Origin of the sequence: Nocardioides sp. (assembly GCF_964228225.1) — a bacterium.
Lineage (GTDB): Bacteria > Actinomycetota > Actinomycetes > Propionibacteriales > Nocardioidaceae > Nocardioides.
The window spans coordinates 1-56,862 of record NZ_CAXQZB010000004.1; the positions used below are offsets into that span (position 1 = coordinate 1).

General features: G+C 75.1%; 53 protein-coding genes and 1 tRNA gene (1 of these 54 only partly in view). 15 read left to right on the forward strand and 39 right to left on the reverse strand.

The features are described 5' to 3' along the window. A partial coding sequence (locus tag ACERUJ_RS00940; protein ID WP_370246556.1) for a hypothetical protein occupies positions 1-229 on the reverse strand: 229 nt, incomplete at its 3' end. Between the two features lie 280 nt (positions 230-509). Here ACERUJ_RS00940 and ACERUJ_RS00945 point away from each other — a divergent pair. The 4 genes from ACERUJ_RS00945 (at position 510) to ACERUJ_RS00960 (ending at position 3,796) form a co-directional block, all read left to right on the forward strand. Continuing rightward, the gene (locus tag ACERUJ_RS00945; RefSeq protein ID WP_370246557.1) at positions 510-1,433 is read left to right on the forward strand and encodes an SGNH hydrolase domain-containing protein; all 924 of its coding nucleotides are present in this window, start codon (positions 510-512) and stop codon (positions 1,431-1,433) included. A gap of 32 nt (positions 1,434-1,465) precedes the next feature. Then, positions 1,466-1,843, forward strand: coding sequence for a nuclear transport factor 2 family protein (locus tag ACERUJ_RS00950; RefSeq protein ID WP_370246558.1), 378 nt, complete (start codon positions 1,466-1,468; stop codon positions 1,841-1,843). Between the two features lie 205 nt (positions 1,844-2,048). Next, the gene (locus ACERUJ_RS00955; protein ID WP_370246559.1) at positions 2,049-3,050 is read left to right on the forward strand and encodes an SGNH hydrolase domain-containing protein; all 1,002 of its coding nucleotides are present in this window, start codon (positions 2,049-2,051) and stop codon (positions 3,048-3,050) included. Beyond that, on the forward strand, positions 3,047-3,796 hold the full coding sequence (locus ACERUJ_RS00960; protein WP_370246560.1) for an enoyl-CoA hydratase: 750 nt from the start codon (positions 3,047-3,049) through the stop codon (positions 3,794-3,796). The genes ACERUJ_RS00955 and ACERUJ_RS00960 overlap by 4 nt, the downstream gene beginning before the upstream one ends. Positions 3,797-3,824: 28 nt before the next feature. Here ACERUJ_RS00960 and ACERUJ_RS00965 read toward each other — a convergent pair whose 3' ends face one another. After that, positions 3,825-4,658 carry a CPBP family intramembrane glutamic endopeptidase gene (locus ACERUJ_RS00965; protein WP_370246561.1) on the reverse strand — a complete coding sequence of 278 codons (834 nt, stop codon included), beginning with the start codon at positions 4,656-4,658 and terminating at the stop codon, positions 3,825-3,827. Between the two features lie 60 nt (positions 4,659-4,718). On the opposite strand from ACERUJ_RS00965, the gene ACERUJ_RS00970 reads away from it, so the two are divergent. The 3 genes from ACERUJ_RS00970 (at position 4,719) to ACERUJ_RS00980 (ending at position 7,140) form a co-directional block, all read left to right on the forward strand. Further along, complete coding sequence (locus ACERUJ_RS00970; protein WP_370246562.1) at positions 4,719-5,006, forward strand: DUF1330 domain-containing protein; 288 nt, start codon at positions 4,719-4,721, stop codon at positions 5,004-5,006. Positions 5,007-5,101: 95 nt separating this feature from the next. After that, positions 5,102-6,016 carry a DUF1295 domain-containing protein gene (locus ACERUJ_RS00975; protein ID WP_370246563.1) on the forward strand — a complete coding sequence of 305 codons (915 nt, stop codon included), beginning with the start codon at positions 5,102-5,104 and terminating at the stop codon, positions 6,014-6,016. Further along, a complete protein-coding gene (locus ACERUJ_RS00980) occupies positions 6,013-7,140 on the forward strand; it encodes an FAD-dependent oxidoreductase (RefSeq protein ID WP_370246564.1) in 1,128 nt (375 codons plus the stop codon). The genes ACERUJ_RS00975 and ACERUJ_RS00980 overlap by 4 nt, the downstream gene beginning before the upstream one ends. A gap of 90 nt (positions 7,141-7,230) precedes the next feature. Here the strand turns inward: ACERUJ_RS00980 and katG are convergent, their stop codons facing one another. Both katG and ACERUJ_RS00990 read right to left on the reverse strand, forming a co-directional pair. Next, a complete protein-coding gene (katG, locus tag ACERUJ_RS00985) occupies positions 7,231-9,435 on the reverse strand; it encodes a catalase/peroxidase HPI (RefSeq protein ID WP_370246617.1) in 2,205 nt (734 codons plus the stop codon). An 88-nt stretch (positions 9,436-9,523) separates the two neighbouring features. Next, positions 9,524-9,973, reverse strand: coding sequence for a Fur family transcriptional regulator (locus ACERUJ_RS00990; protein WP_370246565.1), 450 nt, complete (start codon positions 9,971-9,973; stop codon positions 9,524-9,526). Positions 9,974-10,073: 100 nt separating this feature from the next. On the opposite strand from ACERUJ_RS00990, the gene ACERUJ_RS00995 reads away from it, so the two are divergent. After that, positions 10,074-10,619 (forward strand): hypothetical protein, encoded by a 546-nt coding sequence (locus ACERUJ_RS00995; RefSeq protein WP_370246566.1) that lies wholly within the window; start codon positions 10,074-10,076, stop codon positions 10,617-10,619. A gap of 5 nt (positions 10,620-10,624) precedes the next feature. On the opposite strand, the gene ACERUJ_RS01000 is transcribed toward ACERUJ_RS00995, so the two are convergent. The 13 genes from ACERUJ_RS01000 to ACERUJ_RS01060 form a co-directional block, all read right to left on the reverse strand. Next, a complete protein-coding gene (locus ACERUJ_RS01000; protein ID WP_370246567.1) occupies positions 10,625-10,783 on the reverse strand; it encodes a hypothetical protein in 159 nt (52 codons plus the stop codon). Positions 10,784-10,854: 71 nt separating this feature from the next. Beyond that, a complete protein-coding gene (locus ACERUJ_RS01005; protein ID WP_370246568.1) occupies positions 10,855-11,553 on the reverse strand; it encodes a TIGR03943 family protein in 699 nt (232 codons plus the stop codon). Next, entirely contained in the window at positions 11,550-12,542 is a 993-nt protein-coding gene (locus ACERUJ_RS01010; RefSeq protein WP_370246569.1) for a permease, read from the reverse strand. Before ACERUJ_RS01010 ends, ACERUJ_RS01005 begins: the two co-directional genes overlap by 4 nt. A gap of 132 nt (positions 12,543-12,674) precedes the next feature. Further along, positions 12,675-13,130, reverse strand: coding sequence for a hypothetical protein (locus ACERUJ_RS01015; RefSeq protein WP_370246570.1), 456 nt, complete (start codon positions 13,128-13,130; stop codon positions 12,675-12,677). Positions 13,131-13,162: 32 nt separating this feature from the next. Then, positions 13,163-13,597, reverse strand: coding sequence for a Fur family transcriptional regulator (locus tag ACERUJ_RS01020; protein ID WP_370246571.1), 435 nt, complete (start codon positions 13,595-13,597; stop codon positions 13,163-13,165). 117 nt (positions 13,598-13,714) lie between these two features. Continuing rightward, positions 13,715-15,799, reverse strand: a complete 2,085-nt coding sequence (locus ACERUJ_RS01025) for a cytochrome c oxidase assembly protein (RefSeq protein ID WP_370246572.1) — start codon at positions 15,797-15,799, stop codon at positions 13,715-13,717. Next, a complete protein-coding gene (locus ACERUJ_RS01030; protein WP_370246573.1) occupies positions 15,796-16,452 on the reverse strand; it encodes a copper resistance protein CopC in 657 nt (218 codons plus the stop codon). The genes ACERUJ_RS01025 and ACERUJ_RS01030 overlap by 4 nt, the downstream gene beginning before the upstream one ends. Before the next feature lie 20 nt (positions 16,453-16,472). Beyond that, positions 16,473-17,129, reverse strand: coding sequence for a vitamin K epoxide reductase family protein (locus ACERUJ_RS01035; protein ID WP_370246574.1), 657 nt, complete (start codon positions 17,127-17,129; stop codon positions 16,473-16,475). Further along, complete coding sequence (locus ACERUJ_RS01040) at positions 17,126-17,875, reverse strand: DsbA family protein (protein ID WP_370246575.1); 750 nt, start codon at positions 17,873-17,875, stop codon at positions 17,126-17,128. Before ACERUJ_RS01040 ends, ACERUJ_RS01035 begins: the two co-directional genes overlap by 4 nt. A 21-nt stretch (positions 17,876-17,896) precedes the next feature. Next, a complete protein-coding gene (locus tag ACERUJ_RS01045; protein ID WP_370246576.1) occupies positions 17,897-19,186 on the reverse strand; it encodes a Dyp-type peroxidase in 1,290 nt (429 codons plus the stop codon). Next, a complete protein-coding gene (locus ACERUJ_RS01050) occupies positions 19,183-19,812 on the reverse strand; it encodes a copper chaperone PCu(A)C (protein WP_370246577.1) in 630 nt (209 codons plus the stop codon). The genes ACERUJ_RS01045 and ACERUJ_RS01050 overlap by 4 nt, the downstream gene beginning before the upstream one ends. Positions 19,813-19,888: 76 nt before the next feature. After that, positions 19,889-20,470 (reverse strand): hypothetical protein, encoded by a 582-nt coding sequence (locus ACERUJ_RS01055; protein ID WP_370246578.1) that lies wholly within the window; start codon positions 20,468-20,470, stop codon positions 19,889-19,891. A gap of 158 nt (positions 20,471-20,628) precedes the next feature. Continuing rightward, positions 20,629-21,321 carry a DUF2510 domain-containing protein gene (locus ACERUJ_RS01060; protein WP_370246579.1) on the reverse strand — a complete coding sequence of 231 codons (693 nt, stop codon included), beginning with the start codon at positions 21,319-21,321 and terminating at the stop codon, positions 20,629-20,631. A 169-nt stretch (positions 21,322-21,490) separates the two neighbouring features. Here ACERUJ_RS01060 and ACERUJ_RS01065 point away from each other — a divergent pair, with 169 nt between their 5' ends. Further along, positions 21,491-22,309 carry a hypothetical protein gene (locus ACERUJ_RS01065; RefSeq protein ID WP_370246580.1) on the forward strand — a complete coding sequence of 273 codons (819 nt, stop codon included), beginning with the start codon at positions 21,491-21,493 and terminating at the stop codon, positions 22,307-22,309. 64 nt (positions 22,310-22,373) lie between these two features. Here ACERUJ_RS01065 and ACERUJ_RS01070 read toward each other — a convergent pair whose 3' ends face one another. The 4 genes from ACERUJ_RS01070 to ACERUJ_RS01085 form a co-directional block, all read right to left on the reverse strand. After that, on the reverse strand, positions 22,374-23,558 hold the full coding sequence (locus ACERUJ_RS01070) for an acyl-CoA dehydrogenase family protein (RefSeq protein ID WP_370246581.1): 1,185 nt from the start codon (positions 23,556-23,558) through the stop codon (positions 22,374-22,376). A gap of 151 nt (positions 23,559-23,709) precedes the next feature. Continuing rightward, positions 23,710-24,396 carry a calcium-binding protein gene (locus ACERUJ_RS01075; RefSeq protein WP_370246582.1) on the reverse strand — a complete coding sequence of 229 codons (687 nt, stop codon included), beginning with the start codon at positions 24,394-24,396 and terminating at the stop codon, positions 23,710-23,712. A gap of 154 nt (positions 24,397-24,550) precedes the next feature. After that, positions 24,551-25,249 (reverse strand): dienelactone hydrolase family protein, encoded by a 699-nt coding sequence (locus ACERUJ_RS01080; protein ID WP_370246583.1) that lies wholly within the window; start codon positions 25,247-25,249, stop codon positions 24,551-24,553. Between the two features lie 97 nt (positions 25,250-25,346). Then, on the reverse strand, positions 25,347-26,393 hold the full coding sequence (locus tag ACERUJ_RS01085) for an NADP-dependent oxidoreductase (protein ID WP_370246584.1): 1,047 nt from the start codon (positions 26,391-26,393) through the stop codon (positions 25,347-25,349). A gap of 132 nt (positions 26,394-26,525) precedes the next feature. On the opposite strand from ACERUJ_RS01085, the gene ACERUJ_RS01090 reads away from it, so the two are divergent. Both ACERUJ_RS01090 and ACERUJ_RS01095 read left to right on the forward strand, forming a co-directional pair. After that, positions 26,526-27,344, forward strand: a complete 819-nt coding sequence (locus ACERUJ_RS01090; protein WP_370246585.1) for a nitroreductase family protein — start codon at positions 26,526-26,528, stop codon at positions 27,342-27,344. Between the two features lie 106 nt (positions 27,345-27,450). Continuing rightward, the gene (locus ACERUJ_RS01095; protein ID WP_370246586.1) at positions 27,451-30,303 is read left to right on the forward strand and encodes an FAD/NAD(P)-binding protein; all 2,853 of its coding nucleotides are present in this window, start codon (positions 27,451-27,453) and stop codon (positions 30,301-30,303) included. A 12-nt stretch (positions 30,304-30,315) separates the two neighbouring features. Here the strand turns inward: ACERUJ_RS01095 and ACERUJ_RS01100 are convergent, their stop codons facing one another. From ACERUJ_RS01100 to cobT, 3 genes are all read right to left on the reverse strand, one after another. Continuing rightward, the gene (locus ACERUJ_RS01100; RefSeq protein WP_370246587.1) at positions 30,316-31,575 is read right to left on the reverse strand and encodes an NADH:flavin oxidoreductase; all 1,260 of its coding nucleotides are present in this window, start codon (positions 31,573-31,575) and stop codon (positions 30,316-30,318) included. A gap of 51 nt (positions 31,576-31,626) precedes the next feature. Beyond that, positions 31,627-33,960 carry an SCO7613 C-terminal domain-containing membrane protein gene (locus ACERUJ_RS01105; protein WP_370246588.1) on the reverse strand — a complete coding sequence of 778 codons (2,334 nt, stop codon included), beginning with the start codon at positions 33,958-33,960 and terminating at the stop codon, positions 31,627-31,629. Positions 33,961-34,143: 183 nt separating this feature from the next. Then, positions 34,144-35,670, reverse strand: coding sequence for a nicotinate-nucleotide--dimethylbenzimidazole phosphoribosyltransferase (gene cobT, locus ACERUJ_RS01110; RefSeq protein ID WP_370246589.1), 1,527 nt, complete (start codon positions 35,668-35,670; stop codon positions 34,144-34,146). Positions 35,671-35,772: 102 nt separating this feature from the next. On the opposite strand from cobT, the gene ACERUJ_RS01115 reads away from it, so the two are divergent. Beyond that, a complete protein-coding gene (locus ACERUJ_RS01115; protein WP_370246590.1) occupies positions 35,773-37,728 on the forward strand; it encodes an amino acid transporter in 1,956 nt (651 codons plus the stop codon). A 23-nt stretch (positions 37,729-37,751) separates the two neighbouring features. Then, the gene (locus tag ACERUJ_RS01120) at positions 37,752-38,648 is read left to right on the forward strand and encodes a phosphotransferase family protein (RefSeq protein ID WP_370246591.1); all 897 of its coding nucleotides are present in this window, start codon (positions 37,752-37,754) and stop codon (positions 38,646-38,648) included. A gap of 99 nt (positions 38,649-38,747) precedes the next feature. On the opposite strand, the gene ACERUJ_RS01125 is transcribed toward ACERUJ_RS01120, so the two are convergent. The 4 genes from ACERUJ_RS01125 to ACERUJ_RS01140 form a co-directional block, all read right to left on the reverse strand. Further along, positions 38,748-38,821 (reverse strand) — tRNA-Pro (locus ACERUJ_RS01125). A 72-nt stretch (positions 38,822-38,893) separates the two neighbouring features. Beyond that, the gene (locus ACERUJ_RS01130; protein ID WP_370246618.1) at positions 38,894-42,352 is read right to left on the reverse strand and encodes an error-prone DNA polymerase; all 3,459 of its coding nucleotides are present in this window, start codon (positions 42,350-42,352) and stop codon (positions 38,894-38,896) included. Positions 42,353-42,590: 238 nt separating this feature from the next. Then, complete coding sequence (locus tag ACERUJ_RS01135; RefSeq protein ID WP_370246592.1) at positions 42,591-44,141, reverse strand: DNA polymerase Y family protein; 1,551 nt, start codon at positions 44,139-44,141, stop codon at positions 42,591-42,593. Next, positions 44,138-44,797: a hypothetical protein gene (locus ACERUJ_RS01140; protein ID WP_370246593.1), complete on the reverse strand. Its 660-nt coding sequence runs from the start codon at positions 44,795-44,797 to the stop codon at positions 44,138-44,140. The genes ACERUJ_RS01135 and ACERUJ_RS01140 overlap by 4 nt, the downstream gene beginning before the upstream one ends. 106 nt (positions 44,798-44,903) lie before the next feature. Between ACERUJ_RS01140 and ACERUJ_RS01145 the strand changes: the two genes are divergently transcribed. Next, a complete protein-coding gene (locus ACERUJ_RS01145; protein WP_370246594.1) occupies positions 44,904-45,434 on the forward strand; it encodes a hypothetical protein in 531 nt (176 codons plus the stop codon). Positions 45,435-45,456: 22 nt separating this feature from the next. Here ACERUJ_RS01145 and ACERUJ_RS01150 read toward each other — a convergent pair whose 3' ends face one another. From ACERUJ_RS01150 to ACERUJ_RS01195, 10 genes are all read right to left on the reverse strand, one after another. Continuing rightward, complete coding sequence (locus ACERUJ_RS01150) at positions 45,457-46,596, reverse strand: hypothetical protein (protein WP_370246595.1); 1,140 nt, start codon at positions 46,594-46,596, stop codon at positions 45,457-45,459. Positions 46,597-46,693: 97 nt separating this feature from the next. Then, entirely contained in the window at positions 46,694-48,037 is a 1,344-nt protein-coding gene (der, locus tag ACERUJ_RS01155; protein WP_370246596.1) for a ribosome biogenesis GTPase Der, read from the reverse strand. Positions 48,038-48,070: 33 nt separating this feature from the next. After that, entirely contained in the window at positions 48,071-48,805 is a 735-nt protein-coding gene (locus ACERUJ_RS01160) for a lysophospholipid acyltransferase family protein (protein ID WP_370246597.1), read from the reverse strand. A gap of 26 nt (positions 48,806-48,831) precedes the next feature. Continuing rightward, complete coding sequence (gene cmk, locus ACERUJ_RS01165) at positions 48,832-49,545, reverse strand: (d)CMP kinase (protein ID WP_370246598.1); 714 nt, start codon at positions 49,543-49,545, stop codon at positions 48,832-48,834. Positions 49,546-49,571: 26 nt separating this feature from the next. Next, positions 49,572-49,955 carry a chorismate mutase gene (aroH, locus tag ACERUJ_RS01170; RefSeq protein WP_370246599.1) on the reverse strand — a complete coding sequence of 128 codons (384 nt, stop codon included), beginning with the start codon at positions 49,953-49,955 and terminating at the stop codon, positions 49,572-49,574. A 62-nt stretch (positions 49,956-50,017) separates the two neighbouring features. After that, positions 50,018-50,767, reverse strand: coding sequence for a pseudouridine synthase (locus tag ACERUJ_RS01175; protein WP_370246600.1), 750 nt, complete (start codon positions 50,765-50,767; stop codon positions 50,018-50,020). Continuing rightward, positions 50,764-51,447, reverse strand: a complete 684-nt coding sequence (scpB, locus tag ACERUJ_RS01180; protein ID WP_370246601.1) for an SMC-Scp complex subunit ScpB — start codon at positions 51,445-51,447, stop codon at positions 50,764-50,766. Before scpB ends, ACERUJ_RS01175 begins: the two co-directional genes overlap by 4 nt. Further along, on the reverse strand, positions 51,444-52,370 hold the full coding sequence (locus ACERUJ_RS01185; RefSeq protein ID WP_370246602.1) for a ScpA family protein: 927 nt from the start codon (positions 52,368-52,370) through the stop codon (positions 51,444-51,446). Before ACERUJ_RS01185 ends, scpB begins: the two co-directional genes overlap by 4 nt. Before the next feature lie 47 nt (positions 52,371-52,417). Next, entirely contained in the window at positions 52,418-52,861 is a 444-nt protein-coding gene (locus tag ACERUJ_RS01190; RefSeq protein ID WP_370246603.1) for a hypothetical protein, read from the reverse strand. Further along, entirely contained in the window at positions 52,846-53,769 is a 924-nt protein-coding gene (locus ACERUJ_RS01195) for a ParA family protein (protein ID WP_370246619.1), read from the reverse strand. The genes ACERUJ_RS01190 and ACERUJ_RS01195 overlap by 16 nt, the downstream gene beginning before the upstream one ends. 442 nt (positions 53,770-54,211) lie before the next feature. Here ACERUJ_RS01195 and ACERUJ_RS01200 point away from each other — a divergent pair, with 442 nt between their 5' ends. Then, complete coding sequence (locus tag ACERUJ_RS01200; protein WP_370246604.1) at positions 54,212-55,492, forward strand: glycosyl hydrolase; 1,281 nt, start codon at positions 54,212-54,214, stop codon at positions 55,490-55,492. Positions 55,493-55,525: 33 nt separating this feature from the next. Here ACERUJ_RS01200 and ACERUJ_RS01205 read toward each other — a convergent pair whose 3' ends face one another. Beyond that, a protein-coding gene (locus tag ACERUJ_RS01205; RefSeq protein ID WP_370246605.1) for a DEAD/DEAH box helicase crosses the window boundary here: on the reverse strand, positions 55,526-56,862 show its 3' portion. 1,252 nt of this gene lie beyond the right edge of the window; 1,337 of the gene's 2,589 nt are visible here — the last part of the coding sequence; its start codon lies beyond the right edge, outside the window; it ends in the stop codon at positions 55,526-55,528.

Here is a 56,862-nt window from a genome sequence, read left to right on the forward strand (position 1 = left end):
CGCCCCCCCGGCCGGCCGCTCCGACGGGGTCGGCCGTGGCCACCGGGAAGGCGCGGTCGCGGACGTCGCCCCCGCCCGGCGCGGACCCGGCCACCCCGGCGCCGAAGCCCGCGGTCACGAGCGCGGCGAGCACCAGTCCGAGGATGCCGGCGCCGCGGCGCCACCGGCGGGGCGCCCGCTCGGGCGCGGTCGCGAGGGGTCGGTCGGCTCGGGGACGGTGCGGGTGCATCGGTGGGACTCCGAGCGCCTTTCGGGACGAGGACGAGGACGGCGCACCGGCCGGGCGGACCCCGGGCCGGGCGAGCGCGCCCCAGGCTACGGGAGGTCGGCCCGGGACCCACATCGCCGCCACGCCGTGTCGCCCGGGGTGAGCAGAGGCACAGTCCGGGCCGGGCGCGGGTTACGATCGGGCCACTGTGCGCACACCTCAGCCCCTTCCCCAGCGTCCGAGCAGCGGCCACGGCGACCGTCGCCGGCCGCCCGGACGAGGTCCGTCGTCCCGACTCGTGGTGGCGCTGCTCGCCGCCGTCGTCGGCCTCGGCCTGCTGGCCGCCCCCGCGGCCCGCGCCGGCGAGGGATCGCTCGACACGCCCACCATGCCGCCCGAGTGCTTCGGTCCGGCGCAGACCAGCGGCGACCCGTACCCGTGCCCGCTGGTGGACTACGACGCCCGGCGGCCGACGCTGCTGCTGTGGGGCGACTCGCACGCCTGGCAGTACATCCCGGCGCTGCGGCGCGCCGTCGCCGGTCGCGACGTCAACCTGGTCTCGTTCGTGGCGGGCAGCTGCCCCCCGGTCGCGATCCCGAAGCGCCCCGGCAAGGACTACTCGGCCAAGTGCGAGCAGTCCAACTACGAGGCCATGCAGACCGTGCGCACCCTGATCAAGCGCAAGATGCCGTTCCGGATCGTGCTCGGCTCGAACTGGTCGGGCTTCCGGATCGCCTACCGCCGGCTGTTCCTCGAGGACGTCGTTCCGGTCTTCGGCTACACCGACTACACCAAGAAGATGGTGCGGCTGGCCCACGAGGGCACCCCGCGGCTGTTCACCCAGCTCGGGAAGCTCGGCGTCGACGTCACGGTGATCGGTCAGGCCGCGACCGTGCCCGACCTCGTGATGCCGTGCCCGGCGGGCCAGGACCCCTACCAGTGCCGGATCCCCCGCTGGCAGGCGATCCCCGAGGAGCAGGACACCGCGACCTGGCTCAAGGGCCAGATGGGCAAGCTGCGCGGCGACACCCGGTACGTCGACGCCACGCCGGCCTACTGCGACGCCACGTTCTGCGCCGGCAACGTCGGCGGCATCTCCACCTGGTACGACCACCTGCACCTCAGCGCCACCCGCACCCGCAACCTGTCGTCGTACTTCGCCGGCACCGTGCGCCAGGTCAAGCGGGACGCGAAGCGCCGGCCGATGGCCGCGCGCTGGCGCTAGAACATGTTCTAGTCCCGTGCCATCATCGCGGCATGACCTGCGATGACCTGACCGTGGCCGCCGGCGTGCGCCGCTACCTCGCCACCGTCGCGACCGGCACGGCCGCCGACGTCGCCGCCCTGTACGCGCCCGAGGCCGTGCTCGAGGACCCGGTGGGCTCGCAGCCGCGCCGCGGTCGCGAGGCGATCCGGGAGTTCTACGCGACCATCGAGGCGATGCCGAAGACCACCGAGCTGCTCACGCTGCGCACCTGCGGCGGCCAGGGCGCGTTCCACTTCCGCATCGTCGTCGACCTCGGCGGTGGCCTCACCTCGACCATGGAACCGCTGGAGGTCATGGAGTTCGACGACGACGGGCTCATCACCGCGATGCGCGCGTGGTGGGGGGAGCAGGACCTCGTCATCGCCTGACCCTCGCCCCCGCGGTCCCCGTCCGACGTCGTACCAAGCGAACGGCAGCCGATTCGGCGCGGATCACCTGCCGTTCGCTTGGTACGACCCCGTCCACACGAGGCGACGCGAGGCGCGCCCGTCCGGGACCGAGACCGGTCTCACACCGTGGTGTGTCTCACCGCTCCCGGGTGAGGGTGCGGCGGCATGGCACGATGCGTGCACCATGTCTTCGTCGCACCTTCCCCTTCCCCGGGCGGCCCGACGGCGCGCAGGCGCGCCGTCCGCGGTGGCCGCCGCCCTGGCCGCCGTGATCTCCCTGGTGCTGCTGGCCGGGCTGCTCCCGACGCCTCCCGCGACCGCGGGGGTGGTCGGCACGCTGGCCCGGGTCGACCAGCCGCGCAAGGGCGACGACTTCCCGCAGCTGCCGCCGCGCTGCTACGACCGGGCGCACCAGGCCATCAGCCCGTGCCAGGTCACGCGGGCACCGGGACGCCCGTGGGTGGTGCTGTGGGGCGACTCCCACGCGCTGATGTACCTGCCGCCGGTGCGCAAGCTGGCCCAGCAGCGCAAGGTGAACCTGGTCGTGCTCACCGCGGGGTCGTGCCCGGTCAGCGTGCCGCTGCCCCGCAACCAAGGGGCGCGCAGCAGCTGCGAGGCGCTGAACCTGCGCTCGCTGGACTTCGTGCGCGAGCTGCGGGCCCGCGTGGGCAACCGCGACCTCACCCTGCTCATCGGCGGGTTCTGGGCCGGCTACCTGCTGGCCTACCGCGCGCTGGAGAAGGAGGCGGCCGGTGGCCCCGACAGCGGGCTGTCGGAGTTCCGCGCGCGGATGACGCGCCTGGGCGTGGAGCGCTCGCCGATCATGCTGTCCAAGCTGGGCCGCGAGAACTTCCGGGTCGCGCTCATGATGCCGGCGGCCACGGTGCCCGCCTCCGCGCCGAACTGCCCGCAGGGCCGCGAGCCGTACGTGTGCGACCTGCCGCGCCGCACCGCGATGTACCGCGAGCAGAACACCCGGGCCTGGGTGCGCACGAACCTGGTCGCGCCGCTGCGTGCGCCGATGCTCATCGACCCCTCGGCGCTGTACTGCGGCCCGCGGATCTGTCGCGGCCGCGTGGGCGGCGTCAACACCTTCTACGACGACATCCACCTGGGAGCGGAGCTGACCGCCATGATGACCCCGGCGTTCGTCCCGTTCTTCGACGCCGTGGCGGGTGCCCGATGACCGCGCCGACGGGCCCGACGGGGCCCACCGGGCTGGTCGGACGACGCCGCGACGGCGACGTCGAACTGCTCACGCTGCGGCGCGCCGACCGGCGCAACGCGCTCAACACCGCCCTGTGCACCGAGCTGGCCGCGGCCGCGCAGGACGCCGTCGACACCGGGGCACGGGTGCTGGTGATCACCGGCGACGGCAGCGCCTTCTGCGCCGGCGCCGACCTCGACGGCGTCTACGGCGACGAGTTCCTCACCGCCCTGTACGGGATGCTGCACGGGCTGACCCGGCTGCCGGTGCCGATCGTGGCGGCGGTCAACGGCCCCGCCATCGGGGCCGGCACGCAGCTGGCGCTGGCCTGCGACCTGCGGGTCGCCGACGAGCGGGCCCGCTTCGCCGTGCCGACGCCGCGCAACGGCATGGCCGTGGACGCCTGGACCATCCGCACGCTCGCCGCGATCCTCGGCGGCGGCCCGGCGCGTCGCCTGCTGCTCGCGGCCGAGGAGGTCGACCGCACCGAGGCGCTGGCCCACGGCCTGGTCGATCGCCCGGGCACCCTCGAGGACGCCCTCGCCTGGGCCGCCGAGATCGCGACCCTGGCCCCGCTCTCCCTGGCGCACAACAAGCTGGTCCTCAACGGCGGCGACGACGACGCCGTGGCAGCGTCGTTCGCGGCCTGCTGGGCGAGCGAGGACGTGCGTGAGGCGGCCGTGGCCCGCACCGAGAAGCGGCGCCCGGTCTTCACCGGGCGCTGAGCCCGAGCCACGAGGTCCGACCCTCGGCTCAGGTCGGGATCCAGTCGACCCTGCCGGCGAGCAGGGCGTAGCCGACGAAGGCCCCGATGTCGAGCAGCCAGTGGGCGACGACGAACGGCAGGATGCGGCCCCAGCGGCGGTAGAGCCAGCCGAAGAGCAGCCCCATCACCAGGTTGCCGACGAAGCCGCCGAGGCCCTGGTAGAGGTGGTAGGAGCCCCGCAGCACCGCGGCGACGGCGAGCGCGGCCCACTCCCCCAGCCCCACCTGGCGCAGGCGCACGAGCACGTAGCCGAGCACCACGAACTCCTCGAGCAGCGCGTTCTCCAGGGCCGAGAGCACGAGCACCGGCAGGTGCCACCAGTGGTCACCCAGCAGGCCGTCGGCGACCACGGTGGCGCTGAACCCGAGCGCGTGCACGAGGAGGTAGAAGGCCAGCCCGACCGACCCGACGCCGGCGGCCAGCAGGGCCCCGCGGGCGACGTCGAGTCCGGCGCCGTCGCGCCAGCGCGCGGCGCCGCCGGCCCACACGGCCCGCAGGTGCACCCCGGAGAGGTGCAGCAGGTAGCCGGCGAGCGCGATCGGCACGAGCGAGAACACGATCGAGAGCACCTGGTAGGTGAGGTCGAACCAGGGCCGGTCGGGGGCGTAGCTGCGGTGCAGCGAGGCGGTCTGGTCGGCCAGCGCCCCGGGGGCGGTGGCGGCCTCGAGCAGGTTGACCGCGGCGTAGATCCCCGAGCGCCCCAGCGAGAGCGCCAGCACGATCGTCAGCTCCACCAGCAGCAGGGTGCGACGCCGTCCGCCCACCGGGGGCGCGGCGTCGGCGCCGACGGCGGTCGCGGCGGCGGGTCGGGACAGGCTCACGGGGTCCATGGTGCTCCCCCGGCCTGAGGCACGGCTGAGGGGCTCTGCGAGGCTGGTCCCGTGAGCGCCTACTGGATCAACACCTACCTCGAGATCAGCGACGCCGAGAAGGTCGCCGCGTACGCCGCCCTGGCCGGTCCGGCCATCACCGCCGCCGGCGGCCGGTTCCTCGCCCGCGGGGTCGCGGAGGTCGCCTACGAGTCCGGGCGCCTGGAGCGGTCGGTCGTCATCGAGTTCGACTCGGTGGAGGCGGCCCGCGCCGCCCACGACAGCCCCGCCTACCAGGAGGCGCTGGCGGTGCTCGACGGCGGCGCGGTGCGCGACCTGCGCATCGTCCCCGGCGCCTGAGAACTCTCCCCTCGACCGGCGCTGCGGGCGACCGCGGAATCGACACGTGTCGATTCCGGGGCCCGGGAGGCCGCCGCCTCCTCTACGGTGAGGCCGTGACCAAGACCGGATCGCTCCTCCGCATCCTCGGGCTCTACCTCCTCGCCGTCGCCGTCGGCGCCGGCTGGCTGCTGCTCGGCCCCGACACCGCGCACGTGTGGCTCGACACGCTCGTCGCCGACCTGCTGGCGACCCTCGTGGTCTTCGCCGGGTCACGACGCTGGGGCAACTCCAGCTGCTCCGACGCCTACTGGAGCGTGGCCCCCCCGTTGCTCCTCCTGGCCTGGTGGCTCGAGGCGCCCGCGGACGCCGACGACGGGCGCATCGCGCTCGTCGGCCTGCTCGTGCTCGCCTGGGCGGTCCGGCTCACCCTCAACTGGGCGCGCAGCTTCCCCGGCATGCACCACGAGGACTGGCGCTACCCGATCCTGCGCGAGCGCGCCGGCGGCCGCCGGGCCGCCGAGATCGGGATCGACCTCGCCGCCATCCACGTCATCCCCACCCTGCAGGTCTTCCTCGGCCTGGTGCCGGTCTACCTGCTCACCCGCAGCGACCGGCCGCTCGGCGTGCTCGACGTCGTCGCCCTGGTGATCGGGGTCGCGGCCGTGACGCTGGAGACGGTCGCCGACGCCCAGCTGCGGGCGTTCGTGGCCGACCACCGCCCCGGCGAGGTCATGGACCGCGGCGTGTGGGGCTGGTCGCGCCACCCCAACTACGTCGGCGAGCTCGGATTCTGGGTCGCCCTGGCGGTGGCGGGTCTCGCCGCCGAGCCCAGCCTCTGGCCCGGGCTGCTGTCCCTGGTCGGCGTCGTCGCCATGCTGGCGATGTTCCTCGGGGCCTCGATCCCGATGATGGAGGAGCGCAGCCTCGCGCGGCGACCGGAGTACGCCGCGGTGATCGCCCGCGTGCCCCGGTTCCTGCCCCGCCCCCCGCGGCGTGGCGCCGGCGACGCCGGGACGGGGCTCGCGTGAGTCGTGCGCGGCCGCGCGGCCGCGTCGTGGTCGCCGGCCTCGGCGACACCGGGGTGCTGGTGGCGCGCCGGCTGCGTGCCGCGGGCCTCGACGTCGTCGGGGTCAGCGCCGTGCCGGGCCTGGTGAGCGGCCAGGAGCTCGGCCTGCGCCTGGCCCGCCCCGAGACCTGGCAGCGCCACTACCGGCTGGCCCACGGCCGCTTCCGGGGCCTGGACGGCGTCCGCCTGCGGCACGCGGGCCTGGCCGGCCTGGACCTCACCACGCGCGAGGTCGTCCTCGATCCGCACGACGGGGGTGGCCCCCGGGAGCGCTTCGACCTGCTCGTCGTCGCCACCGGGGTGCGCAACGGGTTCTGGCGCGACCCCACGCCGCGCTCCCTGGCCGAGGTCGACGACGCGCTCGCGGCCGCCCACCGCCGGCTGCGGGAGGCGACGTCGGTGGTCGTCGTGGGAGGCGGGGCCGCGGCGGTGAGCAGCGCGGCGCAGATCGCCACCGCCCTCCCGCACCTGCGGGTCGACCTCTACCACCCGGGTGAGCGCGGCCTGCCGCAGCACCACCCCCGCGTCTGGGACGACGTCCGCACGCGGCTGGAGCGGGCCGGGGTCGGCGTGCACCCGGGCCACCGGGCGATGCTGCCCGACGACGCCGCGCTCGGCCGCCTCGGACCGGCCACGGTGGCCTGGAGCACCGGGCAGGCCGCGGTGGCGGCCGATGTGGTGCTGTGGACCGTGGGCCGGGTCCGGCCCAACACCGGCTGGCTGCCGGCCGACCTGCTCGACGACGCCGGGTTCGTCCGGGTGTCCCCGACCCTGGCGGTGCCGGGGGTGGACGGCGTCTTCGCGATCGGCGACGTGGCCGCCACCGATCCGCTGCGCAGCTCGGCGCGCAACCGCGCCGACGGCCTGCTGGCGCGCAACGTGGTGGCGCACCTCCAGGGGCGCCCCGGGCGCGCCTACGAACCCCCGGGCCGCCGCTGGGGTTCGGTGCTGGGGCCGATGCCCGACGGCCTCGTGGTCTACGGACCGGGCGGACGCGGGTTCCGCTTCCCCGCCTGGACCGTGGACGTGCCGCTGCAGGACTGGATCGTCAAGGGCGGCATCTACGGCGGGGTGCGCCGCGGCTGACTCCCCGGCGGTCCCGGCTCCGGAACGGGACGGGCCCGGCCCCTCCCTCGCGGGTGGGGCCGGGCCCGTCGTGCGGAACCGTGAGGAGCGTCAGGCGCCGCGCACGTCGTAGCGGTCCAGGTCCATGACCTTGGTCCACGCGCCGACGAAGTCGCGCACGAACTTCTCGCCGGCGTCGTCGCTGGCGTAGACCTCGGCCAGCGCCCGCAGCTGGGAGTTGGAGCCGAAGACCAGGTCGACGCGGCTGGCCGTGGCCACGACCTCGCCCGAGCCGTCGCGGCCCTCGAAGACCAGCGCCTGCTCGTCGGTCGGCGTCCAGGTGGTGCCGTGGGTGAGCAGCGTGCGGAAGAAGTCGTTGCTCAGCGTGCCCACGCGGTCGGTGAGGACACCGGTGTCGGAGCCGTCGTAGTTGGCACCGAGCACCCGCAGGCCGCCCACGAGCACCGTCATCTCCGGCGCGGTGAGGGTGAGCAGGTTCGCGCGGTCGACCAGGTGGTACTCCAGGGGCAGCTTGGTGCCCTTGGCCGCGTAGTTGCGGAACCCGTCGGCGATCGGCTCGAGCCAGGCGAAGGACTCGACGTCGGTCTGCTCCTGCGAGGCGTCGACCCGGCCGGGGGTCACCGGCACGGTGATGCTGACGCCGCCGGCGGCGGCGGCCTGCTCCACCGCCGCCGCACCACCGATGACGATGAGGTCGGCCAGCGAGACGCGCTTGGCGCCGGACTGGGCGCCGTTGAACGCCTCCTGCACGCCCTCCAGGGTGCGCAGCACGCGGGCGAGCTGGTCGGGGTTGTTGACCGTCCAGCTGTTCTGCGGCTCCAGCCGGATGCGGGCACCGTTGGCGCCGCCGCGCTTGTCGCTGCCCCGGAAGGAGGCGGCCGAGGCCCACGCCGTGGCGACCAGCTCGGAGACCGAGAGGCCGGTGGCGAGGACCTGCTGCTTCAGGGCGGCGACGTCGGCGTCGTCGATCACCTCGACGTCCGCCGCCGGCAGCGGGTCCTGCCACAGCAGCTCCTCGCTCGGCACCAGCGGGCCGAGGTAGCGCTGGATCGGGCCCATGTCGCGGTGGGTGAGCTTGTACCAGGCCCGGGCGAAGGCGTCGGCGAACTCCTCGGGGTGCTCGAGGAAGCGGCGCGAGATCTGCTCGTAGACCGGGTCGAAGCGCAGCGCGAGGTCGGTGGTGAGCATCGTGGGCGTGCGGGTGAGCGTGCCGTCCTCGGGGTCGGGCACGGTGTTCGCACCGGCGCCGTCCTTGGGCTGCCACTGCCACGCACCGGCGGGGCTCTTGGTGAGCTCCCACTCGAAGGCGAAGAGGTTCTCGAAGTACAGGTTGGTCCAGCGCGTGGGCTGCTGGGTCCAGGTGACCTCCAGGCCGCTGGTGATGGCGTCGCGGCCCTTGCCGGAGCCGAAGCTGCTCAGCCAGCCCAGGCCCATGGCCTCCAGCGGGGCGCCCTCGGGCTCGGGACCGACGTGGGCGTCGGGGTCGCCGGCACCGTGGGTCTTGCCGAAGGTGTGACCACCGGCGATGAGGGCGACGGTCTCGACGTCGTTCATCGCCATCCGGCCGAAGGTCTCGCGGATGTCGCGGGCGGCGGCCAGCGGGTCGGGCTGGCCGTTGGGGCCGTCGGGGTTGACGTAGATCAGACCCCTCTGCACCGCGGCGAGCGGGTTCTCCAGGTCGCGCTCACCGGTGTAGCGCTCGTCGGCGAGCCACTCGCGCTCGGGACCCCAGTAGACGTCCTCGTCGGGCTCCCACACGTCGGCGCGGCCGAAGGCGAAGCCGAAGGTCTCGAAGCCCATGTCCTCCAGCGCCACGTTGCTGGCGTAGACCATGAGGTCGGCCCAGCTCAGCTGCTTGCCGTACTTGGCCTTGACCGGCCAGAGCAGGCGGCGGGCCTTGTCGAGGTTGCCGTTGTCGGGCCAGCTGTTGAGCGGGGCGAAGCGCTGCATGCCGGCACCGGCGCCGCCGCGGCCGTCCTGCACGCGGTAGGTGCCGGCGGCGTGCCACGCCATCCGGATGAAGAACGGTCCGTAGTGACCGAAGTCCGCCGGCCACCAGTCCTGCGAGGTCCGCATGACCTCGACGATGTCGGCCTTGAGCGCCGCGACGTCGAGCTGGGCGACCTCGCTGGCGTAGTGGAAGCCCTCGTCCATCGGGTCGACGGCCGGGGGGTTCTTCTGCAGGATCTTCAGGTTCAGCGAGTTGGGCCACCAGTCGCGGTTGCCGGAGCCCGCGGTCGGGTGCGGCGCGGTGTGCATGACGGGGCAGCGCGCAGCGCCGTCCTCGGTGTTCATGTCGCCGACCTTGGCGTCGTGAGAGTCAGACACGAGGAACCTTTCGGGATCGTTGAGTGGTGTGGTGGTGCGGAGGGATCAGGGCCGGTCAGGGCCGGTCAGGGCCGGTCGGGGCTGTCAGGTCGCGGCACTCGGTGCAGCGACCCCAGTACACGACCTCGGCCTCGTCGATGACGAAGCCGTGGTCCTCGGAGGCGACCAGGCACGGGGTGTGCCCGACCGCGCAGTCGACGTCGGCGATCGCGCCGCAGTCGCGGCACACCACGTGGTGGTGGTTGTCGCCGACGCGCGCCTCGTAGCGGGCCACCGAGCCCGCCGGCTGGATCCGGCGGATCAGGCCGGCGCCGGTGAGCGCGCGCAGCACGTCGTAGACGGCCTGGTGGGACACCTCGCCGAGCAGGTCGCGGGTGGCGCCGATGACGGCGTCGGTGTCGGCGTGCGGTCGGTCGTGCACCGCCTGCAGCACCGCGAGTCGCGGTCGGGTGACGCGCAGCCCGGCGCCGCGCACGAGGGCGGCGAGGTCGGGGGCGCTGGACATGCTGCGACTCAACCAGATTTTCTTGAATGATTCAAGATCGCCGGAGGTGAGTAATCGGTTCCTCACGACGGCGGGCGACCTGACTCCTACGGTCCCGACCATGCGACGCGACACCGTCACCAGCCTCACCCTCGCCGCCCTCGCGGGCATCCTCCTGTCGACCGGTGGCTGCAGCGCCGACGCCGTGGCGGAACGGGCCGCAGAGGAGGCGATCGAACGCTCCCTGGAGGACGCCGGCGGCGGCTCTGCGTCGGTGGACGTCGACCTCGACGCCGGCGGGGTGACCGTCGACGACGGCCAGGGGAACACCCTGCAGTCGGGGACCGGCGCCGAGATCCCCGACGACTTCCCCGCCGACATCCCTCTGGTGGACGGCCTGGTGGTCAGTGGACTCTCCACCACCGACACGACCGGCTCCGCGGGCTGGAACGTCAACCTCGACCTCGCCGGCGCCGACCCGCGCTCGGTGCGCGACGAGGCGGTGGCCCTGCTCGAGGACGCCGGGTACGTCTCGACGTCCAGCACCGACTTCGGCGAGACCCTGGGCGAGGTGATGGTGGGACCGCAGTGGCAGGTCGCGGTGAGCATCATCGGCCAGCCCACGAGCACGACGGTGTCCTACCTGGTCACGACCGCCGCCCCCTGAGCTCGTCAGGCGTTCGGGTCGCCGACGACGTCGAAGGGCTGGGCGCCCAGCTGGCGCAGCACCGCGCGCACGTCGGCGGCGAGGGCGGGGTCGGCGTGCAGCGCCTGCTCGACGTCGTCCACGACACGCTGCAGGTCGCCCGGGGCGGGCTCGGGGGTGCTCATGACCCGATCGTGGAAGACGGCGCGGCGCGGCGCCTCACCCCAGGGTCGGGTCCCGGGTCACTCGCACCGGGTCACTCGTACTGGCGTGCGGGGGCCTCGACCTCGGTGACCGTCTCGGCGTCGAGGACGGGCACGGTCGCGAGGTCGGTGCCGGTCCCGGTGGCGTACACGCCGTCCACCTGCACCCAGCGGTCGCGCGCGGGGCGCTCGGCGCCCTCGACCTGCACCTGGTAGGCCAGGGCGTCGGCGGCACAGCAGCCGATCGTGAGCCGGGTGACGTACCAGGCCCCGGCGTCGCCGTAGGACACGAAGCCCACGAGCCGCACGGGCTGGCCCTCCAGGGTGGAGCCGCCGTCCTGGGCGCGCCACACGAACTCGCTCACCGCCACCTTGACCGGGCCCTGCGAGGCGTCGAGGTCGGCGACGGTCGCCGGCCGCGGGGCAGCGACGGTGTCACCGGAGCGCCGTTCGGCGAGGTAGGAACCCAGCTCGGGCGGGCTCACGACGAAGGTCACGAGGCCGGGCAGCACGAGCAGCCAGGTGACCACCGGCACCCGGTGGGCATGGCCCCCGTGGTCCCCCGCGGGACCCTCCCGTCCGCTCAGGCCGAGGGCGGGGCCCAGGGCGAGGGCCAGCAACACCAGCCCGCTGACCAGCAGCGGCCACTTCATCCAGGGGGTGACGTAGCGCAGGTAGGCGTCGGTGATCGAGAGCCGCACCAGCACCGCGCCGAGGAAGGCCAGCAGCAGGCCCTGGGTCTGTCGGGTCACAGCAGCCACCACCCGACGCCCACCGCGCACAGCACGGCGGTGCCCAGGACGACCGGCACGAACTGCCGGGCGAAGGCGGTCCCGAACTGGCCGGCCTCCATCGCCGCGAGCTTGATGTCCATCGCGGGCCCCACCACCAGGAACACCAGCTTGGCGGTGTCGGAGAAGGCGGTGAAGCTGGCGGCCACGAACGCATCCGACTCCGAGCACAGCGCGACGACGAAGGCGAAGAGGGCGAGGGTGAGCACCCCGAGCACCGCCTGGCCGGCGACGGTGTCGAGCACCGAGCGGGGCACGAAGCTGTTCACCGCGGCCGCGAGGACCGCCCCCAGCACCAGGAAGCCCGAGGCGTGCACGAAGTCGTGGCGCACCGTGGCGACGAACCGGGTGCCGGCGCCGAGGTGACCCAGCTCGGGATCGGGACGCCGGACCAGCGGCAGCCGACTCCCCCGGGCCAGGCACCACCAGCCCACGAGGATCGCCGTGGCCAGGGAGGCCAGGAACCGGGCCAGGACCATCTCGGGCCGGCCCGGGAAGGCGACCGCGGTCGAGACGAGCACCGCGGGGTTCACCGCCGGGGCGGCGAGCAGGAACGTCAGGGCGACCGCAGGAGCGACGCCGCGGCGCATGAGGCTGCCCGCGACGGGCACGGCCGCGCACTCGCAGCCGGGCAGCCCGACCCCGGCGACGCCCGCCACCGGCACCGCCAGGACGGGGTTGCGCGGCACGATCCGCTGCAGCACGCGCTCGCTGAGCAGCGCCGAGATGGCCGCCGAGAGCAGCACGCCGCCCACCAGGAACGGCGTGGACTGCACCACGATCGCCACGAAGATCGTGCCCCAGGTGGACACGGCGGGCGCGTCGAGCAGCGGCGCGATCCACCGGCCGGCGACCAGCAGGGCCAGCAGCGTCAGCGCCACGAGCTCCATCTGCCCGAGCAACCGTGGCCCGGGCGCGGCGGCCGTCCCGCCCCGATCGGTGATGGCCATGGATCCCCTCCCCTGCGGCGATGCTCCTGCGGCACCGCCGGACCGGTACCGCACGGGCGACACGCCTGATGCGAACGAGGCCCAGTATCGGTCAGGACCCGGGTCCAGCCTCACACATCCGGCCCCGGCGCGTCAGCAGGTGTCCCGGACCCACCTCACGAGCGCTCCCAGCGCCCGTTGCTCGTCGAGCCGTTGCGGCGCCTGGGCTCGCTGCAGCTGCACCGGGGTGGCGTCGTCGGGCAGCGCGAGGAGCAGGTCGGTGAGCACCCCGACGCCGGTCGCGATCTGGGCCGGGAGCGTGGCCCGCTCGGCGAGCCCGGCGGTGCGGCGCGCCGCGCTGCGCACCGCGGCGACCGTGGCCCCCTGCTGCCCCACGAGGACGGCGTCGCGCGCGTCGGCGGTGGCCTGCAGCGACTGGCAGACCTCCTCGGTGGAGGCTGGCGGCACCACGTCGTCGCGGGAGGAGACCACCAGCGCCACGACCACCGCGAGCGCCGCGAGGAGCGCCGTGAGCACCTGGCGCGAGGTGAGGCGGGACAACCGGCCGTCCAGGGCGCTCAGCGCACCCCGGACGCTCCGATCGCGCACGGACGGCCCGGACGACATCGCGCGGCCCGACGTCAGGCGCGCGCGCAGTCGGGGCACAGCCCGATCAGCTCGACCGTGTGGGCCACCTCCACGAAACCGTGCTCGCGGGCGACGCTGTGGGCCCAGTCCTCGACCGCGGGACCCTCGATCTCCACGCTGCGACCGCACGAGCGGCACAGCAGGTGGTGGTGGTGGTGCTCGGTCCGGCACCGCCGGTACGCGGCCTCGCCGGCCTCGGTCTTCACGACGTCGACGAGCCCGGCCTCCGCCGCGCCCTGCAGGATGCGGTAGACCGTGGCGAGGCCGACCTGCTGGCCCTCGTCGCGCAGCACCGCGTGCAGCTCCTGGGCGGTGAGGAACCCGACCGCGCGGGCCAGGACCTCGTCGACCGCCCGCTTCTGGCGGGTGGAGCGGGGCCCGGTGGTCCCGGCCGTCGCGGCGTCGGTGGTGCTGGGGGCGGACGACACGCGCGGGGCTCCTCGGGTGACGGGTCGGGTGGGCCGGGTGGTGCGGGTGGGACCGACGACGGTGATCGGGCCCGCCGACCACCGTACCCTCCCGACCCGGTGCGGGTGGCGGCGTGCTCAGGACTCCGGGTCGGGCGTGTCGACCGCGGCCGTCGTGACGCTGCCGCGCTGCGCCTCCGCGCGCTCGCGCGCCGCGCCCAGGGTCTGCAGGCGGGCGTTGTACGCCGCGAGGGCGGCGTCGTCGTCGCGGTCGGCGGCCCGGTCGTAGCGGGCGGCGTCGCGGGAGTCGGCGCGCCACCACTGGAGCAGCAGCACCACGACCAGCACGACCAGGGGCAGCTCGCTCATCGCCCAGGTGATGGAGCCGCCGAGGTTCTGGTCCTCGAGCAGATCGGCGGAGTAGGGCCGGTCGAGCAGCCGGTAGTAGGTGGAGCCGATCACCTCGCTGCCGTTCATCACCGCGAGTGCGAAGAAGGCGTGGAAGGGCATGGTGAGCAGCACCATGAGCAGCCGGCCGAGGTGGGGCAGGCGGCGCAGCGGGGCCGATCCGACCAGGACCTCGTAGTAGAGCAGGCCCGCGAGCAGGAAGTGCAGCTCCATCAGGGCGTGGCCGAGGTGGGACTGCATGAGGGAGTCGTAGAACCCGGTGAGGTAGACGGCGTAGAGGCTGCCCACGAAGAGCAGCACGACGATCGCGGGATTCGCCAGGACGTGCGCGGGCCGGGAGTTCAGCACACCGGCCAGCAGCTGGCGGGGACCCGTGCCGCCCGGAACGTCGGCACCCGGGAGCGCGCGCAGGGCGAGCACGATCGGCGCGCCGAGCACCAGGAACAGCGGCGCCAGCATCGAGAGCACCATGTGGCTGACCATGTGGACGCTGAACAGCACGTGCCCGTAGACACCGAGGCCGCCCGCGGTGGCGTAGGCGACGAGCAGCAACCCGATCGCGAAGGACACGCTGCGCCCCCACGGCCACGCCTCGCCCCGACGGCGCAGCGTGCGGACCCCGACGGCGTACAGCAGGCCGCCGCCCACGCAGACCAGCAGCGCGACGCCGGACCAGCGCACCTCGGTGAGCAGTCGGGCCAGCGTGGGGGTGGGCGGGAGCGGGCCGCCGAGCAGGCTCTCGGCGGGGGTGATGTAGGGCTGCCCCACGGGCGTGGGGGTGCGCGACAGCGCGACGCCCAGCCCGACCGCGGTGGCCATGAGGGTCAGCTCGCCCAGGGCCACGCGGGCGAACCACGACTCGCCCCGGACCGCGCGGGCGGGGGCGACCGCCCGCAGCCGCAGCCCGAGCAGCCCGAGGGCGGTCAGCAGCGCGACCTTGACCAGCACCAGCCGGCCGTAGTCGGTGGTGACCAGCTCCTCGGGCGTCGTCAGGCGCGCCACGGCGTTGGCGGCACCGCTGGCCGCGGTCGCGACGAACGCGGCCGTGGCGAGCGGGGCGAAGCGCCGCAGCGCGAGCACCCGGCGCTCGGGGCGGTCGACGAGCTGCCAGCCGAGGGCCAGCAGGCCTCCGACCCACAGCGACACCGCGCCCAGGTGCACCAGCAGGGACAGGATCGCGAGGTCGTGCGAGCCCGCCGCGGCGGCGTGCCCGGTGAACACGGGCGGCGTGATCGCCACCGCGGTCACCACCAGCAGCCACAGCACCTCCCGGCCGGTGAGCGCGAACCGGCTGGCCACCGCGACGACGACGGCGAGCACGATCTGCAGCAGCAGCGCCCGACCCTGGTCGGCCTGCCAGGCGATGTCGCGGGCGAGCCCGAAGGAGAGGTCCCACACCGGGATGGCGAACAGGTCCGAGACGATGAAGACCGTCTGCGCCAGCGACGCCAGGGCCCACAGCAGCGCGAACGGCCGCACCGAGCGCAGCGCGCGGTACGGGCGACCGCGGACCTCGTCGCCGACGGCCGTCATGGTGAGCAGCGGCACCAGGAGACCGGCGACGACGCCGATCGCGGCCAGGTCGGACAGCACGCGGGCGATCGGCAGTCCCCAGCCCGTCAGCGGGCCGGGGTCGGGGATGCCCGCCACCGGCGGCGGCGTCGGGGCGCCCCCACCCACGACCAGGGCCACGACCAGCATCCCGAGCGCCGCCGCCGCCGGGAGCACCAGCGGCAGCGGTGGCCGGCGCGACGACGCGGCGGCACTCGCCGCCGGACGCGTCACGGTCGTGGTCGTGGTCGTGGGTTCGGTCACGGGCGGGACCTCCGGGAGAGCAGGAGCAGGGCACCGGCGACGGCGATGAGACCGATCCCGACGGCGGCCTGCGGGGCGTAGCCGTCCCAGAAGCCGTCGGCGTCCGCGGCCTGCGCGGGCGTCTCGGCCGGGGAGTCGGCCGGAGAGTCGGCCGGGGAGTCGGCCGGGCTGTCCGCCGGCGTCTCGGTCGGACTGTCGGCCGGGGTCTCGGTCGGGTTGTCGCTCGGGTCCGCGTCGGGGGTCTCGCGGACCTCGGTGGAGGTGGCCACCTCGAACCCGATCTGGCCGGTCACGGGGTGCCCGTCCACCGAGACCACCCGGTAGGCGATCTGGTAGCTCCCGGCCGCGGTCGCGCCCAGCAGCTGCCGCACGACCGCACCGTCCACGGATGGCTCCCCGGTGGCCACGTCGCGGCCGTCGGGGGCCGTGACGACGACGAACACCGGCTCCTGGAGGTCCTCGGTGAAGGTCAGCGTCACCTGGGAGGGAGCGGTCTTGAGCACGGCGCCGGCGGCGGGGTCGCTGGAGGCGAGCGCGGCGTGGGCCTGGGCCGGGAGCGCCGGCAGCAGGGTGAGGGTGCCGAGCACGAGCAGGACCGTCGCAGCCCCGAGGCGCGCGGCGACCCGCCACGGGCGGGCTCGATCGGTGGTCACATCGGTTCTCACGGTGATGGTCACAGCAGGGTGCTCCAGTAGTCCCAGAAACGCTCGAGGATGGCGACGGCGAACACGAGGTACCAGGCGAGCACGATCAGGAACCGCAGGTCCCAGACCAGCGCCGCAGCCCGCGACGTCGGTGCCACTCTGCGCCACAGCGTGGCCCCCGACCACACCGCGAAGGGCAACGTGACCGACCACACGACCATGCACCACGGGCACAGGGCGTTGATGTCGTAGAGGCTCTGGAAGGCCAGCCAGTGCACGAACACCACCCCGCCCGCCGCGCCGAGGGTCTGGCCCGCCAGCACCCAGGTGGGCAGGCGCACCCCGGCGGCCACGAGGACACCGAGGGTGATCACCACACCGAAGGCCAGGACGCCGATCAGCGGGTTCGGGAACCCGAACACCGAGGCCTGGTCGGTGACCATGACCGAGCCGCAGGCCAGCACGGGGTTGAGGTCGCAGGAGGGCCGGTAGCTCGGGTTCTCCAGGATCTTGTACTTGTCGACCGCGAGGGTGAAGGCCGCGGCGAGCCCGATCGTGCCGAGCACCGCGAACAGCACCCCGGTCAGCCGGCTCGGGACGTCCTCGGCGGGGAGGTCGCCGGCGAGCTCCTCGAGGTCGAGGTCCTCCCCGGCGCCCGCCGCGCGAGGGTCGACGTCGGTGCTCACGAGGCCTGGGCCTTCTCGACGGCCGCGCGGATGGTCTCCGGGGCGAAGTCGGGCAGCTGCTGACCGTCCACGAACACGGTCGGCGTCGCGTTGATCCCGTCCTGGCCCGCCGCATCGGTGGTGCGCACGGTCCAGCCGGTGTAGGTCTCGTCGCGGATGCAGTCGCCGACGTCGGTGGCGCCGGCCTGCTCGGCGATGTCGACCAGGTCGTCGTCCGGGAGGCCGGCAGTGCCCTCGGCCGGCTGCTGGGCGAAGAGCTGGCGGTGGAACTCGCGCCACACCTCCTCACCCGAGTCCATCACGCACGCCGAGGCGTTGAGTGCGCGCGTGGAGTAGCGGGTGGTCGAGGCACGGTCGAGGAACGCGATCGTGCGGTACTGCACCTGCGCCGTGCCGTCGGCGATGTAGGAGTCGATCAGTGCTCCGCTGATCTCCTCGAACTGCCGGCACACCGGGCACTGGAAGTCCTCCACGATCTGGATCGTCACCGGTGCGTCGTCCTCACCGACGACGAACGCGCCGTCGGCGTCGACCTGCGCCGGCGCGGCGCCCTGACCGGCCGCGGCGGCCTCGCGCTGGTCGCGGTTGTTGAGCATCGTGACCGCGGCCGCAGCCACGATGCCGACGGCCACGAGACCGACCGCGGCCTGGATGAGGTAGGTGCGGCGCTTCTCACGACGCTGCTGGGCGCGCAGGGCGGCGGCCGCGGCGGCGCGACGCTCCTCGCGGGAGTTCTTCGAAGCCATGGTGGTTCCTCTCAGTCGGGCTCACGCGAACAGCGTGCGGCCCAGGAAGTCGACGGTCGGGTCGGAGGCGGCCGCACCGGGATCGGACGACGGCGCCGCGAGCCCCGGGGGGATCGCGTACACGGCCGACCCGACGGGGGTCACCCACTGGTTGAGTCGGTCCAGCTCGGCGAGGCGCTGCTGGATCGGGACGAACTGTCGCTCCACGTCACGAGCGTAGGCGGCGAACAGCAGTCCGGCCTCCTGGCCGTCCGGGGCGGACGGGTCGGAGGTCACGTAGTTGTAGGGACGGCGCAGGAAGCGCTGTCGTGGGTCGTCGCTGCGGGCCCGGCGCACGTGGGCACCGGCATCGATGACCGGCAGGCCCAGGGCGTCGACGGCGGCGAGGTCGAGCGGGTCGGTCTCACGCTCCCCGGTGAGCGGTGCCCCGGTGTCCAGGCGGCGGCCCACCGCGAACTCCTTGCCCGCGCGCCCGACGGCGTCCCACGTGACGAGCTCGGCACGGATCCGGCGCAGGACGCAGAACGTGCCGCCGGCGAACGCCGGGCCACCGGGGTCCTGTGCGGTCGCCCACAGCAGGTCGGCGAAGTCGCCGTCGGCCGGGTTCGGGTTGGCCGTGCCGTCGACCTGCCCGAGCACGTTGCGCATCGTGGTCCCGGGCGCCTCGGTGCCGCGGGCGCGGCGGAAGCCCTCCTGCGCCCACCGGAGACGGGCGAAGGCGGCGGCGTCCTTGAGGAGCATCCGGCGGGCGTGCGCCAGGGTGAGCGGATCGTCGCAGCCGAGCTGGATCAGCAGGTCGGTCTGGCCCCAGCGGTCCTCCAGCCGATCGATGGAGAACGCGGGCAGCGGGCGCAGGGGCACCCGGGTCCGGGTGAGCTCGGTGAGGACCCGGGGACCGAGGCCGATCGTGACGGTCAGGCGGGCCGGCAGGACCGCGAGCTCCGGCTCGGTGTCACCCAGCGCCGGACGGCCCGCGGTGAGCCGGACGGCGTCGTCGGTGAGCAGCCGCAGCAGCCGCACCAGCTGCTCGCGTGCGGCGCCGGGATCCTCCGACGCCGCGCGCAGGTCGAGCCCGAGGAACACCGCGAACGCCTGCGGCTCGGTGGCGACCCCCGCCTGGTGGGCACCGTGGAACGGCACCACCTCGGCCCCGGGTGGGGGCGCGACCCGTACCGGCGCGGCCGGGGTCGCCGCGCCGGCGGAGGAGCGCTCCCCCACCAGCGCGGCGGCCGCTCCGCCGGACCAGCCCAGTCCCGCGCCGCCCCCGACGGCGGCGCCGCCCTGGAGCATGCGGCGACGGGAGACGGTCACGAGCCCGCGTCCTCCGACGGCATCTCCATGCCGTCCATGCCGTCCATGCCGTCCATGCCGGTCATGTCACCGCCCTGGTAGGTCTCGTCGCCGCCGGCGATCTCCTTCACGGGCGCGGAGACCTCGAGGGTCGAACCGTCGTCGAGGGTGAGCACGACGGTCACGCTCGTGCCGGGCTCCAGCGGGCCGGTGAGGTCCATCAACATCACGTGGTCGCCGCCGGGGCTGAGCTCGTGCGTGCCGCCGGCCGGGATCACGAAGCCGCCCTCCTTGGGCTGCATCGCCATCGAGCCGTCGGCGGCGGCCACGACCTCGTGGAGCTCGACGAGTCCGGCCACCGACGACGTCGCGGAGACGACGCTGAGGTCGCGGTCGCCGGTGTTGACGAGCGTGCCGAAGGCGGCGGTCATGCCGCCGGTGGTCGCCTTGACGTAGGCGTCCGTGAGCTGGACGGCCGCTGCGGGTGCCGACGTCGGTGCGTCGGAGGCGGCGGCGTCAGTGGTGCTGGTCGTGCCGGTGGCGTCGGTGGTGTCGGCCTCGCCGCAGGCGGTGAGCCCGAGGGCGAGGACCAGGGCGGCCGGAGCGGCGCCGAGCAGCGCGCGGGATCGGGTGGTGCGGATGTTCATGCGGATCTCCATCGGGGTGCGCCCGTGGGCGCAGGGTAGGAACGACCGCCCCCGCCCGAACGGAGCGGGCGTGGAGTCAGCCGGTGAGGACGACGAGGCGGAGCGGCGGTCCGGGCGGGGCCCGGTCGCGACGCGTCTCCCTGCCGAGCCGTCGTGGACCCGCGCCCCCGGCCGCGGCGACCGGCACGACACGACGCGCAGGCACCCGCGGGCCGTGGGCGGCCCAGATCGCGACCATGCGCGTCAGGACGTCGTCGACCCGCCGCGCCAGCACCCGCAGCAGCGCGCGCTCGACGCCGCAGCCCAGGGCGGTGCACAGCAGCGCGACGAGCAGGTGGGCGGTGAGCATGGCGGGCGCCGTGCCGCCGTGCACGGCGTGCTCGCCGCCGGCGACGTCGGGCGCCCCGGCCCCGAGGCTCAGCCACAGGCAGTGCCAGGCGAGCTGGGCCAGCAGGGCGGTGGCGGCCAGCGGCAGCGGGCCGGGTCGTCGCCGCAGCAGTGCGGCGGCGATGAGGATCGAGACCGGCAGCACGAGCAACAGCGTCGGGGGCATCGCGGAGCCGCCGGCCAGGCCGTGGGCGACCATCGCCCCGCCGCCGCACACCGTGCCCACGACCACCGCGCGCAGTGCGCGGCCGGCGGTGGACGGCGTCGTCACGGTCTCTCCCTGCGGGGCTGGCGGCGGTCGCCACGTGCGGCGACCCCCTCCAGGGTAGCGATCCGCCCCCGACGCAGCGGCGGCGACGAGCACGACCCGACCGGCGACGTGGCCCATCTCTCATCCGGGCACCTCGCCGACCCGGCGGCGGCCGTGGGTCAGCGCCCGAGCGCGGCGTCGCGGTAGGTGCGCTCCTCGCGCCCGGTGGCGGCGGCGGGCAGCACCAGCACGATCCCGTCGCCCCCGCGGAAGGCGCGCTCGTCGAGCGCCAGGTAGTCCTTGAGCGCACCCTTGCCGTCGAAGGCGATGATCGCGACGTCCAGGGTGGTCATCCAGGCCCGGCAGCCGCGCACCCCGCTCTCGGCGTCGCAGCGCAGCACGGTCTCATCGACCGGCCGGCGCGCCGGCAGGCCGGCCTCGACCAGGCGCTTGCGGATCTCCTTGACCCGGGCCCAGGACGCGGGGTCGGCCAGGCCCGGCTCCCCGGTCGGTTCCCCGGTGGGCTCCTCGGTGGGCTCCCCGGTCGGGGTCTCGGACGGCGTCGCGGCGGGCGTGGTCGGTGCGGGCTCGTCGGTCGGGCCCGCCACCGGCGCCTCGGAGGTGCCGGGCACGAGGTCGCCCACCACGACGGCGGTGCCGGCGCCCGCGAGCAGCACGACGGCGAGCACCAGCACCGGCCACCGCCGCCGGGAGCGGGCGGGGCGCGGCGGCGCGGGGGCACGGCCGGGGAAGGGCGTCATCTGGTAGCCGGGGCGGGTGTAGGCCGTCCAGGCGTCGCCGTCCCAGAACCGTTCGTCGTCGCGGGAGCGGGGATCGGCGTACCACCCGGGCGCGATGCGCTCCGTGTCCATGCCGGTCCTCCTCCCCCACCGCAGCACTGCGCTCGTCGGGGGCACAACCTAGCGGCGGGCGACGGAGGGGCCCAAGACGGCGCCACGGCCACACCCGGGAGGGCCCGCGTGCACGCACGCGCGGTGGCACACGTCACTCCCCCGGGGCCGGCGCCGCTACCATCCGGCCATGGCTCCCTCCCACCGCCGCGCCCGCTGGGCGTCCCTGCCGCTGCTGCTGCCCGTCGTCGCGGTCGCACCGCTGCTCACCCCGCTCCCCTCCGACGCCGTCGCGCCGGCACGCCCCGTGGGCCCCGTCGGCTCCGCGCGCGCCACGGTGCCCCTCACCGCCTCGGCCTCGCAGCTGGAGGTCGGGGACCGCACGACGCTGCGGGTGCGCCCGCCGGCCGGGGTCACCCGGGTGCTGTTCCAGGCCGCCCGTCAGGGGCGCTGGGTCACCGTCGCCACGCGTGCCGTGGGGCGCAGCGGGCAGGTCGTGCTGCCGCTCACCGCCGCGGAGATCGGGACCACCCGCTACCGCGCCCGGTTCGAGAACCGGGGCCGCGTGCTCGGCACGAGCAGCATCGTCACGATCCGGGTGTTCGGGTGGGTGCCCAGCGAGCTGCTCCCGAAGGTCGAGGCGCGTCCCGCGCGGGTGGCCGACGGGGTCTTCGGCGACGGCACCGGGCGCCGGGGCTGGAACGCCACCGTGGAGGACCTGGAGTGGTCCACCGACTACGACACCCGCGCCTGCCTGGCCTTCCGCGGCACCCCGGTGCTGCAGGCCGACGCCGAGAACCCCGCCACGATCCGGTTCACCGTCTCGGTGGGTGAGTCCACCGAGGTCGACGTCGAGCTCACCAACGACTCCGACCAGCCCGAGGCGGCCGCGTTCCCGCTCGGCACCCGCACGGTGACGATCGCGGCGTTCAACGACGAGTTCGACTACTACGACGCCCTGCCGGCCGTGGTCGACTCCGAGTTCCTCTGCGCCGACGACTACCGCTGACCGGACGCCGACGGCCCGGCCCCCGCGAGGGGGCCGGGCCGTCGTGCGTGGCAGGGGTGGTGCGTCAGATCATCGGGCGCATGTAGCCGGGGGCCTCGACGTCGATCATCGACAGCGCCGCGGCGTGGTTGACCAGCCCGGGCACGTTGATCGCGTGGGTCAGCCCCATGTGCGCGTCGCGCCAGAACCGCTGGAGCGGGTGGTCCATGCGCATGCCGTTGCCGCCGGAGCGGGCCACGATCTCGTCCAACGCGCGCACGGCCCGCCACGAGGCCGCGACCTGGTTGCGGCGGCCCAGAGCGCGCTCCTTGAACTCGTACTCCTTGCCGGCCGCGACGCCGTCGTAGACCCGCGACACGCCGTCGAGCAGCGTGATCCGCGAGGCGTGGATCTCGGCCGCCGCCTCGGAGATCGCGTTCATGACGTAGGGGTCGTCCTTGACCTTGCGGCCGGTGATCTGCACCCGGCTGCGCTGGTAGTTCAGGTGGTGCGCCAGGGCGCCCTCGCAGATGCCGATCACCGCCGAGGTGATGCCGAGGGGGAAGATCGAGGAGAACGGCATCTGGAACGTGGGGTTCTCCAGGCCGCGGTCGCGCCAGGCCGAGCCGTCCACCAGGGAGGTGTAGGTGACCGTGCGGTACTCCGGGATCAGCGCCTTCTCGACGATGATGTCCTTGCTGCCGGTGCCCTTGAGGCCCACGACGTCCCAGGAGTCCTCGACGATCGTGTAGTCGCTGCGCGGGATCAGCACGTGGATCAGCTGCGGCGGGTCGAGCAGCGGGACGCCGTCCTTGTCGCCGAGCAGCGCGCCCAGGAACAGCCACTGGCAGTGGTCGGTCCCGGAGGAGAACTGCCAGCGGCCGGAGAACTCATACCCGCCGTCGACCGGCTTGAGCACGCCCATCGGCGCGTACGGGGAGCCGATCCAGACGTCCTGGTCCTGGCCCCACACCTCGTCCTGGGCACGGGGGTCGACGAAGGCCATCTCCCACGGGTGCACGCCGACGATGCCGGAGAGCCAGCCCGTGGCGCCGTCGAGCTGCGCGAGCCGCATCGTGACCTCGGCCCACTCGCGCGGGTGCACCTCGTACCCGCCGTGGGTGGCGGGCTGGAGCAGCCGCATCACCCCGGCGTCGCGCATCAGCTTGGCGGCGCGGTCGTCGAGCCGACCGAGCTTCTCGTTGACGGGGCCGAGCGCGGCCAGTTCCTCGGCACGCTCCTCCACCTGCTGCATGACGTCGATCGCCACGGGTCCTCCTCGGGATAAACTAGAACGCGTTCTAATTATGCGCAGATGACCGCGTTTCGCGACACCCCGAAGTTGAAACTTGCTCCCGCGTGTCGCACGACGGCCCCCGCGCAGCGTCTGCGAGGGGCCGTCGAGTGCGGTCGGAGGCGGATCAGGAGCGGCCGATGCGGTCGCGACCGGCGCCACCGACGACCCGGTCGGCGCCGGGACCCGAGCGCAGGAAGTCGTTCCCGCGCCCGCCGTAGAGGCGGTCGTCGTCCTTGGCCCCGTTGACGAAGTCGGCGCCGTCGCCGCCGTAGACGACGTCGTCGCCGCGGTCGGCGAGGACCCAGAGCCGGAACCGGCCGGGCAGGTCGCGGCCGTCCACGTAGTCGTCACCGAGGCGCGGCCAGACCTGCACGTAGGAACGGCGGCCCTCGAAGCGGCGCGGGACCGCGCACACCACCGAGATCCCGCGCGCCACCTTCTCCTTCTCGCAGCCCTTCGGCAGCGGGCGCACCCGAGGGGTGCGGGTGTCGCGGAACCGCAGGGCGTCGCGCTTCTCGATGTAGACCACGCGCAGGTGGTTGCTCTGCTGGCCGGAGATGTAGATGTAGCCCGAGCGGGACTTGCGGACCTGCGCCTGTCCGCCGATGTCGGACACGCCGGCGTCTCCGGGGCCGAGCATCATCGGGGGCCGCGGGATGCGCGGTCGGGCCGCCTCGCGCGGGGCCGGGGCCGACGCGCTGCGCTCGTGGCCGGTGTCGTCACGGGGCACGGCCGCGGGCGCCACCGTGGCGGTGGCCGTGAGGGTCAGGCCGACGGTCAGCGCCGCGGCGGGAATCGAGGTGAGTCTCACCCGAGAGCCTCCTAGGGGATCGTCCTCGCCCCCGCCGATGCTCTCCGGTCCGGCGGGCGCACGAGCTCCCCACCGTACGTGCGAGGCGCGGGGGCGGCCGAAACGGGCCGACTGTGAGGCGGCCCACGGCCGGGCCCCCGCGCGCTCGCCCGGATCAGGACACGCGGGCCTTGAGGAAGCCGACCGTGCGGTCCCAGGCCTGCGCGGCGCAGCCGGCGTCGTAGTTGCCGGCCTTGTCCTCGTCGTTGTGGAAGGCGTGGCCGGCCGGGTAGTAGAAGAACTCGACCTCCGCCCCCGACTCCGCGCGGATCTGCGCCTCCTGGGCGTGGGCCTGCTCGACCGGGTAGAAGCCGTCCTGCTCGGCGTAGTGGCCCTGCACGGCGGCGGTGAGGCCGGCGTAGGCCTGCGGCACCGCGGGCCCGACACCGTAGAACGGCACGGCGGCGGAGACCTTCTCCCCCGCCTCCACGGCGAGCAGCAGCACGAAGCCGCCACCCATGCAGAACCCGACCGTGCCCACGGTCGAGGAGGTGACGGCGTCGTGGCCCAGCAGGAAGTCCACCGCGCCGCTGAGGTCCTTGGCGGCCTGCTCCACCGGCAGGCTCATCATGAACTCCCCGGCCTGGTCGGAGTCGTGCGCCACGCGCCCGCCGTAGAGGTCGGGGGCCAGGGCCACGCAGCCCTCCCCGGCGAGCCGGTCGCAGACGTCGGCGATGTGGTCGTCCAGACCCCACCACTCCTGGACGACGACGACGCCGGGGCCGCTGCCGCCGGCCGGCACCGCGAGGTAGCCGTGGGCCTGGTGGCCGTTGCTCGGGAAGGTGACGTTCTGACGCGGGTTGGTCTCAGACATGTCCTCCACCCTAGGCGCGCCGGGCGCCGGCCCCCTCACAGTGAGGGGTGAGGGGACCGCCCGGCAGCCCGGCGGCGCCGGACTCCTGGGGCCCGACTCACACGGCGATGACGAGCTTGCCGAAGTTGGCGCCGCGCAGCAGGCCCCGGAACGCCTCGGGGGCCTGCTCGAGCCCGGTGACGACGTCCTCGCGGAAGCGCACGCGCCCCTCCCGGACCCATGCGGTCATGTCGCGCTCGAAGGCCTCGCGGTGGGTCGGCTCGAACTCGGACTGGATGAAGCCCCGCACCGTCAGGGACTGCGTGAGGACCCGGCGCATGAAGCCGGGCAGCCGGTCGGGGCCCGCCGGGGCCTCGGTGGCGTTGTAGTCGGCGATCAGACCGCACACGGGGATCCGGGCGTAGGTGTTCAGACGGCGGGTGACGGCCTCGGTCACCGGGCCCCCCACGTTCTCGAAGTAGACGTCGACCCCGTCAGGCGTCGCGGCCGCGAGCTGCTCGACGAAGTCGGGCGCCCGGTGGTCCAGGCCGACGTCGAAGCCGAACTCCTGAGTGAGCGCGGCGGCCTTCTCCGGGCCGCCCGCGATGCCCACGGCACGGGCTCCGCGCAGCCGCGCGATCTGGCCCACCGCCGATCCGACCGGTCCGGTGGCGGCAGCCACCACGACCGTCTCGCCCTCGGCCGGGCGGCCGATCTCCAGCAGTCCGGCGTAGGCGGTGAAGCCCGGCATGCCGAGCACGCCCAGGGCCAGGGACGGGGAGAGTCCGTCCCAGACCGCGGGGTCCAGGACGCGGGTGGCGCGGGCGTCGACGACGTCGTGGCTCTGCCAGCCGCTGTAGGCCAGGACGAGGTCGCCGACCGCGCGGCGGTCGCTGCGCGAGGCCACGACCTCGGCCACCGTCGCGCCCACCATCACCCCGCCCAGCGGGACCGGCGCGGCGTAGGACTTCGCCTCGCTCATCCGGCCGCGCATGTAGGGGTCCAGGGACAGGTACCGCGTGCGGAGCAGGACCTGACCCTCGGCGAGCGCCGGGAGGTCGGCCTGCTCGAGCCGGAAGTCGGAGTCCTGCGGCTCCCCGACGGGGCGGGCGGCGAGCACGATGCGGGTCGTGGTGGTGGGCGTGGCGGCGTCGTCGGTGACCATGGATCGAACCTAGTCCGCCCGCGCCCACGGGTCGTGGGCATGCTGGACCGGAGGGCACCGCGTCGTGTCCCGGCCCACATCCCACCCCCCGAGCCCCACCCCCGAGCCCCACCCCGACCCCGAGGAGACCCGGTGACCGCCCCAACCCAGCCGACCGACCAGCAGGCCGACCAGCAGGCCGACCAGCAGGCGATGATCGAGATCGACGGCAAGCGGCGCTATCACGAGCCCGCCGTCGACGTCGACGAGGCGGGACTCGAGGCGTTCCGCGAGGTCGTGCGCGGGCGGCGCTCGGTGCGGCGCTTCACCGACCGCCCGATCCCGCCCGAGGTGCTGCAGGAGTGCCTCGACCTGGCGATGCTCGCGCCCAACTCCTCAGGCCTGCAGCCGTGGGAGTTCTACGTCGTCCGCACGCCGGAGACCAAGCGGGCCCTCGTGACGGCCTGCCTGGGCCAGCTGGCCGCCAGCACGGCCGCCGAGCTGATCGTGTGCGTCGCGCGCACCGACCGGATCCGGCCGCACGCCGCCCAGATGCTGCGGGAGTGGCCGCTGGCCGACCGCAACCCGCTGGTCACCCGGTACTACCGGCTCATCCCGTGGCACTACGCGCCCGGGCCGCTCGACCTCGCCGGCCGGGTCAAGCGCCTCGCCTACGGTGCGGTCGGGCTCGTGCGGCCCATGCCGCGCGGGCCGTTCACCCGCGCCGACCTGCGGCTGTGGGCGGCGAAGTCCACCGCGCTGGCCTGCGAGAACCTCGTGCTCGCCCTGCGGGCCCACGGCTTCGACAGCTGCATGATGGAGGGCTTCGACGAGGCGCGGGTGGCACGACTGCTCGACCTCGACGCCGCCGCCGTGCCGATCATGGTGATCGGCGCCGGCGAGCGCGCCCCCGACGGCGTCTTCTGGCCGCAGGTCCGCTTCGACCGCGACCAGTTCGTGCACGAGGTCTGAGCTCCCACCCCGGGGCGCCGGAGTGACGCGCCGGGCGTCCGGCCATTCCATCTAAATCAGATCAGGTCGATACACTTCGTCCGATTCTCGGATCGAAGGAGACCCCGTGACGTCCAGCCCCCACTCCGGCCCCACCCCCGGCCCCACCCCCGGCTCGTCGACCGGCCCGTCCACCGGCCACCCGCGCGCACCGATCGGACGCCCCACCATCGTGGTGATCGGCGCCGGTGCGGCCGGCGCGCTCACCTGCCTGCACCTGGCGCGGACCGCCGCCCGACGCTCCACCCGACTCGACCTGGTGGTCGTCGATCCCGCCCCGCGGGTCGGCACCGGCACCGCGTTCGGCACGTGGGAGGAGGACCACCTGCTCAACGTGCCCGCCGCGGGCATGAGCGCACTGCCGGAGGACCCCGGCCACTTCGTCGCGTGGCGGCGTCGCACCAGCCCCGCCACCGCCCACCCCTACGAGTTCGTGCCGCGCCGTGAGTGGGCGCGCTACCTCGAGGAGGTGCTGCGCGGCGCGCTCGCCGAGCACGCGGGCGAGATCACCCTGACCCACCACCCGCGTCGCGCCGTCGCGCTCGATCCCGCCGACGCCGGGACCGACGGTGCGGTGGTCACCCTCGACGACGGCACCCGACTGCACGGCGACGCCGTCGTGCTCGGCACCGGGCTGCCCGCCCCGGCGACCGACTGGGCGCCCGCCGCGCTGCGCGCGTCCCCCTTCTTCGTCCCCGACCCCTGGGCCCCGGGCGCCCTCGACGTCGTGCGGCGCGACCGGTCCGGCCCGGCCGACGTGCTGCTGGTGGGCACCGGCCTCACCGCCGTCGACGTCGCCCTCACCACGCTGCGCGAGGCCCGGCCCGACCGCACCCTCCATGCCACGAGCCGATCCGGGCGACTCCCCCACCGCCACGCGCCGAGCATGCTGCCGCCGGTCATCCCCGACGTCAGCGACTGGGGCCACGACCTGGACTCCCTGCGCGGGCACGTGCACCTGCACCTGGAGCAGGCGCGGGCCGACGGCGGCGACTGGCGCGCCGCCGTCGACGGGCTGCGGTTCCGCTTGAGCGCGCTGTGGCAACGGCTGGACGAGGAGTCGCGCAAGGGCTTCCTCGCCCACGACGCCGCCGGCTGGAACCGGCTGCGCCACCGGATGTCCCCCACCAGCCACCGCCGCGTGGACGACCTGCTGGCCACCGGCACCCTCACCCTCGGGGCGGGCCGGGTGCTCGACGCCGCACCGCTCGCCGGGGGCGGACTGCGGGTGCACCTCTCCGACGGCGACGTGCGCGAGGTCGGCTGGGTGGTGAACTGCACCGGGCCGCGGCTCGACGTGCGGGAGGTCGGCGACCCGCTCCTGGACGACCTGCTCCGCACCCGCGCGGACGGGCGCAGCCTGGCCGTCGCCGCCACCGCGGGGATGGGCGTGTGCACCGTCGAGGGCCGGCTGCGCGACAGCGCCGGACGGCTGCGGGTGCCGGTGTGGACCCTGGGCGCCCTGCGTCGCGGCGAGCTGTGGGAGTCCACCGCGGTACCGGAGATCCGCGCCCAGGCGCTGGGCGTCGCGACCGCGGTGCTCGACGCCGTCGCCCCGGTCCCGCGCCGCCTCGCCGACGGTCGCCTCGTCAGCGGCCACCACCCGGTGGCCCGGCCGCGCGACCCGCTGGGGCTGCCGCTCTCGGCCACCGCCGAGGCCGCCCTGGCCTTCAACGCCGGTCTCGAGCGGGTGATGCGACTCCAGGACGGGGCGGAGGAGCAGCTGCGCGAGGCCGCCCGCCTCGACCCCGGCTTCGCCCTCGCCCACGCCGCCCTCGCCCTGCTGGGCCACGAGTCCGGCGCGGCCACCGACGTGCTCGGCAGCCTCGAGGCCGCCGAACAGGCCGTCACGGCGCGCGGCGACGACCGCGAGCGCAGCCTCGTCGCCGTCGTGCGGGCCCGGGTGGACGGCCCGCGCGCCCACGGCGACGCCGCGCTGCTGGGCCACGTCGCGGCCTATCCGCGCGACGTGCTGGCGGTCTCGGCCGCGGTGCCGACCATCGCCTTCTCCGGGGTCACCGACGTGCGGCGCGAGGCGTGGGAGCTGGTCGAGGGTCTCGCGCCGGCCTACGGCGACCACTGGTGGTACCTCTCGCTGCTCGCCTTCACCCGCCAGGACCAGGACCGCTTCGAGGAGGCGGGCCTGCTCGCCGAGAGCGCCCTGGCCTGCGAGCCCGCCTCCGGCCACGCCGCCCACGCCCTGGCCCACGTGCTCTACGAGACCGGCCAGCACGAGCAGGGGCGGGTGTGGCTGGACCACTGGATCGCCCAGAACGGCCGGTCGGCCAACCACCGGGCGCACTTCTCCTGGCACGCCGCGCTCCACGAGCTCGCCGAGGGTGACACCGAGGCGGTGCGGCGCCGCTACTACACCGAGCTCGCGCCGCCGACGGTCACCGGGGTGCGGGCCCTGGTCGACTCCGCCTCGCTGCTGTGGCGCTGGCGGATGACGACGGGAGCGTGCTGGGGTGTCGACGGCGACCCGGTGCCGCCGGTCGCGCCCGTGCTGGCCGCCGTCGACGCCGAGCTGCTGCGGCACCCGCCGACCCCGTTCACCGCGGCCCACGCGGCGCTGGGCCTGCTCGCCGCCGGCGACGACGCCGGCCTCGCCGAGCTGGGCGACCACGTGCGCACCAGCACCGATCCGGTGATGTCGACGACGGTGGCGGCCCTGGTGGACGGCTTCGAGCGCCTGCTCCGCGGCGACCACGCGGGCGCGGCCCTCCGGCTGCAGGCCCTCCTGCCCGCGCTCCCCGACCTGGGCGGGTCGGCCGCGCAGCGCGAGGTCGTGGAGGAGACCCTGCTCTTCTGCCTGCGCCACACCGATCGCGCAGCCGCGGCGGGCGACCTCCTGCGCGCCCGTCGCGCCCGGCGGCCGTGGCCGCTGGACGAGCGCCGCGTGGCCGCGGCGCTCGTCTGAGCCGGTCCGGCGTCAGGGACGGGCGACCAACCGGGCTCGGCGGCGCTGGCCGCCGAGCCCGCGCACGGCCTCGCCGCCCACGAACCGGGCGGCGGCCACGACGGGGTGCAGTCCCGGGTCGGGCTCGGCTCCGGCGCCCATCCGGGCGATCTGGGTCTCGTACCACTCCGACTCCCCGGCCAGCCCGGCGACGGTCGGGAGGGTGTAGCGCGGCAGCTCGCGGCCGGGGTCGCCGGCGAGCAGCTTGGCGGTGAGGTCGGGGTCGATCGCCAGCGGGCGGCCCAGGCCGATGACGTCGACCCCGCCGTCGGCCAGCAGCGAGACCATCGCCTCACGGGTGCGGATGCCGCCGGTGAGCATGAGCGGCACGCCGGCCGCCCGGGTGCGGGCCCGCCGGGCGAAGGAGGCGAAGTACGCCTCCTTGTGCGTGGCGGGGCCCGACGAGGGGTCGGCGTCGGTGAGGCCGTCGACCTCGCCGAACAGCGCGGGACTCTCGTAGGTGCCACCGGAGATCTCGATGAGGTCGACGCCCTCCTCCACGAGCATCCCGACGACCTGCTCCGCGTCGTCCTCGGTGAACCCGCCGTGGCGGAAGTCGGAGGCGTTGAGCTTGACCGCCACCGTGAACGACGACGACGTCGCGGCCCGCACGGCCCGCACGCTGTCGAGCAGCGCCGTGGCGCGCCCGCGCACGTCCCCGCCCCAGCGGTCGGTGCGGCGGTTGACGTGGGGGGACAGGAACTGGGCCAGCAGGTAGCCGTGGGCGGCGTGCACCTGCACGCCGTCGAACCCGGCGTCGGCGCAGTGCCGGGCGGCGGTGCCGAAGCCGGCGACGATCGCCTCGATCTCACTCACGCTCAGGGTGCGCGGGCGCCCGAAGAGCCCCATCATCCTGACCGCGCCGGCGTCGGCGCTCGGGGCGACCGGTCGACGGGCCACGAAGCGGTTGGTCTGGCGACCCGGGTGACCGAGCTGGGCGATCAGGGGGCTGTCGGCCGCGGCGTCGCGCACCCGCCGCAGCCGGACGACGTCGAGGTGACGGTCCGCCACGATGTTGCGGCTGCGCTCGAGGTAGCGACGATCCACCATCAGGTTGCCCGTGATCAGCAGGCCGCCTGCGGCGCCGCGCGCCCACCGGGCGTAGAGCCGCTCGTGGGCGGGGGTCGGCTGGTTGTCGGCGTCGGCGAGGTTCTCGGTCATCGGCGCCTTGGCGATCCGGTGCGGCAGCACCAGACCGCTCGGCAGGGTCAGCGGGGAGTCCAGGTCGGCCATGGGGACATGCTCCCCCACCGGCCCAGGCCATCCGCGCCGACCCCGGCCCCGTCAGCGCATCGCGCCGATCCAGCGGCCGGTGGCGCGGCCGGCCGCCAGCGCCTGCTCCCACAGCACGCCGGCCACCAGCAGGACGGCGCCGCCCAGGCCGAGGGTCATCCAGCCGGGCACGTAGGCGATGAGCGGACCGCCCTGGGTGAGCGCGACCAGCACCACCGCGATCCCCCCGACGAGGGTGGGGGCCCGCAGGTGGGCGAGCGCGCCGCCGACGGTGAGGGCGACGGCCACCAGGGTCACGACCGCGAGCCGCACCTCGCCGCCCGCGGCGATGGCGAGCATCGTCGAGGGCATGAGCGCCACGCCGAGCGCCGGCGCCAGGGTCAGCTGGGTCGAGGGGATCCGACCTGCTGAGACGCCGCGCACGTGCTGCACCACACCGATCATCCCGAGCATCACGGCCAGCGGCAGGCTGTAGGCCTCGACGACCGCCACGCCACCGTCGGCCAGCAGCACCATCGAGGACGCCGAGAGCAGCAGCGAGCCGAGGTAGGCCATCGGGAGGCGGCCCGGCGCCCCGGCGTAGACCACGGTCACGACACCGCACAGGGCGAACACCGCGGCCGGCCACCCGGCCGACTCGGTGGCGACCGCGTGGCCGAGGGCGAGGATGCCCAGGGCGGACGAGGCGAGCACGCCCGCGAGATCCAGTCGGGGAGCCAGCCGGGGCACGGTGGGCCCCGTGGGCACCGTGGGCACCGTGGGCACAGCGGGCGCCGCGGCTCGGGGCGCGCGGTGTGCGGCGAGGACGGCGAGCGCCGCGGTGAGGACCAGGACGCCCAGGTGCACGACCACGCGGGTCGCGGCGTCGGCGTCGCTGCTGAGCAGCACCGTGGCCCACAGCAGCGTGAGCGTGGCGACGGCCACCCAGCCGCCGCGGCGACGACGCACCACCATCAGCACGGCGGCGACCAGCAGCGCGAGGACGGGCAGGCCGAGCAGCAGCAGCGGCAGCGGCCCGTCCGATCCGGTGACCCGGGAGTCGGCGACGCGCCGCAGGAGCTCGCGGCCGGTGTCGTTGCCGGTCGTGGACAGCAGGGCGGCGCCGCCGGCCCCGGCCGCGGCGATGCCGGCCAGTGCGCCGGCGAGCCGGTCGACACCGGGGCCGGTCGAGGGCACGCCGAGCGCGAGCCCGGCCAGCGCCACCGCCGCCAGCGTCGCGAGCACGACCACCGCGATCGAGGGCAGGTCGAGGAGCGGCGAGCCGACGGCGAGCGCCGTCGCCACCACCGCGCCGACCACCGCGAGGGCACGGGAACCGGGCACCACCCGGGTCGACAGCAGCAGCGCGACGGCGAGCAGCACCAGGGCGCCCGCCGCGACGTAGCGGTCGAGCAGCGGCCCCGTGAGGGCGTAGGTCAGGTGGAGGGCGACGAGGGCGGCGAGGCCGAGCGCGCCGAGCACACCGGTGATCAGCAGCCCGAGCGAGGCACGCGCCGGCCCCGAGCCCGGACCGGCGGCCGGCGTCAGGGGCAGCCGCGGCAGCAGGGTGCGGGCCGCCAGGGCCACCGCCCCCAGGGCCGCGGCGACGGTGAGCACGAGCGCGAGGAGGCCGAGGCGCTGCAGGTCGACGGCGTCGATCAGCGCGAGGCCGGCGCCGAGCAGCGACACGGCCGCGGCCGGGAGGTAGGTCGAGGGACCGCACCAGGTCTGCGGCGACTGCGGCGCACGCCGGCTCACGACGTGCGCGAGCACCAGCAGGACGGCGCAGACCGGGAGGGCGACGCAGGCGTAGGTCGCGAAGGCGAGGCGGTCCAGCCCGGCGAGGCCGAGGGACCAGGCCGCCGAGACGTCGATGGCCAGCAGTCCCACGGCGATCACGGCGGCGGTCTCGGCGGTGGCCGTCAGTCGGGCCCGGACGGCCAGCACCGAGCCGCCGACGGCTGCCGCAGTGAGCCCGGCCATGATCAATGCCTGGCCGACGACCCCGACGAGCAGCCACAGCACGGCCACGAAGAACGCCGCCGCGGAGAGCAGCATCACCGCCCCGAGGCCGAGCAGCAGCTGCTGCCCGGTGCGGCGGGGAGCCCGACCCGGGCCGGGAACGGGCCCCGGGGGCGGTGGGGGCACGCCGGGCCGCCCGGGCACCCCCGCGGCGGCGACCGGGCGCATCAGCTCCTCGATCAGCCGGGCGCGCTCGGAGGTGAGCCGCACCAGCTGCTGGTCCACCTGCCAGAGGCGGATCGCGCGGGGTCCCGTGAGGCGGATGCCGCACGACCCGCAGGCCTCGACCACCCCCGGCAGGGGCACCCCGCACTGCGGGCAGCCCAGGCCGGTTCCGGCGGTGCGCGACGTCGGGAGCACGGCTCCGGTGGGCGGCAGCGACATGGTTCCTCCGAGGGGTGCGGGGACGGGGTCCGGTGCGCCCGGGCGGCGTCCACCCGGGTCCTGCCCATCATCGGCCGCCGGACACCCTCGGCACCTGAGCGCGGCTACTCAATCCGACGCCGCAGCCCCCGATCAGCCGGCCCGATCAGCCGCCCGGATCAGCCGCCCGGTCAGCCGCCCGGATCAGCCCAGGTCGCTCAGCAGCGCCACGTCGCGCAGGAGGTCGGCCGCGCTGCGGACCAGGGGCACCGCGACGACCGCACCCGACCCCTCCCCGAGCCGCATGCCGAGGTCGAGCAGCGGCACCAGGCCGAGGTGGTCCAGCGCCAGGCGCTGGGCCGGTTCCGGCGACCGGTGGCCGGCGGCGAACCAGGCCGCGCAGCCGGGCGCGAGGCGTTCGGCGCTCACCGCGCACGCGACACTCATCAATCCGTCCAGCAGCACCGGGATGCCGGCGTGCGCGGCCGCGGCGAGGTAGCCGGCCGCGGCCGCGAGGTCGGCGCTGCCGAGTGCAGCGAGGGTGTCCACGGGGTCGTGCCAGCGCGCGCGCGTGCGCTCCAGCGCGGCACGGACCACCGCGGCCTTGTGCGCCAGCGCGGCGTCGTCGATCCCGGTGCCGCGCCCGGTCACCGTGGCGGCCTCGGCGGGGTCCAGCCCGAGGGCGGCGGCGACGAGCGCGGCGGCGGGGGTGGTGTTGCCGATCCCCATGTCGCCGCTGAGCAGCAGGTCGGCTCCGGCGGCGATCTCCTCCGCCGCGACCGCGGCCCCGGCGGCGATCGCCCGCTCCGCCTCCTCGCGCGTCAGGGCGTCCTGGCGCTCGATCGACCCGCTGGCGCGCCGCACCTTGTACTGCTGCACCCGCGCGCGCACCTCCGGATCGAGGTCGGGAAGGTCCTCGTCGACCGCGAGGTCGAGCACCCGCACCGCCACGTCGTGTCGCCGGGCCAGCACGTTCACGCCGCCACGACCGCTGAGGAAGGTGCGCACCATCGCGCCGGTGATGGCCGGCGGGAAGGCCGAGACCCCGGATCCGGCGACGCCGTGGTCGCCGGCGAAGATCACCAGCCGGACCGCCTGCGGCGCGTCCGGCGCGGGCCGCCCGGTGCAGGCGGCCCACCACACGGCCAGCTCGCCCACGCCTCCGAGGGCCCCCGGAGGCGTGGCCAGGGCGGCCAGCCGCTCCCGGGCCTGCGCGGCGATCGCCGCCGGCGGCGGTGCGACCGGTCGCCGCAGGGCCGCGACGACGTCCGAGGGGGCGACGGGGTCGGTCATGGGTGTCTCCTGGGTCGAGGGATCGCCCGTCCGCGTCGGACGGGGCTCGGCCCGAGCCTCTCGTGCCGGGGCGCCGCGGTCGTGATCGGGTCCGGCCCCGGACCGGGCGCGGCGCAGGAAGTCGAGTACCGCCGGGTCGGTGCGCGCGGCCTCGGTCGCGCTCAGGTCGCGGCTGCGGTACGCCGAGGACGAGGCGCGAGCCAGCGGCGCGGAGTCGGCGATGCGTCGGGCCAGGTCGTCGATCGCCGCGACACCGCCCGACCGCCAGGCCGCCGCCTCCTCGGCGTCGAGCTCGATCAGCACCGACCCGGTGACCGGCCCCTGGTCGCACCGCACATCCAGCAGCCGCCGGTCGCCGGGATCGCGCAGCAGGAACCACGACCCCGGACGGTGGGCGATCACGCCCGGCGTCCCGGCGTCGCCGGAGGACACGACCACGGTCCCACGCTACGCCCGTGGGCGGGGTCCCCGGGTCGCCAGACCCGCGACGCGGGTGGATGATGCTGGACGCACCATCGACCCCACCCAGAACGGCATCGCATGACGACGTCTCCGCCGGCCGTCCGGACCTCCCGCCTCGGGCGTTGGCTGCTGGACGGCCAGACCCCGGAGCCGCGGGGGTTCTACGAGCCCGACACCGAGGCCACCCACCACGAGACCAAGCCGTGGTGGCGGGTGATGTGCCTCACCGGCGTCGACTACTTCTCGACCCTGGGCTACCAACCCGGCATCGCCGCGCTGGCGGCCGGGGCGCTGGCCCCGATCGCGACGCTCGTGCTCGTCCTGGTCACGCTGTTCGGGGCACTGCCGATGTACCGCCGGGTGGCGGAGGAGTCGCCCCACGGCGACGGGTCGCTGTCGATGCTGGAGCGTCTGCTGTCGTACTGGCCCTCCAAGGCGCTGGTGCTGAGCCTGCTGGGCTTCGTCGCCACCGGCTTCATCATCACCATCACGCTGTCCGCGGCCGACGCCTCGGCGCACCTGATCGAGAACCCGTTCCTGCACGACGCGCTGGAGGGGCGGGCCGTGATCGTCACGATCGCCCTGATCAGTGCCCTCGCGGTGGTCTTCCTGCGCGGCTTCAGCGAGGCGATCGGTGTCGCGGTGGTGCTCGTGGCCTGCTACATCGGGCTCTCGCTCGTGGTCGTTCTCGTGGGCTTCCAGCGGGTCCTGCGCGACACCTCGGTGGTCGGCTCGTGGACCGACGCCCTGTCGATGGAGCACGCCACCGTGCTCGGCATGATCGGCGCCGCGCTGCTGGTCTTCCCCGCGCTGGCGCTGGGGCTGTCCGGCTTCGAGACCGGCGTCGTCGTCATGCCGCTGGTCGAGGGCGACGAGACCGACACCCCGCAGGCGCCCGTGGGCCGGATCCGCAACGCCAAGCGGCTGCTCACCACCGCCGCGCTGCTGATGAGCGTGATGCTCGTGGGGTCCTCACTCGTGACGACCTGGCTCATCCCGCCTGCGGCGTTCGAGGCCGGCGGCGACGCGAACGGGCGGGCGCTGGCCTACCTGGCCCACAACATGCTCGGCGACGGGTTCGGCACCCTCTACGACGCCGCCACGATCGGCATCCTGTGGTTCGCCGGCGCCTCGGCGATGGCCGGCCTGCTCAACATCGTGCCGCGCTACCTCCCGCGCTACGGCATGGCGCCCGCGTGGGCGAAGGCCACCCGCCCGCTCGTGCTGGTCTTCGGCGCGGTGGCGCTGCTGGTGACCGTGCTCTTCGACGCCGACGTCGAGGCCCAGGCCGGTGCCTACGCCACCGGCGTGCTGGCGCTGATGACCTCCGCGGCGGTGGCCGTGACCCTCTCCTGCCGTCGTCGTGGCGAGACGGGCCGGGCGGTGTTCTTCGGACTGGTCACCGCGGTGTTCGTCTACACCTCCGCCGTCACCGTCGTCGACCACCCCGGCGGCCTGGTCGTCGCCGGGCTCTTCATCGCCGCCACCGTGGCGATCTCGCTGGTCTCCCGGGCGGCGCGCTCCACCGAGCTGCGCATCCAGCGGGTCGTGTTCGACGAGGCGGCCACGATGATGCTGGGCGAGGTGCTGGTGGTCGACGCGCCCGTGCGGTTGATCGCGAACAAGAAGCAGGCCGGCGACGACGCCGAGTACGACGCCAAGAGTCTCGACGTGCGCATGGACAACCACCTCGACGCCGCCGAGGCCGCGCTCTTCGTCGAGGTGGACGTGGACGACGCCTCCGACTTCAACGCCCGGATCCTGGTGACCGCCCGGCGCATCGGCCCCCACCGCGTGCTGCGCGCCAGCGGGCCGTCCACCGCCAACGTGCTGGCCGCGATCCTGCTCGCCGTGCGCGACATCGACGACATGCCGCCCCACATCTACTTCGAGTGGAGCGAGCGGGGTCCGCTCGAGAACGCCCTGCGCTTCCTGTTCCTCGGCGAGGGCGACGTGCCCGCCGTCACCCGCGAGATCCTGCGGCGCGCCGAGCCCGAGGAGTCGCTGCGCCCGCAGTGCCACGTCGGCGGCTGAGCCAGTCTGCCTAGGGTGTCGGGGTGGACGCCGCGATCCGGGCCTGGCTCGAGCACCAGCTCGCGGCCCGGGTCATCGAGGCGCACGCCTTCACCGGCGGGGTCACCTCCACCATCCTCGGCCTCACCGACGCGACCGGACGCCGCAGCGTGCTGCGGATGATGACCGAGGAGCCGTGGCGACGCCACGGGCGCGACCTCACCCTGCGGGAGCGGGCCGCGCAGCGCACGCTCCTCGCGGCACCGGACGTCCCGGCCCCGCGCAGCATCGCCGTGGATGCCGAGGGCGAGGTCGCCGGCGTCGCGCTGCACCTGATGTCCCGGCGCCCGGGCGATCCCCTCGCTGCCACCGCTGCGATCGGGGAGGTGCAGTTGGCCGCCATGGCCGACCTGCTGGCGCGGATCCACGCCGTCACCCCCGACGAGCCGTACCGCACCTTCCAGTCCTGGGCGTGGCCGGCCAAGCGGGTCGTCCCACCATGGACCCGGGTGCCCGCGTCGTGGGAGCGCGCCTTCGCGCTTCTCGACGCGCCCGCACCGGCCTACGAGCCGCACTTCCTGCACCGGGACTTCTCCCACCGCAACCTGCTCTGGAACGGTGACCCGACCACCGGGACGATCAGCGGGGTCGTGGACTGGGTCGAGGCCTCCACCGGTCCGGCGTGGCTCGACGCCGCCCATGCCGCGACGACGCTGGCCGTGCACCTCGGCCCCACGCCGGCGCGGGCCTTCCTCACCGCCTACGCCCGGCTGAGCGAGGAGCCGCTCGATGCCCACTGGCTGGTGATGGACGCCGTCGGCTTCCTACCGCCGCCGGGCCGCGAGCCGCTGTTCGCCCACCCCGACCAGCTGGCCCGCCTCGATGCGTGGCTGCACGAGGTCGTCACCGGCGTCACCGGCGTCGCCGTTCACGCGGGCTGAGGACGGCGCTGCCGGGCTGCCGCCGACGGACCCGGTCCGCCCGGGAAGCAGCACCGCCTCCGACCTGTGTTCTCGCAGGTCGGAGGCGGTGTCGTCCGGTCGGGCTGACAGGATTTGAACCTGCGACCCCTTGACCCCCAGTCAAGTGCGCTACCAAGCTGCGCTACAGCCCGAACCCCTCGCGCACGTGTGCGTCGAAGGCGTGGCAGACACTACCGCAGGTGCTCGGCGGGCGCGGAATCGGGTCACCGGTAGTCGCGGGAGGACTGGCGCACCTGCAGGGCGGTGCCGGCGCCGGCGATGACGTCGTCGAGGCTGTCGACGCGGTCGGCCACCAGGTTCACCGCGCCCTCCTGCCGCTCCAGGATCCCGCGGACCACCACGGCGACGCGCTGCCGGGCGGCCTTCCAGGTGCTCATCACGCCCACCGAGCAGACGACGTTGAGCATCCCGGTCTCGTCCTCGAGGTTGAGGAACGTGACGCCCCCGGCGGTGCCCGGGCGCTGTCGGTGGGTGATGAGGCCCGCGACCCGGACCCGGCGGCGGTCCTCGACCTCGGCCAGGCCGGCGATCGAGCGGATCCCGGCCCGGCGCAGTTCCTCGCGCAGATGATCCACCGGGTGGCTGTCGGGGCTGATCCGGGTGGCCCAGAGGTCGGCCAGGGTGAGCTCGGGCTCCGACATCGCGGGCAGCAGCGGCGGCGCCGGCGCCGGGGTGGTGCCCGGCAGGTGGTCGGGCGACTCCGCGAAGCCCGCGGCCCACAGCGCCTGCCGCCGGTCCAGTCCGAAGCCCGCCAGCGCCCCGGCCGTGGCCAGCGCCTCCAGTTGCGGCGGGGTGAGGCCGGTGCGCCGCGCCAGGTCGGGGACGTCGCGGAACGGCGCCTCCTCGCGTGCCGCCACGATCCGCGCCGCCACCTCGGCCCCGATGCCGCGCACCGAGTCCAGCCCCAGGCGCACCGTGAGCGCGCCGTCGCGGCGATGGATCGGGGTCGGGTCGGGGCTCGCGGGGTCCCAGGGGGTGGGGGTGAAGTGGGAGCGCCGGCACTCCGGCAGCCCCGTGGCCGCCACCGGCGTGCCGGACGGGAGCGCGTCGTCCACCGGCTCGAGGTCGGCCTGGGCCTGCGAGCGCTGCAGGCACGGGCGTCGCACCTCCACGCCGTGCCGTCGGGCGTCGCCCACCAGCGACTGCGGGGAGTAGAAGCCCATCGGCTGGTTGCGCAGCAGCCCGGCCAGGAACGCCGCCGGGTAGTGCAGCTTGAACCAGGAGCTGGCGTAGACCAGCAGCGCGAAGCTGAGTGAGTGCGACTCGGCGAAACCGAAGTTGGCGAAGGAGAGGATCTTGACGTAGATCGCGTCCGCCTGGGCCCCCACCAACCCCCGACGGGCCATGCCGGCGTAGAGCTTCTCCTTCACGCTCTCGATGCGCTCCACCCCCCGCTTGGAGCCCATCGCCCGGCGCAGCAGGTCGGCGTCGTCACGGGAACAGTCGCCCAGCGCCACCGCCATCGCCATCACCTGCTCCTGGAACAGCGGGATGCCGCGGGTGCGCTCGAGCACCGGGATCAGGTCGGGGTGGTCGTAGGTGATCGGCTCCTGCCCGGTGGCCCGCCGCACGTAGGGGTGCACCGCGCCGCCCTGGATGGGGCCGGGGCGGATCAGGGCGATCTCGATGGCGAGGTCGTAGAACTCCCGCGGCCGCAGCCGCGGCAGGGTGCCGATCTGGGCGCGGCTCTCGACCTGGAACACCCCGATGGAGTCGGCGCGGCACAGCATGTCGTAGACCGCCGGCTCCTCCTTGGGCATCGTCGCCAGCGTCCACGACTCCCCCAGGTGCTGCCGGGTCAGCCGCATCATGTGGTCCAGGGCGCCGAGCATGCCCAGCCCGAGCAGGTCGAACTTGACCAGGCCCATCGTCTCGCAGCCGTCCTTGTCCCACTGCAGCACGGTGCGTCGGTCCATCCGGGCCCGCTCGATGGGACACACCTCCCCGATGGGGCGCTCGGTGAGCACCATCCCGCCGGAGTGGATGCCCAGGTGGCGGGGCGCGCCGAGGAACTGCTCGGCCAGCGCGAGCACCGGGGCGGGCAGCTGCGCCGCCGCGGGATCGGCCGCGAGGTCGCGGCCCCACCCGTCGATGTTCTTGCTCCAGGCGTCCTGCTGGCCCGGGGAGTGACCGAGCGCCTTGGCGGCGTCGCGCACCGCCGACCGCGGCCGGTAGGTGATGACGTTGGCCACCTGGGCGGCGTTGCGCCGGCCGTAGGTCTCATAGACCCACTGGATGACCTCCTCGCGGCGGTCGGAGTCGAAGTCGACGTCGATGTCGGGCTCCTCGTCGCGGTGTTCGGAGATGAAGCGTTCGAAGGGCAGCCGGTACCAGACGGCGTCGATCGCGGTGATCCCCAGCGCGTAGCAGACCGCCGAGCTGGCCGCCGAGCCCCGGCCCTGACACAGGATGTCGAGACGACGGGCCTGGGCCACGATGTCGTGGACGATCACGAAGTACCCCGCGAAGTCCTTGCGGCAGATGATGTCGAGCTCGGCCTCGATCCGCGCCCGCGCCTCCTGCTCGTGCGGCGCCCCGCGGTAGGTGCGCTCGAAGCCCTCCCAGGTGAGGTGGCGCAGCCAGCTGCCGGCGGTGTGGCCGGCCGGGATGCCGCGCTGCGGCAGGCGCGGCGTCGCCCCCCGCAGGTCGAAGGCGACCTCGTCGGCCAGGCTCACGCTGCGGGCGACCGCCCCCGGCCAGCGGGCGAAGCGCCGGGCCATCTCCGCGCCGCTGCGCAGCGGTCGTCCCAACGGTGGCAGCCAGCCGTCCATGTCGGCCAGGCTGCGTCGGGCGCGCACCGCGGCCATCGCGGCGGCCAGTCGGGCGTGGTCGGCGCCGGCGTGGTGCACGTTGCCGGTGGCGACGGTCGGCAGGCCGTGGGCCGCGGCCAGCGCCGCCAGCCGGTCGAGGTGGAGGTCCTCCCCCGGCAGGCCGTGGGCGGTGAGCTCGACGACGACGTGGTCGGCGCCGAAGCGGTCGACCAGCCCCCGCAGGGCGGCCGCCGCCGCGGCGTCGCCGTGCCGGGTGAGCGCCTGCGGCACCGCCCCCTTGCGGCAGCCGGTGAGGATCAGCCAGTGGCCCCGGCCCCGCTCGGTGAGCTCGTCGAGGTCGTAGACGGGCCGGCCCTTCTCGTCGCCGCGCAGCTGTGCCTCGGTGATGGCCCCCGCCAACCGGTGGTAGCCCTCCACCCCGCGCGCCAGGACCAGCAGGTGGGTGCCATCGGGGTCGGGCACCCCGGCGCCCGGGGCGCTGAGCCCCAGCGACAGCTCGGCGCCGTAGACCGTGGCCAGGCCCGAGCCGCGGGCGGCCTCGGCCATCGCCGGTGCGCCGTAGAAGCCGTCGTGGTCGGTGAGGGCGAGGCCGTGCAGGCCCAGCCCCACGGCCTGCGACACGAGGGCGGCGGGGTCACTGGCACCGTCGAGGAAGCTGTAGTTGCTGTGGCAGTGCAGCTCCGCGTACGGCACCGCCCGGGAGCGCGCCGCGGCCACCTCCTGCTGGGCGGCGGCGTCGTCGGGCTCGGCCACCGGGCCGGTGCGCCGCTTGCGCCGCGAGATCGGTGCGTCGCGCACGATCTCCTCGGCGTGGGGATCGGGGGTGGAGCCGCGCCCCGAGAGTCGGCGCTCCAGCTCCTGCCACGGCATCTCCGGGTTCTCGAACCCCATCGCACTCCCCTGTCGTTCTTCCTGGTTGCTGCGGTGCTGGGCGGTGGTGCGGGCCGTCGGTCGTCGCACCGCGTCTCGTGACGGCGCCGGGGCGCCTCCTCGACGAACGCGCCACCCACGGGCGTCGAGGAGCGAGCGAAGCGAGCGGCACGAGACGCCCGCACCCGAGCCACCACGTCTCGTGACGGCGCCCGGGCGCCTCCTCGACCAGCACGAACGTCACCGCCGTCGAAGCGACTCAGTCGTAGGCGGCCTCGAGCCACCAGCCGCGGGGGTCGCCGACCAGCAGCCAGGCCCGTCCGTCGACCCCGACCACCTGGTAGCGCACCCGCAGGCCGGGGGCGTCGGGCTCCCACCAGCCCTCGTCGAGGGGCCAGGGGCCGGCCCAGGCGGCGACGGGCTGCCAGGGCTCCCCTGGGATCCGCATCCGCGCCGGCGGGCTGTCGGGGCCCTGTCCCAGGACCGGGACCGGGTGCCCCTGGGCGTCGGTGACCTCGATCGGCCGGGGCTCGGCGTAGACCACGACCGGCGCCGGGCCGGGGATCGCACCGGGCCAGGGCCGGTCGCGGGGACGGGTGGGGACCACCCGCTCCCCCCAGGGGGCGCTGGCCTGCCGGGCGGCGGGCGTGCGGCCTCCCTGCACCGCCGGCTGCCGGACGGCGTCGAAGCCGACCATCGCCTGCACCCGGGCGACCCCGCGCTCCACGAACTCCTCACTGCCCCCGCCCCACAACGCCTCGGCGTGGGCGGCGGCCGGTTCGACGCTCTCGGGCAGGAACCGCACCCGCTCGATCGGGGCGGTGATCGTGCCCGCCTCCCGACGACTGCGCAGCGCGGGGCCGGCCTGCAGCTGCCAGTGCACCCGGTCGATGAGATCGCGGGCGGAGAAGTGGCGCGGGTGCAGCCAGGGCCGGGAGGAGACGACGCGCCCCTCGCTCTCGGCCTCGACCCGCACCCCGGTGGCGACCAGCTGCTGGGCCGCCAGCCCGGCCAGGAAGCGCTCGGCGGTGGTGCGCACGCTGAAGCAGACCGCCTCGGCGTCCTCCAGGGGCGGCTCGAAGGCGATCTCGCAGGCCAGCTCCGGCGGGGCCTGCCGGGCCGCGAAGACCGCGCCGCCCTCGCCCCGGGCACGGCGCCAGACCCCGAGGCCGTACTCGCCGAAGCGGGCCACGACGTCGTCGGCGCGCAGGCCGGCGAGATCGCCGAGCGTGCGCAGCCCCAGGCGGGCGAGCAGGCTCGCCGCCTCCCGGCCGGCCGGGCCGTCGGCCTCCAGCACCGTGACCGGCAGCCCGGCCAGGAAGCGCGCCGAGCCCCCCGGCGGCACCACGACGTGCTCCTGGGTGGTGGCCCGGCGCGCGGCCTGCTCGGCGGTGAAGAGGTCGTCGGCCACGCCCATGCGCACGTCCCAGACGAGGTCGACCAGCTCCTCGGTGATGACCGCGGCCGCCGACTGCTCGCTGCCGAACCAGCCCGCCGGCGCCCGCACCGCCACCAGGCCCGGCCGCAGCGCGGCCACCCCCGGTCGGGACTGCTCGATGGTGGTGACGACCGGTTCGAACGCACGGGCGTCGCGGGCGGGGTTGTCCTCCAGCAGGGCCAGCTCGGGGCAGCGCGACTGCGCGTCGCGGCGGCGCATGCCCCGGCGCACGCCGTCCTCGCGCGCCGGCTCGTTGCACACCTCGACCCGACCGGCCTTCAGCACCGCGCCGGGCCGCAGTCCGGGCAGCCCCTGCTCGGCCAGCCCTGCCACCACCGCCCAGTCGGGGCACCACGCCACCAGCACCCTCATCCGGCGGCCTCCTGCAGCCACGGCCGCTGCACGCGGACGGGGTCGGCGATCCGCAGGTCCTGCGGCCCCCACACGACGTCGTGGGTCACCGCCGGAGCGGCACCGCGGACGACCTCGATCCGCAGCCGACGGTCGTGCAGCACCCCGTGCCCCTGCCCCAGGCCCTGCCAGCGCCGCCGCGCGATGCTGATCCGCGCCTCGCAGCGCGGCCACTCCCCCCACACCACCAGCGCCGCCGAGCGCTTGCGCAGCCGCGCCTCGAGCTGCGCGGCGGGCCGGGCCAGCCGGCTCGCGTCGAGCCCGGGATCGGGGCGCAGCAGCACCAGCCGCACCGCGTCGACGAGGGCGGCGGTGACCTCCAGCCAGTGCTCCCCCGGGTCGGGCACCCACACCGTGCGGGCGAGGTCGAGGCCCAGCGCGGCGGCGGCCTCCATGCCGAGGTCGGGCCAGCCGGCGACGGCGACCCACTCCCCCTGCCGGGAGGCCTCGGCGAGCAGCGCCAGCCCGAGGGAGGCGGAGTCGACGCCGTAGGATCCTCCTGCGCGCAGCTGCACCACCGGGGCGAGCGCCGGGTGGGTGGGCAGCGGCAGCCGGGCCGGAGCGGACTCCATCGACGCGATGCGCTGGCGCAGCTGGTCGATGAGGGCGGTGTCCACCCGTCCATGATCGAACACGTGTTCGAACAGGTCAAGGCGGGATCCACACCGGCCTTCACACCGGGCTCCAGACGGGGCCCGACCCCCGCGGGACTAGGCTCCGTGGGTGCTCTGCCACGTCTGCTACGACGACCCCGAGGTGCGGCCCGGGTGCACCGCCTGTCACGGCACGGGTCGCGCCACGACCCTCCCGCTGTGCCGCGACCCGTGGAACGAGGTCGTGCCCGGGCTCTTCCAGGGCGGCCACGACGTGCGCCCGGTCTCCGCCACCGCCTGCGTGGTCGGCACCGAGTTCGACCTCGTCGTCAGCCTCGCCACCCGGCCCGGCTACGGCCCGGCGGACGGCGTGCCGCACCGGGTGCTGCGCATGGCCGACGCCGGGGTGGACGCGCCGCTCGCCGCCCGTCTGGACGAGCTGGCCGGCGAGGTCGCCGCGGCCGTGACGGACCGGCGACGGGTGCTCGTGCGCTGCTCCGGCGGCCTCAACCGCTCCGGCCTGGTCACCGCCCTCGCCCTACGACGGCTCGGCCACGACACCGCCGCGGCGATCGCCGCCGTGCGGGCGGCCCGCGGCCCCTGGGCGCTCACCAACCCCGGGTTCGTCCGCCACCTCCACAGCCTCCACGACCTGCCCTGAGCGGCCGTGACCGGCCGTCCCCTCACGCCGGGTCGCGGACGGCGACCTGTCCCGAGTCGGGGTCGACCTGCAGCCCGGAGGTGTCCACGGCCTCGAACGCCGCGGCGGGGATGCGCTTGAGGTCGGCGATGAGACGGTTCGGCCAGCGCGCGCTCTCCTCGCCCTGGAAGAACCACGGCGATCCGTTGTCGGCGAGCACCAGACCGTAGGTGCGCATCGCCGCCACCACCCGCAGCGCCGGCGGGGACAGGTCGGCGGGGGGCCGCCAGTCGGCCCGCAGCCGGAACCGCGCCCCCATCGGCGGGAACAGCGGCGGGTCCTGGGAGCCGGCGTCGTGCCGGGCCGGCCACAGGTGCCACCGGCCGGTGACGTCGGTGGTGAACCGGATCGCGTGGTCGATCCGGTCGCGCCGCACCTCCTGCCAGCGCAGCAGGCCGGGCAGGATCGGCAGGCCGGCGGCGTCGGCGGAGGTCCAGCCGTCGGGCCGCAGCGCGGAGCCGCGCAGGTCGAACACCGCGCCCGAGCCGGCGCTCCAGCGCCGCCCCGGACCGGTCAGCGGCCGGGTCGCATAGGTCTCGTAGAGCCGGCAGGAGCCGCGCTGCACCACCAGGGCGTGCCGGTCGCCGTCGCTCCCCCGGCCCCCCTCGATGCGGGTGTCGGCGCCCAGCGGGTAGCGCACCCGGTCGCTCTCCTCGGCGTAGCCGAAGCGCACCGGCACCCGCGGGTGGTCGGCGTCCACGACGGTGATCGGGATCCCGTAGTCGGCCCCCGGCCCGGGCTTGCGACCGAAGTCGGGGTGGAGCATCGCCCCGGGCGACATCCGCGCCAGCCAGGCCGCGCTGCGGGCGTGCACCGGCAGCGCGCTCACGTCGGCGTGCCACCAGTCGTCGGCGGGCAGCACCGCGCAGCCGCCGACCGGCACGCCGGTCGTGGGGGCACCTGCGCGCACGGCCCTCGCCACGCCCGAGGGCGCCGTCGCCGGCACCGCCGGGGACGCCTCCCCCGCGGCCCCGGTGACCCGCAGGACGCCCCGCGCCCAGGCGACGTCGGGGCGACCGGCGCCGGTCATCGGCACCGCCACCGCCACGGCGGGGATGGCGAGCATCCCGCCCACGATCATCGCGATCGTCGCGGTGACGAACCAGGGCGGCCGCTGCTCCATCACCTCAGGCTAGGGAGCGGGTGTCGCGCCCCGCACCGGCCGAACAGCCAGCCCCGACCCGCCCGAACGGATCAGGTGGGCCAGCGGACCACGAACGTCAGCGGGTGCGCTTGCGCTTCTCGCGCACCCGCTGCTGCAGCACGATCGGGGTGCCGACGAACCCGAACTCCTCGCGCAGGCGCCGCTCGATGTAGCGCTCGTAGCCGGCGTCGAGCTTGCCCGAGGTGAAGAGCACGAACGTCGGCGGCGCGGTGCCGGCCTGGGTGCCGAACATGATCTTGGGCTGCTTGCCACCGCGCACGGGGTGCGGGTGCTCGGCCACGAGCCGGCCCAGGAAGGCGTTGAGCGCCCCGGTCGAGACGCGGGTCTCCCAGCCCTCCAGCGCCCGCTCGAGGGCGGGCACGAGGCGGTCGATGTGCCAGCCGGTGCGGGCGGTGATGTTGATCCGCGGCGCCCACTGCACCTGCACCAGGTCGCGCTCGATCTCGCGCTCGAGGTAGTAGCGGCGCTCCTCGTCCACGAGGTCCCACTTGTTGAACGCGATCACCAGCGCCCGGCCGGCGTCGCGCACCGTCTGCAGGATGCGCACGTCCTGCTCGGAGATCGACTGGCCGCCGTCGAGCACCAGCACCGCGACCTCGGCGCGGTCGATGGCGGTGGTGGTGCGCAGCGAGGCGTAGTACTCGTGCCCGGAGGCCTCCTTGACCCGCTTGCGGATGCCGGCGGTGTCGATGAACCGCCAGACCTGGCCGCCCAGCTCGACCAGCTCGTCGACCGGGTCGACGGTCGTGCCGGCGACGTTGTCGACGACGACGCGGTCCTCCCCGGCCAGCTGGTTGAGCAGCGAGGACTTGCCGACGTTGGGCTTGCCGACGATCGCGATCCGGCGCGGTCCGCCGACCTCGGCCTCCCCGAGCTCGGGGGTCTCGGGCAGCGCGGCGAGCACGGCGTCGAGCATGTCGCCCGAGCCGCGCCCGTGCAGCGCGGAGACGGGGAACGGCTCGCCGAGGCCGAGGTTCCACAGGCCGTAGGCCTCGGCCTCGGTGCGGTGGTCGTCGACCTTGTTCGCCGCCAGCACGACCGGCTTGCCGGAGCGCCGCAGGATCTTCACGACCTCCTCGTCGGCGTCGGTGATGCCCACGGTCGCGTCGACGACGAACAGCACCGCGTCGGCCAGCCCGACGGCGATCTCGGCCTGGGCGGCGATCCGCTGCGCCAGGCCGCGGGCGTCGGGGTCCCAGCCGCCGGTGTCGACGACGGTGAAGGCGCGCCCGTTCCAGTCGGCGTCGTAGGGCACCCGGTCGCGGGTGACGCCGGGGACGTCCTCCACGACCGCCTCACGGCGTCCGATGATGCGGTTCACGAGGGTCGACTTGCCCACGTTGGGGCGCCCGACCACCGCCAGGACCGGCAGCGGACCGCGGGGCTGGTCGTCGTTCATGGCACTTCCTTGCGGGGCAGACTGCGGGAGGGTTCAGGACGGCGGGGCAGCCGGGCCGGCCGGGGCCGGCAGCGGTCCGGGCAGCGCGACGCCGGTGAGGCGCTGCGCGTGCACCACGTGGGCGGCGAGGTGCGCGCGGAGCCGCTCGCCGGCCGCCGCGACGTCGACGCGGGTGCGCGGCCACGGCTGCGGCGCGAACTGCAACGTCTCACCGTAGACCATGTGCACCGTCCCGCCCGAAGCGGGAAGCGACCCGCCCGACGCCCCGGGCTCGCGCGAGCCCAGGATCGCCACCGGCACGACGGGGGCCCCGGTGACCAGTGCGAGGTAGGCGGCGCCGTAGTGGGCGTGGCTCACGAGGCCGTCCCCACGGGTGCCCTCGGGGAAGATCCCCACCACCTGGCCGTCGCGCAGGGCCCGCACCGCGAGCCGCACGGCGCGCACGTCCACGCGCTCGCGATCCAGCGGGATCTGGCCGCTGAGCCACAGGAACGCCCCGAGCGGACCGCGGAACATCTCGCGCTTGGTGAGCGCGTGGGCCGGTCGTGGGGAGAAGATCGCCAGCAGCGGACCGTCGACGACGCCGATGTGGTTGGCGGCGTAGATCACCGGCCCGGTGGCCGGCACGTGGGCGACGTCGTGCAGCACCACCGCGAAGCGGCGACGCATGAGGAACCGCGCCCACCAGCGGTTGGTGCGCAGGTACCAGCGCGGGGCCGGCCGCAGGCGGTCGGTGCGCGGGGCCGCCGTGTGGTCGGCGCCGCTCACCGCGCGACCGCGCCGCTCCTGCCCGCTCACATCAGCGCGCGGGCGTCGCGCACCCAGCCCACGACCTGCTCGATGGCCTGGTCCAGGGACAGGTGGGTGGTGTCGAGCTCGACGGCGCCGTCGGGACGCCGCAGCGGGGCGGTGGCACGCCCGGAGTCGATCCGGTCGCGCTCGCGCAGCGAGGCCTCGGTGGCGCCGAGGTCGGCCGCCCCCACCTCGGCCGCGCGGCGCGCGGCACGGGCGGCGGGGTCGGCGGTGAGGTACACCTTCACCTGCGCGTGGGGCCACACGACCGAGCCGATGTCGCGCCCCTCCACCACGATGCCGCCCGTGCCGATGATCGCGCGCTGCAGCTCCAGCAGCCGGGCCCGCACCTGCGGCACCGTGCTGACCGGCGAGACCGCGGCGGTCACGGCGTCGCCGCGGATCGGGCCCGCGACGTCGACGTCGTCGACGGTGATGGTCGGCGAGCCTGGGTCGGTGCCCGAGACGATCACGGGCCGGTCGGCGTGGGCGGCGACCGCGGCGGCGTCGTGCACGTCGATGCCGTGCTCGAGCATCCACCACGTGACCGCGCGGAACTGCGCGCCGGTGTCGAGGTAGCGCAGCCCGAGCCGCTGGGCCACGCCGCGACAGGTGCTGGACTTCCCGCTGCCGGAGGTGCCGTCCACCGCCACCACCACGCTCGGGGCGGCCGGGGGTGCGGGGGCGGGCTCCGGGACGGCGTCAGGCTCACTCACGGGCGGCGAGCCTACCGGTCCGGCGATCAGGCGTCGGGCACCGAGCGGACCTTGGCGAGGTCCGAGCGCAGCGCGGCGGCGCCGTGGAGGTAGACGTGGGTGATGTCGGCCCGGGCGAGGTCGGTCTCGACGTGCGCCATCATCCGCACCACCCGCGGCATCGAGCCGGCGATCTCCAGCTCCCGGGCGCAGATCAGCGGGATGTCGGTGAAGCCGAGCTGGCGCGCGGCGTAGGCGGGGAACTCGCTGTGCAGGTCGGAGGTCGCGGTGAAGATCACCGAGATGAAGTCGTCCAGGGTCAGCCCGTTGGCCCCCATCGCATCGAGCACCATCTCCGAGACGCGCTCGAGCATGTGCTCGCGCTCGTCGGACTCCAGCTGGGTCGCTCCACGGATCGCACGTACGGCCACGGGCGTCACTCTAGGGCGCCGACGACGCCGCCGTCGCCCCGGGTGGGCGCGGGTCGGCGGGGTCAGCCGCCCGCGGCGTCGAGCAGTCCGCCGAGCTCGGCGGTGGTGAGCTCGCGCAGCTCCCCGGGCGGCAGCGAGGACAGCAGGACCGGTCCGAAGCGGGTGCGGGTCAGGCGCTGCACGGGGTGACCGACGTGGTCCAGCAGCCGCCGCACGATCCGGTTGCGGCCCTCGTGGAGCACCACCTCCACGATCGAGCGCTGGTCGGCGGCGTCCACGAGCCGCACCGCGGAGGGCTGCACGGGTCCGTCGTCGAGGGTGACGCCGGCCAGCAGCCGACGGCGGGTGGCCGCGGTGACCCGGCCCTGCACCTGCGCGACGTAGGTCTTGTCGACCTCGAAGGAGGGGTGGGCCATCCGGTGGGCGAAGTCGCCGTCGTTGGTCAGCAGCAGCAGCCCGCTGGTGTCGGTGTCGAGCCGTCCGACGTGGAAGAGCCGCTCGGGACGGTGCGCCACGATCTCGGCCAGGGTGGGGCGGCCCTCGGGGTCGGACATCGTGGAGACCACCCCACGGGGCTTGTGCAGCACCAGGTACACGAAGTCGCTCACGGGGGGCAGCCGCTTGCCGGAGACGCGGATCACCGCCGTGCGGGGGTCGACCTTGGTGCCGAGCCGGGTGACGACCTCGCCGTCCACCTCAACCTCGCCGTCGAGCATCAGCTCCTCGCACCGGCGCCGCGAGGCGACCCCGGACTGGGCGAGCAGCTTCTGCAGCCGCACCAGGCCGTCGTCGTCGGTGGCGATCTCCCTCACGCCTGCTCCTCCCCCGCCGTGCCGGCGTCCTCGGTCCCGGACGCGGCGGCGGGCACGGGGCGCGCCATCTCGGCCAGCTCCTCCTCGAGGTCGTCCATCTCGGGAAGGTAGGGCGCCAGCTCGGGCAGCTCCTCCAGGCCGGTGATGCCGATGCGCTCCAGGAAGTAGGTGGTCGTGCGGTACAGCGTGGCACCGTGCTCGCCGTCGCGGCCGGCCTCCTCCACCAGGCCACGGGTGACCAGGGTGCGCATGACGCCGTCGACGTTCACCCCGCGCACCGCCGACACCCGGGCGCGCGAGACGGGCTGCTGGTAGGCCACCACGGCCAGGGTCTCCAGCGCGGCCTGGGTGAGCCGGGCCTGCTGGCCGTCGAGCACGAAGGCCTCCACGACCGGCGCGAACGCCTCGCGCGTGTAGTAGCGCCACCCTCCCGCCACGTGCCGCAGCTCGAAGCCGCGGCCCTGCTCGTCGTACTCGGCGGCGAGACCGGCCAGCGCCTGGCCCACCGCCGCCTCGGGGTGCCCGACCGCGCTGGCCAGGGTGGCGGCGTCCAGCGGCTCGTCGGCCACCATCAACACCGCCTCCAGGGCCGGACGCAGGGCCTGCGCCGGCACCAGGGCGGGCAGCTCGACCAGGGTCTCCGGGGTCTCCGGGTTCTCCAGGGGCGGGACGGTGCTCATGCGGGGGACTCCTGGGACTCGTCGGGCCGGTCGGGCTCGTCGGGCTGGGGCAGCGGCGGCGCGCCGTCGAACTCGTCGATGTCGAGGCCGGCGGCGTCGGCGTCGTCGTCACCGGTCCAGCGGACCGTGAGCTCGCCCAGCGCCTGGGCCTGCTCGAAGGCGACGGCGCTCTCGCGGAACAGCTCCAGCAGCGCCAGGAACCGGGCCACCCGGGTGAGGGTGTCGGCGGCGTCGCCGCACAGCGCGCGGAAGGTGAGGGTGCCGCTGGTGCGCAGCCGCTCCACCACGAGCACGGCCTGCTCGCGCACCGAGACCCGCGGGGCGTGGATGTGGTGCAGGGTGAGCTGCAGCTCGGGCTTGGGGGTCATCGCCTTGGCGGCGAGCGCGGCGAAGGCGTCCAGGCCGATGCCGATCAGCACCTCGGGCAGCAGCCCGGAGTACCGCTCCTCCAGCCCGACCGCCCGCGGGAAGCGCAGCGACTCCGCCTGCAGCCGCTGCTCCAGCACCGCCGCGATCTGCTTGTAGGCGCGGTACTGCAGCAACCGGGCGAACAGCAGGTCGCGCGCCTCCAGCAGCGCGAGGTCCTCCTCGTCCTCCACGTCGGCCTGGGGCAGCAGTCGGGCCGCCTTGAGGTCCAGCAGGGTGGCGGCGACCAGCAGGAAGGACGTCGTCTGCTCCAGGTCCCACACCCGGCCGCCGGCCTTGATGTGGGCGATGAACTCGTCGGTCACCCGTGACAGGGCGACCTCGGTGATGTCCAGCTTGTGCTTCGCGATCAGGCTCAGCAGCAGGTCGAAGGGACCCTCGAAGTTGTCCAACCGCAGCGCGAACTCACCCGGCTGCTCCGACACGGGCTCGCTCGGGCCGCTCGGGTCGCTCGGGTCGGAGGTCGCCGGACCGGGAGGGGCGCTCAGGGCACTCATCGGGCACTCATCGGGCACTCATCGGGGGTCGCTCGGGCCGCTCGTCGTCACTCGGCCAGCAGCCGCCGCACGAGGAGCGAGTCGGCCCCGCGCTCGGCGTAGTCGGCCAGCACGAGGTCCAGGGCCTCGCGCACCAGCCGGCCGCGGTCCAGCCCGAGGCCGTGCTGGGCCCGCAGCTCCAGCCGGGTGCGCTCGAGGTCGAGCAGCTCCTGGCTGGTGACGTAGACGGTCATCTTCTCGTCGTGCCGCACCCGACCGGAGGCACCGGCCGCACGGCCACGGCCCCGGGCACCGCGGGAGCCCGACGGGGCCTCGGAGCCGGCCTCGACGGCCGCCTCCGCCGCTGCCTCGGAAGCTGCCTCGGGTGCCGCCTCGGGGACGGCCCGGACCGCGGGCTCACCGGTCCCGGCGGGGGTCTCCCCCGGCGGCGCGGCGGGCGCGGTGGGCCGGAAGAGGTCGTCGGCCGCCGGCAGGCTCACCCGTCGAGGCACCGCAGCGCCACCTCCTTGGCCAGCTCCCGGTAGGCCTCGGCACCGGAGGAGCTGGAGGCGTAGGTCGTGATGGGCTCCCCGGCCACGGTGGAGTCGGAGAACTTCACGGTGCGGCGGATGACGGTGTGGAACACCTTCTCGCCCCAGGCCTGCACCAGCCGCTCCATGACCTCGCGGCTGTGCAGCGTGCGCCCGTCGTACATCGTGCCGAGCACGCCGTCGATCTCCAGGCGCGGGTTGAGCCGCTCGCGCACCTTGTCGATGGTGGTCTTGAGCAGGGCCACGCCGCGCAGCGCGAAGTACTCGCACTCCAGCGGCACGATCACGCCGTCGGAGGCCGTGAGGGCGTTGACGGTGAGCAGGCCGAGCGAGGGCTGGCAGTCGATGAGGATCACGTCGTAGCGCTCGAGGGCCGGGGCGAGGACGCGCTGCAGGGTCTGCTCGCGCGCCACCTCGTGCACCAGCTGCACCTCGGCCGCGGAGAGGTCGATGTTCGAGGGCAGCAGGTCCATGCCCGGCACCCCGCTGGGCACCACGACCTCGTCGAGGGCGACGTCGGACTGCATCAGCAGGTTGTAGACCGTCAGCTCCATGTCGTGCGGGTTCAGCCCGAGCCCGACCGAGAGCGAGCCCTGGGGGTCGAAGTCCACCAGCAGCACCCGGCGGCCGAACTCCGCGAGCGCCGCGCCGAGGTTGATCGTCGTGGTGGTCTTGCCCACCCCGCCCTTCTGGTTGCACATCGAGATGACCCGCGCCGGGCCGTGGCTCGTCAGCGGCCGCGGATCGGGGAACCGGGGCACCGGCCGACCCGTGGGACCGAGCTTGCCGCCCCCGACGCCCGCTCCCGCACCGCCGTCCTGGTCGAAGGGGAGCGTGGGCTCGCCCGGCGTGCCGTCCGCGCTCGGCATCGCGGCACGCGGGGGGATCAGGGGGGCCTCGGTGCCGCTGACCGCCTCGCTCATCGTCGCGCTCCTTCGCCCGGGGGCTTCCTCGACCGCGGTCGCCCGCGCACCGGTCGGCTCTCGCCCGGCAGATCGTCCCCGACGTCGTCCCGCCCGCCTCACCGGTCAACCAGCCCGGAGTGGGACTGATTTGTCGACACGGCGACTCGGACAGGTCTCGCACGCGAGCCTAGGACGGCCCGGGGCCGGCGGGTACCCCGGGGGCCCTGATCCCCAGGAATCCGTCCGAACCTCGCAGATCTGTGGACAGCCTGTGGACGGACTCCGGCTTCTCTCCACAGGTCACGCGGCCCTGTGGACGGATCCGGGACGAACCTGTGGAGATTCTGGAGGTTCCTCACCGGGTCCGGACACCGGACGCGCGGGTCCCGGCTGAGAGGATGGACGCATGTCGTCCGGGCCCACCGCCACGCCGTCACGGTGGCGTCTGCTGGGCCTGACCCTGGTCGTCGTGGGCGTGGTGGCCCTCGTCCCGCCGCAGACCTTCGGCCTCGCCGAGGGCCCCGGTCCGGACATCACCGCCCGCGACCCGGGCGGCACCTCCCCCGCCCCGACACCGGAGACCCCGGCGATGCCGTCCGCCACGCCCGCGCCCGACCCGATACCGACCCCGACGTCGGACCCCACGTCGGATCCCACGCCGGACCCGGCACCGACGCCCACGTGTGCCCCGGCCGTACCCCTCGTCGACCCCGCCGCCACTCCGGAGGCCCGCTGCCTCGCCGCCACGCTCGACGAGTGGGCCGCGACCGGCCGCTACGGCCTGGGCCAGCAGCTCAACCTCTCCTCCGCCGCCTACCGCCGGCCGCTGCAGCAGCTGGCACCCCGTGGCCCCGCCCTGGTGGGCTTCGACCTGCGCGAGCTCGCCCTCGGCCAGACGTTCGGATTCCCCCGGCCGCCCCTGGACGCCCTGCTCGACCTGGCCGGGAGGGGCGTCGTGCTCACCGCCAGCTGGCACGCCGACAACCCCGCCACCGGCGGTGCCAGCGACGACCGCAGCTGGCGTGACGTGACGGCGCTGGTGAGCGGCCGCGGCGCCCCCGCACGACGGTTCTGGGCCGACTACGACCGGCTGCTCGACCTGCTCGAGCGCCTCCAGACCGGCGACGGCGGCCGCCACGCCCCCGCCGCCGTCCTGTTCCGGCCCCTGCACGAGGCCAACGGCGACTGGTTCTGGTGGGCCCAGGCCGATCCGGCCGCCTACCGCGCCCTCTACGCCGCGCTGCAGCAGCGGGCCTGGGACGCGGGGGTGCACAACATCGTGTGGGGCTGGTCGGCCAACGCCGACACCGGCGACCACATCGTCGCCCCGCTGGGCCTGCTCCCCGACCGCGTGGACGTGGTGGGCGTGGACAGCTACGAGTCCGTCGCCGGCGGCGTCCCCTCCCGCGGCCGGCTCGACCTCACCGGCCTGCGCGAGCTGGCCGACCGGGTCCCGCGCACCGCCGTGACCGAGGCCGGCCCCCACGGCAGCCGCGACGGCACCTGGGACCCCGCGCTCATCGCCCGCAGCGCGGTGGCCTCGGGCGTCGACCCCGCCTACGTGATGCTGTGGTTCGACGACGGCGACGGGGCCGACGGCTACTCCGGGCGCAAGCAGCTGGGGTCGCTCAGCGGCGGCGCCGCACTGCTGGCCGGGTGCCCCGACGGCGTGTGCCCCCTGCCCTGACGGACCCGGCGACGCAGCCCGACGCGCCGCTGCTCAGTCGGTGAGGCAGCGCACCGCCGTGGTCGCCAGCACGACCTCGCCCAGGGTGTCGGTGGCGTCGAGGTCGACGACGACCTCCAGCACCCAGTCGCGGTCGCCGGCCGGGTCGGCGAGGGTCTGGGTGACCCGCCACAGCCGCGCGACGACGTCCTCCTCCGCCCCGGCCGGGGCGCCGGTGGCGGTCTCGACGTGCCAGAACGCGGGCCCGCGGGCGTCGGCACCGGTGCCGATCGCGTCGTGCCGGGCGTAGTACGCCTCCAGCGCGGCGTCCCACGCGGCCCGGGTCATCACGACCGCCCGGGCCCGACCGTCCTCGTCCAGGGCGGCGGTCGTGGCGGCCGCCTCGGCCTCCACCCGAGCCAGGGCGTCGACGTCGTCGCGGGCCATGAGCGCCACCCGGTGCCACACGGCGTTGCGCACCATCACGGTGAAGGCACGCTCCTGGCGGGACAGCGGTCGGGCCGAGACCGGCTCGGCCCCGCCCGTGCGGGGCACGGCGGCAGGGTCCTGCAGGGCCTCCCACTCGTCGAGCAGCGAGGAGTCGGTCTGGCGGATCGTCTCGCCCAACCACTCCTGGAGGTCCTCGAGCTCGGGGCCGCGGTGCTGCTCGGGCACGGTCTGGCGCAGGGCGCGGTAGGCGTCGGTGAGGTAGCGCAGCACCAGACCCTCCGAGCGCGCGAGCTGGTAGCGGCGCACGAAGTCGGTGAACGACATGCCCGAGCCGTACATCTCCCGCACGATCGACTTGGGGTCCAGCGCGTCCTCGCGCAGCCAGGGATGGGTCTCGCGGTAGACGGCGTAGAGGCCCTCGAGGAGCTCGGCCAGCGGCTGCGGCCACGTGATCTCCTCCAGCAGCGCCATCCGTTCCTCGTAGTCCAGACCGTCGGCCTTCATCTCGGCCACGGCGTCGCCGCGGGCGGCGAACTGCTGGGCCATCAGGATCTGCCGCGGCGCCTCCAGCGTCGCCTCGATCACCGACACGACGTCGAGGGCGTGGTCCGGCGCGTCGGGGTCCAGAGCGTCGAGGGCGGCGATCGCGAACAGCGAGAGCGGTTGGTTGAGGGCGAAGTCGTCGGGCACGTCGTCGTGCAGCACGTAGCGGCGTCCCCAGCGGTCGGGCTCGGGCAGCCGCACGACCGTGCCGGACTCGACCAGGGCCCGGGTCAGGCGCAGGGCGCGACGCGCGAGGCGCAGCTGCTGACGACGCGGCTCGTGGTTGTCCATCAGCAGGCCGCGCATCACCTCGAACGCGTCCTGCTCGCGGGAGAGGACGTTGACCAGCATCGCGTTGTCGACCTTCATCCGCGAGACCAGCGGCTCGGGTGCCCCGG

Coding starts and splice junctions, on each gene's coding strand:
- ACERUJ_RS00950 (WP_370246558.1), top strand. CDS start 1,466: ATGACCTGCGATGACCTGACCGTGGCCGCCGGCGTGCGCCGCTACCTC.
- ACERUJ_RS00955 (WP_370246559.1), top strand. CDS start 2,049: ATGTCTTCGTCGCACCTTCCCCTTCCCCGGGCGGCCCGACGGCGCGCA.
- ACERUJ_RS00960 (WP_370246560.1), top strand. CDS start 3,047: ATGACCGCGCCGACGGGCCCGACGGGGCCCACCGGGCTGGTCGGACGA.
- katG (WP_370246617.1), bottom strand. CDS start 9,435: ATGAACACCGAGGACGGCGCTGCGCGCTGCCCCGTCATGCACACCGCG.
- ACERUJ_RS00990 (WP_370246565.1), bottom strand. CDS start 9,973: ATGTCCAGCGCCCCCGACCTCGCCGCCCTCGTGCGCGGCGCCGGGCTG.
- ACERUJ_RS00995 (WP_370246566.1), top strand. CDS start 10,074: ATGCGACGCGACACCGTCACCAGCCTCACCCTCGCCGCCCTCGCGGGC.
- ACERUJ_RS01000 (WP_370246567.1), bottom strand. CDS start 10,783: ATGAGCACCCCCGAGCCCGCCCCGGGCGACCTGCAGCGTGTCGTGGAC.
- ACERUJ_RS01010 (WP_370246569.1), bottom strand. CDS start 12,542: ATGGCCATCACCGATCGGGGCGGGACGGCCGCCGCGCCCGGGCCACGG.
- ACERUJ_RS01040 (WP_370246575.1), bottom strand. CDS start 17,875: ATGGCTTCGAAGAACTCCCGCGAGGAGCGTCGCGCCGCCGCGGCCGCC.
- ACERUJ_RS01050 (WP_370246577.1), bottom strand. CDS start 19,812: ATGAACATCCGCACCACCCGATCCCGCGCGCTGCTCGGCGCCGCTCCG.
- ACERUJ_RS01060 (WP_370246579.1), bottom strand. CDS start 21,321: ATGGACACGGAGCGCATCGCGCCCGGGTGGTACGCCGATCCCCGCTCC.
- ACERUJ_RS01065 (WP_370246580.1), top strand. CDS start 21,491: ATGGCTCCCTCCCACCGCCGCGCCCGCTGGGCGTCCCTGCCGCTGCTG.
- ACERUJ_RS01080 (WP_370246583.1), bottom strand. CDS start 25,249: ATGTCTGAGACCAACCCGCGTCAGAACGTCACCTTCCCGAGCAACGGC.
- ACERUJ_RS01085 (WP_370246584.1), bottom strand. CDS start 26,393: ATGGTCACCGACGACGCCGCCACGCCCACCACCACGACCCGCATCGTG.
- ACERUJ_RS01100 (WP_370246587.1), bottom strand. CDS start 31,575: ATGGCCGACCTGGACTCCCCGCTGACCCTGCCGAGCGGTCTGGTGCTG.
- ACERUJ_RS01105 (WP_370246588.1), bottom strand. CDS start 33,960: ATGTCGCTGCCGCCCACCGGAGCCGTGCTCCCGACGTCGCGCACCGCC.
- ACERUJ_RS01115 (WP_370246590.1), top strand. CDS start 35,773: ATGACGACGTCTCCGCCGGCCGTCCGGACCTCCCGCCTCGGGCGTTGG.
- ACERUJ_RS01130 (WP_370246618.1), bottom strand. CDS start 42,352: ATGGGGTTCGAGAACCCGGAGATGCCGTGGCAGGAGCTGGAGCGCCGA.
- ACERUJ_RS01135 (WP_370246592.1), bottom strand. CDS start 44,141: ATGAGGGTGCTGGTGGCGTGGTGCCCCGACTGGGCGGTGGTGGCAGGG.
- ACERUJ_RS01150 (WP_370246595.1), bottom strand. CDS start 46,596: ATGGAGCAGCGGCCGCCCTGGTTCGTCACCGCGACGATCGCGATGATC.
- der (WP_370246596.1), bottom strand. CDS start 48,037: ATGAACGACGACCAGCCCCGCGGTCCGCTGCCGGTCCTGGCGGTGGTC.
- scpB (WP_370246601.1), bottom strand. CDS start 51,447: ATGAGCACCGTCCCGCCCCTGGAGAACCCGGAGACCCCGGAGACCCTG.
- ACERUJ_RS01185 (WP_370246602.1), bottom strand. CDS start 52,370: ATGAGTGCCCTGAGCGCCCCTCCCGGTCCGGCGACCTCCGACCCGAGC.
- ACERUJ_RS01195 (WP_370246619.1), bottom strand. CDS start 53,769: ATGCCGAGCGCGGACGGCACGCCGGGCGAGCCCACGCTCCCCTTCGAC.
- ACERUJ_RS01200 (WP_370246604.1), top strand. CDS start 54,212: ATGTCGTCCGGGCCCACCGCCACGCCGTCACGGTGGCGTCTGCTGGGC.